The 57,083-nt window shown below is 59.3% G+C and carries 54 protein-coding genes and 2 pseudogenes (2 of these 56 cut by a window edge); 21 read left to right on the forward strand and 35 right to left on the reverse strand.

Annotated elements, in window-relative coordinates; translation table 11 throughout:
- The 7 genes from AO240_RS15235 to AO240_RS15265 form a co-directional block, all read right to left on the reverse strand.
- Window positions 1-679, reverse strand: the 5' portion of a protein-coding gene (locus AO240_RS15235) for a GTP-binding protein (protein WP_099237168.1). The gene continues 296 nt to the left of window position 1, outside the view; the window shows 679 of its 975 coding nt (coding positions 1-679); its start codon is at window positions 677-679; the stop codon falls past the left edge of the window.
- Window positions 676-972, reverse strand: a complete 297-nt coding sequence (locus AO240_RS15240) for a hypothetical protein (RefSeq protein WP_099237169.1) — start codon at window positions 970-972, stop codon at window positions 676-678. The genes AO240_RS15235 and AO240_RS15240 overlap by 4 nt, the downstream gene beginning before the upstream one ends.
- Before the next feature lie 13 nt (window positions 973-985).
- A complete protein-coding gene (locus tag AO240_RS15245) occupies window positions 986-1,735 on the reverse strand; it encodes an SDR family NAD(P)-dependent oxidoreductase (RefSeq protein WP_099237170.1) in 750 nt (249 codons plus the stop codon).
- A gap of 738 nt (window positions 1,736-2,473) precedes the next feature.
- Window positions 2,474-3,235, reverse strand: coding sequence for an SDR family NAD(P)-dependent oxidoreductase (locus AO240_RS15250; protein WP_099237171.1), 762 nt, complete (start codon window positions 3,233-3,235; stop codon window positions 2,474-2,476).
- A 10-nt stretch (window positions 3,236-3,245) separates the two neighbouring features.
- Complete coding sequence (locus tag AO240_RS15255; RefSeq protein WP_099237172.1) at window positions 3,246-4,586, reverse strand: MFS transporter; 1,341 nt, start codon at window positions 4,584-4,586, stop codon at window positions 3,246-3,248.
- Window positions 4,587-4,616: 30 nt separating this feature from the next.
- Window positions 4,617-5,495 carry a polysaccharide deacetylase gene (locus tag AO240_RS15260; RefSeq protein WP_099237173.1) on the reverse strand — a complete coding sequence of 293 codons (879 nt, stop codon included), beginning with the start codon at window positions 5,493-5,495 and terminating at the stop codon, window positions 4,617-4,619.
- An 11-nt stretch (window positions 5,496-5,506) separates the two neighbouring features.
- The gene (locus AO240_RS15265) at window positions 5,507-6,838 is read right to left on the reverse strand and encodes an amidase (RefSeq protein ID WP_177445829.1); all 1,332 of its coding nucleotides are present in this window, start codon (window positions 6,836-6,838) and stop codon (window positions 5,507-5,509) included.
- A gap of 335 nt (window positions 6,839-7,173) precedes the next feature.
- Between AO240_RS15265 and AO240_RS15270 the strand changes: the two genes are divergently transcribed.
- The 5 genes from AO240_RS15270 to cmoB all read left to right on the forward strand — a co-directional run bounded on the left by AO240_RS15270 (window position 7,174) and on the right by cmoB (window position 14,000).
- Complete coding sequence (locus tag AO240_RS15270) at window positions 7,174-8,163, forward strand: GntR family transcriptional regulator (RefSeq protein ID WP_099237175.1); 990 nt, start codon at window positions 7,174-7,176, stop codon at window positions 8,161-8,163.
- 1,036 nt (window positions 8,164-9,199) lie between these two features.
- Entirely contained in the window at window positions 9,200-11,623 is a 2,424-nt protein-coding gene (gene lon, locus AO240_RS15280) for an endopeptidase La (protein WP_099237176.1), read from the forward strand.
- A gap of 183 nt (window positions 11,624-11,806) precedes the next feature.
- Window positions 11,807-12,196, forward strand: a complete 390-nt coding sequence (locus AO240_RS15285; protein WP_099237177.1) for a protease inhibitor I42 family protein — start codon at window positions 11,807-11,809, stop codon at window positions 12,194-12,196.
- A 107-nt stretch (window positions 12,197-12,303) separates the two neighbouring features.
- A complete protein-coding gene (gene cmoA / locus AO240_RS15290; protein WP_099237178.1) occupies window positions 12,304-13,047 on the forward strand; it encodes a carboxy-S-adenosyl-L-methionine synthase CmoA in 744 nt (247 codons plus the stop codon).
- The gene (cmoB, locus tag AO240_RS15295) at window positions 13,044-14,000 is read left to right on the forward strand and encodes a tRNA 5-methoxyuridine(34)/uridine 5-oxyacetic acid(34) synthase CmoB (protein ID WP_099237179.1); all 957 of its coding nucleotides are present in this window, start codon (window positions 13,044-13,046) and stop codon (window positions 13,998-14,000) included. Before cmoA ends, cmoB begins: the two co-directional genes overlap by 4 nt.
- A 55-nt stretch (window positions 14,001-14,055) precedes the next feature.
- On the opposite strand, the gene tadA is transcribed toward cmoB, so the two are convergent.
- The 10 genes from tadA to lptF all read right to left on the reverse strand — a co-directional run bounded on the left by tadA (window position 14,056) and on the right by lptF (window position 25,546).
- The gene (tadA, locus tag AO240_RS15300; protein WP_099237180.1) at window positions 14,056-14,553 is read right to left on the reverse strand and encodes a tRNA adenosine(34) deaminase TadA; all 498 of its coding nucleotides are present in this window, start codon (window positions 14,551-14,553) and stop codon (window positions 14,056-14,058) included.
- Complete coding sequence (locus AO240_RS15305) at window positions 14,553-15,929, reverse strand: multicopper oxidase family protein (protein WP_099237181.1); 1,377 nt, start codon at window positions 15,927-15,929, stop codon at window positions 14,553-14,555. Before AO240_RS15305 ends, tadA begins: the two co-directional genes overlap by 1 nt.
- 1,241 nt (window positions 15,930-17,170) lie before the next feature.
- Entirely contained in the window at window positions 17,171-17,914 is a 744-nt protein-coding gene (gene pdxJ, locus AO240_RS15315) for a pyridoxine 5'-phosphate synthase (RefSeq protein ID WP_099237182.1), read from the reverse strand.
- Window positions 17,915-17,965: 51 nt separating this feature from the next.
- A complete protein-coding gene (recO, locus tag AO240_RS15320; RefSeq protein ID WP_099237183.1) occupies window positions 17,966-18,655 on the reverse strand; it encodes a DNA repair protein RecO in 690 nt (229 codons plus the stop codon).
- 142 nt (window positions 18,656-18,797) lie between these two features.
- Window positions 18,798-19,700, reverse strand: coding sequence for a GTPase Era (gene era, locus AO240_RS15325; RefSeq protein ID WP_027604661.1), 903 nt, complete (start codon window positions 19,698-19,700; stop codon window positions 18,798-18,800).
- Complete coding sequence (rnc, locus tag AO240_RS15330) at window positions 19,693-20,382, reverse strand: ribonuclease III (RefSeq protein ID WP_058411950.1); 690 nt, start codon at window positions 20,380-20,382, stop codon at window positions 19,693-19,695. Before rnc ends, era begins: the two co-directional genes overlap by 8 nt.
- Before the next feature lie 162 nt (window positions 20,383-20,544).
- Window positions 20,545-21,399 (reverse strand): signal peptidase I, encoded by an 855-nt coding sequence (gene lepB, locus AO240_RS15335; protein ID WP_099237184.1) that lies wholly within the window; start codon window positions 21,397-21,399, stop codon window positions 20,545-20,547.
- A 5-nt stretch (window positions 21,400-21,404) separates the two neighbouring features.
- Window positions 21,405-23,204: a translation elongation factor 4 gene (lepA, locus tag AO240_RS15340; RefSeq protein WP_058411952.1), complete on the reverse strand. Its 1,800-nt coding sequence runs from the start codon at window positions 23,202-23,204 to the stop codon at window positions 21,405-21,407.
- A gap of 151 nt (window positions 23,205-23,355) precedes the next feature.
- Window positions 23,356-24,435, reverse strand: coding sequence for an LPS export ABC transporter permease LptG (lptG, locus tag AO240_RS15345; RefSeq protein WP_099237185.1), 1,080 nt, complete (start codon window positions 24,433-24,435; stop codon window positions 23,356-23,358).
- Window positions 24,428-25,546 carry an LPS export ABC transporter permease LptF gene (lptF, locus tag AO240_RS15350; protein ID WP_099237186.1) on the reverse strand — a complete coding sequence of 373 codons (1,119 nt, stop codon included), beginning with the start codon at window positions 25,544-25,546 and terminating at the stop codon, window positions 24,428-24,430. Before lptF ends, lptG begins: the two co-directional genes overlap by 8 nt.
- 285 nt (window positions 25,547-25,831) lie before the next feature.
- On the opposite strand from lptF, the gene AO240_RS15355 reads away from it, so the two are divergent.
- The 5 genes from AO240_RS15355 (at window position 25,832) to rlmF (ending at window position 32,475) form a co-directional block, all read left to right on the forward strand.
- Window positions 25,832-27,322 (forward strand): leucyl aminopeptidase, encoded by a 1,491-nt coding sequence (locus AO240_RS15355; protein WP_099237187.1) that lies wholly within the window; start codon window positions 25,832-25,834, stop codon window positions 27,320-27,322.
- 51 nt (window positions 27,323-27,373) lie between these two features.
- Window positions 27,374-27,802: a DNA polymerase III subunit chi gene (locus AO240_RS15360; protein WP_099237188.1), complete on the forward strand. Its 429-nt coding sequence runs from the start codon at window positions 27,374-27,376 to the stop codon at window positions 27,800-27,802.
- A gap of 7 nt (window positions 27,803-27,809) precedes the next feature.
- Window positions 27,810-28,196 (forward strand): DNA polymerase III subunit chi, encoded by a 387-nt coding sequence (locus AO240_RS15365; RefSeq protein WP_099237189.1) that lies wholly within the window; start codon window positions 27,810-27,812, stop codon window positions 28,194-28,196.
- A 257-nt stretch (window positions 28,197-28,453) separates the two neighbouring features.
- Window positions 28,454-31,300 (forward strand): valine--tRNA ligase, encoded by a 2,847-nt coding sequence (locus tag AO240_RS15370; protein WP_099237190.1) that lies wholly within the window; start codon window positions 28,454-28,456, stop codon window positions 31,298-31,300.
- A gap of 152 nt (window positions 31,301-31,452) precedes the next feature.
- Window positions 31,453-32,475, forward strand: a complete 1,023-nt coding sequence (rlmF, locus tag AO240_RS15375) for a 23S rRNA (adenine(1618)-N(6))-methyltransferase RlmF (protein WP_099237191.1) — start codon at window positions 31,453-31,455, stop codon at window positions 32,473-32,475.
- Window positions 32,476-32,543: 68 nt separating this feature from the next.
- Here rlmF and AO240_RS15380 read toward each other — a convergent pair whose 3' ends face one another.
- Window positions 32,544-32,825: an HU family DNA-binding protein gene (locus AO240_RS15380; protein ID WP_003188840.1), complete on the reverse strand. Its 282-nt coding sequence runs from the start codon at window positions 32,823-32,825 to the stop codon at window positions 32,544-32,546.
- A 396-nt stretch (window positions 32,826-33,221) separates the two neighbouring features.
- Between AO240_RS15380 and yejK the strand changes: the two genes are divergently transcribed.
- Together yejK and AO240_RS15390 are read left to right on the forward strand one after the other, a co-directional pair.
- The gene (gene yejK, locus AO240_RS15385; protein ID WP_099237192.1) at window positions 33,222-34,226 is read left to right on the forward strand and encodes a nucleoid-associated protein YejK; all 1,005 of its coding nucleotides are present in this window, start codon (window positions 33,222-33,224) and stop codon (window positions 34,224-34,226) included.
- The gene (locus tag AO240_RS15390; protein ID WP_099237193.1) at window positions 34,226-34,576 is read left to right on the forward strand and encodes a glutaredoxin family protein; all 351 of its coding nucleotides are present in this window, start codon (window positions 34,226-34,228) and stop codon (window positions 34,574-34,576) included. Before yejK ends, AO240_RS15390 begins: the two co-directional genes overlap by 1 nt.
- Before the next feature lie 59 nt (window positions 34,577-34,635).
- Here the strand turns inward: AO240_RS15390 and AO240_RS15395 are convergent, their stop codons facing one another.
- The 5 genes from AO240_RS15395 to AO240_RS15415 are packed head-to-tail and all read right to left on the reverse strand — an operon-like array spanning window position 34,636 to window position 38,396.
- Window positions 34,636-35,613, reverse strand: coding sequence for a FecR family protein (locus AO240_RS15395; protein ID WP_099237194.1), 978 nt, complete (start codon window positions 35,611-35,613; stop codon window positions 34,636-34,638).
- Complete coding sequence (locus AO240_RS15400) at window positions 35,610-36,188, reverse strand: RNA polymerase sigma factor (RefSeq protein ID WP_099237195.1); 579 nt, start codon at window positions 36,186-36,188, stop codon at window positions 35,610-35,612. Before AO240_RS15400 ends, AO240_RS15395 begins: the two co-directional genes overlap by 4 nt.
- A gap of 7 nt (window positions 36,189-36,195) precedes the next feature.
- On the reverse strand, window positions 36,196-36,522 hold the full coding sequence (locus AO240_RS15405) for a DUF3325 domain-containing protein (RefSeq protein ID WP_099237196.1): 327 nt from the start codon (window positions 36,520-36,522) through the stop codon (window positions 36,196-36,198).
- Complete coding sequence (locus AO240_RS15410; RefSeq protein WP_099237197.1) at window positions 36,523-38,097, reverse strand: PepSY domain-containing protein; 1,575 nt, start codon at window positions 38,095-38,097, stop codon at window positions 36,523-36,525.
- A complete protein-coding gene (locus AO240_RS15415; RefSeq protein ID WP_099237198.1) occupies window positions 38,094-38,396 on the reverse strand; it encodes a DUF3649 domain-containing protein in 303 nt (100 codons plus the stop codon). The genes AO240_RS15410 and AO240_RS15415 overlap by 4 nt, the downstream gene beginning before the upstream one ends.
- Window positions 38,397-38,579: 183 nt before the next feature.
- On the opposite strand from AO240_RS15415, the gene AO240_RS15420 reads away from it, so the two are divergent.
- The 3 genes from AO240_RS15420 (at window position 38,580) to fecA (ending at window position 42,439) form a co-directional block, all read left to right on the forward strand.
- Complete coding sequence (locus AO240_RS15420) at window positions 38,580-39,068, forward strand: sigma-70 family RNA polymerase sigma factor (RefSeq protein ID WP_099237240.1); 489 nt, start codon at window positions 38,580-38,582, stop codon at window positions 39,066-39,068.
- Window positions 39,065-40,003: a FecR domain-containing protein gene (locus AO240_RS15425; protein WP_099237199.1), complete on the forward strand. Its 939-nt coding sequence runs from the start codon at window positions 39,065-39,067 to the stop codon at window positions 40,001-40,003. Before AO240_RS15420 ends, AO240_RS15425 begins: the two co-directional genes overlap by 4 nt.
- Window positions 40,004-40,102: 99 nt before the next feature.
- The gene (gene fecA, locus AO240_RS15430) at window positions 40,103-42,439 is read left to right on the forward strand and encodes a TonB-dependent Fe(3+) dicitrate receptor FecA (protein WP_099237200.1); all 2,337 of its coding nucleotides are present in this window, start codon (window positions 40,103-40,105) and stop codon (window positions 42,437-42,439) included.
- 83 nt (window positions 42,440-42,522) lie between these two features.
- Here fecA and AO240_RS15435 read toward each other — a convergent pair whose 3' ends face one another.
- Both AO240_RS15435 and AO240_RS15440 read right to left on the reverse strand, forming a co-directional pair.
- The gene (locus tag AO240_RS15435; RefSeq protein ID WP_058411969.1) at window positions 42,523-42,936 is read right to left on the reverse strand and encodes an HPF/RaiA family ribosome-associated protein; all 414 of its coding nucleotides are present in this window, start codon (window positions 42,934-42,936) and stop codon (window positions 42,523-42,525) included.
- A 196-nt stretch (window positions 42,937-43,132) separates the two neighbouring features.
- Complete coding sequence (locus AO240_RS15440) at window positions 43,133-44,095, reverse strand: LysR substrate-binding domain-containing protein (protein ID WP_099237201.1); 963 nt, start codon at window positions 44,093-44,095, stop codon at window positions 43,133-43,135.
- A 137-nt stretch (window positions 44,096-44,232) separates the two neighbouring features.
- On the opposite strand from AO240_RS15440, the gene AO240_RS15445 reads away from it, so the two are divergent.
- Both AO240_RS15445 and AO240_RS15450 read left to right on the forward strand, forming a co-directional pair.
- The gene (locus tag AO240_RS15445) at window positions 44,233-45,609 is read left to right on the forward strand and encodes an L-serine ammonia-lyase (protein WP_099237202.1); all 1,377 of its coding nucleotides are present in this window, start codon (window positions 44,233-44,235) and stop codon (window positions 45,607-45,609) included.
- Between the two features lie 335 nt (window positions 45,610-45,944).
- Window positions 45,945-46,262: a DUF3509 domain-containing protein gene (locus AO240_RS15450; RefSeq protein ID WP_058411972.1), complete on the forward strand. Its 318-nt coding sequence runs from the start codon at window positions 45,945-45,947 to the stop codon at window positions 46,260-46,262.
- Here AO240_RS15450 and AO240_RS15455 read toward each other — a convergent pair.
- Window positions 46,259-46,510, reverse strand: a pseudogene (locus tag AO240_RS15455) (phosphate-starvation-inducible PsiE family protein); the annotation flags it as partial. The gene AO240_RS15450 and the pseudogene AO240_RS15455 sit on opposite strands and share 4 nt — an antisense overlap.
- Before the next feature lie 280 nt (window positions 46,511-46,790).
- Between AO240_RS15455 and AO240_RS28985 the strand changes: the two are divergent.
- Window positions 46,791-47,117 (forward strand): hypothetical protein, encoded by a 327-nt coding sequence (locus AO240_RS28985; protein ID WP_256585961.1) that lies wholly within the window; start codon window positions 46,791-46,793, stop codon window positions 47,115-47,117.
- On the forward strand, window positions 47,114-47,521 hold the full coding sequence (locus AO240_RS28990) for a GIY-YIG nuclease family protein (protein ID WP_256585962.1): 408 nt from the start codon (window positions 47,114-47,116) through the stop codon (window positions 47,519-47,521). The genes AO240_RS28985 and AO240_RS28990 overlap by 4 nt, the downstream gene beginning before the upstream one ends.
- Window positions 47,522-47,696: 175 nt before the next feature.
- Here the strand turns inward: AO240_RS28990 and AO240_RS15465 are convergent, their stop codons facing one another.
- The 5 genes and pseudogenes from AO240_RS15465 to AO240_RS15485 form a co-directional block, all read right to left on the reverse strand.
- Window positions 47,697-48,269 (reverse strand): SHOCT domain-containing protein, encoded by a 573-nt coding sequence (locus AO240_RS15465; RefSeq protein ID WP_099237204.1) that lies wholly within the window; start codon window positions 48,267-48,269, stop codon window positions 47,697-47,699.
- Between the two features lie 74 nt (window positions 48,270-48,343).
- Complete coding sequence (locus AO240_RS15470; protein WP_099237205.1) at window positions 48,344-48,793, reverse strand: phosphate-starvation-inducible protein PsiE; 450 nt, start codon at window positions 48,791-48,793, stop codon at window positions 48,344-48,346.
- Window positions 48,794-48,860: 67 nt separating this feature from the next.
- Entirely contained in the window at window positions 48,861-50,537 is a 1,677-nt protein-coding gene (locus tag AO240_RS15475) for a trypsin-like peptidase domain-containing protein (protein WP_143505387.1), read from the reverse strand.
- 353 nt (window positions 50,538-50,890) lie between these two features.
- Window positions 50,891-51,133, reverse strand: a pseudogene (locus tag AO240_RS15480) (phosphate-starvation-inducible PsiE family protein); the annotation flags it as partial.
- A 350-nt stretch (window positions 51,134-51,483) separates the two neighbouring features.
- Window positions 51,484-51,729 carry a DUF6124 family protein gene (locus AO240_RS15485; protein WP_099237208.1) on the reverse strand — a complete coding sequence of 82 codons (246 nt, stop codon included), beginning with the start codon at window positions 51,727-51,729 and terminating at the stop codon, window positions 51,484-51,486.
- A 422-nt stretch (window positions 51,730-52,151) separates the two neighbouring features.
- Between AO240_RS15485 and AO240_RS15490 the strand changes: the two genes are divergently transcribed.
- Window positions 52,152-52,412 carry a YebG family protein gene (locus tag AO240_RS15490; protein ID WP_003171979.1) on the forward strand — a complete coding sequence of 87 codons (261 nt, stop codon included), beginning with the start codon at window positions 52,152-52,154 and terminating at the stop codon, window positions 52,410-52,412.
- 54 nt (window positions 52,413-52,466) lie between these two features.
- On the opposite strand, the gene AO240_RS15495 is transcribed toward AO240_RS15490, so the two are convergent.
- On the reverse strand, window positions 52,467-53,486 hold the full coding sequence (locus AO240_RS15495; protein WP_099237209.1) for a Glu/Leu/Phe/Val dehydrogenase dimerization domain-containing protein: 1,020 nt from the start codon (window positions 53,484-53,486) through the stop codon (window positions 52,467-52,469).
- A gap of 187 nt (window positions 53,487-53,673) precedes the next feature.
- On the opposite strand from AO240_RS15495, the gene AO240_RS15500 reads away from it, so the two are divergent.
- The gene (locus AO240_RS15500) at window positions 53,674-54,477 is read left to right on the forward strand and encodes a SirB1 family protein (RefSeq protein ID WP_099237210.1); all 804 of its coding nucleotides are present in this window, start codon (window positions 53,674-53,676) and stop codon (window positions 54,475-54,477) included.
- Window positions 54,478-54,537: 60 nt separating this feature from the next.
- On the opposite strand, the gene maiA is transcribed toward AO240_RS15500, so the two are convergent.
- The 3 genes in view from maiA to hmgA are tightly spaced (at most 12 nt apart) and all read right to left on the reverse strand, a layout consistent with a single transcriptional unit that may run on beyond the window.
- Entirely contained in the window at window positions 54,538-55,173 is a 636-nt protein-coding gene (gene maiA / locus AO240_RS15505; RefSeq protein ID WP_099237211.1) for a maleylacetoacetate isomerase, read from the reverse strand.
- Between the two features lie 12 nt (window positions 55,174-55,185).
- Entirely contained in the window at window positions 55,186-56,472 is a 1,287-nt protein-coding gene (gene fahA / locus AO240_RS15510) for a fumarylacetoacetase (protein WP_099237212.1), read from the reverse strand.
- A gap of 3 nt (window positions 56,473-56,475) precedes the next feature.
- On the reverse strand, window positions 56,476-57,083 hold the final stretch of the coding sequence (gene hmgA, locus AO240_RS15515) for a homogentisate 1,2-dioxygenase (protein WP_099237213.1). It continues 676 nt past the right edge of the window; only the last 608 of its 1,284 coding nucleotides appear in the window; the start codon falls outside the window, past its right edge — the gene reads right to left on this strand; it ends in the stop codon at window positions 56,476-56,478.

Genomic DNA, 57,083 nt, shown 5'->3' on the forward strand with positions numbered 1-57,083 from the left:
CTTGCGCGGTGCCGTGAGTCGCCGTGGTGGTTTGGTGCAGTTGCCAGCGGCTGACTTCGACAGCGGGTTCGGCGCTGCGCAGGCCTTCGCCGAGCAGCAGTTGATCACCGCTGTGAATCTCATCGGTGTTGAGGATCGGCGTGCCCGCGTTCAGCGCCTGCAAGTGCGTGCGCAGCGCCGTGCAGTCGCCGACCACGTCGGTCTTGCTGAGCAGCAACCGATCCGCCGCCGCCACCTGGGCCAGCCATTCCGGGTGCAGGCGTTCTTGCAGGGCGGCATGGCTGGCGTCGACCAGGGTGATCACCAGGCCGATATGGAAACGCCCGCGCAGTTGCACGTCATTGTTCAATGTGGCGAGGATCGGCGCCGGGTCGGCGAGGCCGGTGGTCTCCAGGATGACCCGTTTGAAGGCCGGGATTTCGCCGCGTTCACGCCGTTGCAACAGGTTCAGCAGGGCGTCTTTCAGCTCACCGCGAATCGAGCAGCAGACGCAGCCGCTGGGCAGCAGCACGGTATCTGGCGCGACCTCTTCGACCAACAAATGATCGATGCCGACGTCGCCGAATTCGTTGATCAGCAAGGCGGTGTCACCGAGGCTCTCGCCGTGTAACAGGCGCTTGAGCAACGTGGTTTTGCCGCTGCCGAGAAAGCCGGTAATGACGTTGAGGGCGATGCTCATACAGACTCCAAGTAGTCGAGCAGGTTGGGGTCGAGTGGGTCGATGGGGCGGCCGAGCATGCTTTCTGCCGCTTGCCAAAGCTGATCCAGGCCGCTCGCCAGCGCTTGCTTGCCGGTGGCGCCCAAGAGCAGATACGACGCGCCCTGGAAGTCTTCGACCTTGAGCCGGAACACCGCCAATACCTGGTTGATCGCGGCGATGCGGCGCTGGCGCTCGCGGCGTCTGGGCAATTCATCGCCCAAGGGGTCGCTCCAGTGCAGGTCTTCACCGAGCAACCCGCAGAGTCCGCACATGGCTACACCTCACTCATGGCATGACATCGCCGGAATTCGGGCCCAGGGTCTGGCCAACGAACAGGTTGCCGCCCGGCTCACTCGCGAGCAGCACGGCGGTAGGCGCAACTTCATCTGCCAGGCCAAAGCGGCCCAACGGTAACTCGGCGGCCTTGGCGCGTTTCCAGGTATCGCTGATGCCGCCCACCAACGGCGTTTCAATAGGCCCAGGCGCGATGGCGTTGACCAGCACGTTGTCCTTGGCCACTTCCAGCGCCAGCGATTTGGTGAAGCCAATCACTCCGGCCTTGGCCGCGGCGTAATGCGTCAGCTCGGCGCCACCCTTGATGCCCAGTTGCGAGGCCACATTGATGATGCGCCCCCAGCGCTGCGCCAGCATGTGCGGCAACGCGCGCTGGCTGGCGACGAACACACTGGTGAGGTCGACGCGCAGCATGTCGTTCCACATTTCGACAGTGAGGTCGACGCAACGCGCCTGGGTGAGCATGCCGGCATTGTTGACCAGAATATCGATACCGCCGAAGTGTTCGACGCAGCGATCAATACTGGCCTGGGCGCCCTCAACGGTGCCCACGTCGGCCAGGCATTCGACCACCTCGGCGCCGAGGTTGCGGCAAGTGATAGCGGTTTCGGCAAGGCTTGCTGCATTGCGATCGGCCAACAGCAAGCGCGCGCCTTCGGCCGCATAAGCACGGGCGATAGCGGCGCCAATGCCACTGCCTGCGCCGGTAATAACCGCACGACGGTTAATCAACTGATCCATACAAAACTCCTGAAAAAAAACCATTCCACTGTGGGAGGGGGCTTGCTCCCGATAGCGGCGGGCCAGATAAAACAACTGTGACTGACACACCGCCATCGGGAGCAAGCCCCCTCCCACATTTAACCCTCACCGGCGCACGGTAATACGCTGCAGCAGGTGAGTGGCCCATACAAAAAACCCTGAAAAAAACACACTCCACTGTGGGAGGGGGCTTGCTCCCGATAGCGGCGGGCCAGATAAAACACTGTGACTGACACACCACCATCGGGAGCAAGCCCCCTCCCACATTTCAATCGCACCAGCGCACGGTAGTAACCCGGTAGCTGATGAGTTGATGCACACAAAAAACCCTGAAAAAAACCCATTCCACTGTGGGAGGGGGCTTGCTACCGATAGCGGCGGGCCAGATAAAACAACTGTGACTGACACACCGCCATCGGGAGCAAGCCCCCTCCCACATTTAACCCTCACCGGCGCACGGTAATACGCTGCAGCAGGTGAGTGGCCCATACAAAAACCCCTGAAAAAACACATTCCACTGTGGGAGGGGGCTTGCTCCCGATGGCGGTGGGCCAGATAAAACACTGTGACTGACACACCGCCATCGGGAGCAAGCCCCCTCCCACATTTCAATCGCGCCAGCGCACGGTAGTAATCCGGTAGCTGACCCGATAGCGGTGGGCCAGACAAAGCAACTGGGACTGACACACCACCATCGGGAGCAAGCCCTCTCACAGTTCAGTCGGGCCAGCGCACGGTCAGGCCGCCGTCGATGACGATGCTTTGCCCCGTCAGGTAGCTTGACGCCTCACTGGTCAAAAACTGCACCAGCGACGCCACTTCATCCGCCCGCCCTACTCGCCCCAGCGGAATTGCGCGGGCAGCTTTGGCCAACCCTTCAGGCCCGAGCGAATTCTTTGCATCCAGCGACTGCGGCGTCTCGATCAACCCCGGGATCACCGCATTGCAGCGAATGCCCAACGGCGCCAACTCCACCGCCAGCGAGCGGCACAAGCCCGGCACGCCAGCCTTGGCCGCCGCGTAATGGCTGTGCTCCTGCCAGCCATATACGCCGCCGGCTATCGACGAAATCGCTACCAGCGCGCCGCCTTCGCGCATATGCCGGGTGGCCGCGCGGAAGGTGCGCATCACCCCCGTCAGGTCGACATTGAGCATCTCGTTCCACAGCGCATCGGTCATCTCCAGCAACGGCGCGCGGCGCAACAACCCCGCGTTGGCCACCGCGTAATCGAGGCGCCCGAAATGCTCCACGGCGCGCGCCGCAAGCGCGTCTACCGAAGCGGTATCACCCACGTCCAGCGCCAGCATCAGGCACTCACCGCCCGCGGCTTCGACCAAATCGAGCGTGGTTTTCGGGTCATGCGGATCGGCCGGGTAATACCCGCCCACCACCTGCACACCCGCGCGCGCATAGGCCACGGCGAGGGCTTGGCCGATGCCGCTGGCGGCACCGGTAATCAGGGCTGTTTTGCGCGTCATCACACTCTCCTTACTGAACGGTTTCCGGGCGCACGTGGCGCGCGGCAAACATCAGGGCACCGGACAAGAAGCACGGCAGCGCGCCGAACCACAGCGCGGCGGTCTGCCAGTCACTGCCGGCGGCCAACACCTGGGTGGCGCCAAAGCCTGCGACCACTGCACCAATCGGGCCCATCGCATGAATAATCGCGCCGCCGGTGGCGCGGATGCTGGTCGGGAAACTCTCGCTGATAAAAAACAGCGCGGCCGAGTAAGGCCCGATCAGGAAGAACAGGCCCAAGCTGTACAGCCCGACCACCATCGGCATATTGCTTGGGCCAAACAGCATCCCGGCAAACGCCAGGCCGCCGAGCATCCAACCCAGGCCAATCACGTTGCGACGGCCGATTTTGTCGCCCATCCAACCGTGAGTCAGGTAACCGCAGTAACCCACCAGGTTCGACAGCACGAGGATGATCAGCGAGTTCTCGAACGAGATGTGGTGCACGCTGACGATCACCGACGTACCGAGCACGCTGAACACCTGGATCGCCGCCCAGTTGAGCAGCAGCGCGGCGCCAATCACCAACGTGGCGCGACGCGCCGGGCCACGGAACGCGGCTTTGAGGCCCGCCTTACTGTGTTCGTCGTAGTCCACGCCATAGGTCATGGCGACGTTTTGCGCTTCGCTCACCGCGCCGCTTTTACGCAGTTGGCTGATACGCTGATGAATCTGAAACTGCGGGCTTTCCTTAAGCTTGCGCGCCATCACCGCAATCACAATCGCCGGGATCGCGGCGAAAATAAAACACCCCTGCCAGCCAATGACCGGCAGCAACAGCGCGGTCAAACCCGCCGCAATCAGCGCCCCCACCGGCCAGCCGCCTTGCACCAGGCTGTAGATAAACCCGCGACGCTTGGCCAGTTTCGGGTCTTGCGAGGCGGCGTACAGCTCACTCAAATACGTGGCGTTGACGGTTTCTTCGGCATACCCCAAGCCGCCCAACGAACGGATCAGAATCAATGACGACTTGCCCCACGCACCGCCAATCGCGGTGAGTGCCGAGCAAAGCGCCGAACCTGCGACGGTAAAAATAATCCCTTTGCGCCGCCCCAATTTATCCACGATAGGCCCGATGCCCAGCGCAACCACCGCCGTGCCCAGCGCCACCCATGTCGCGATTTCAGCTTGCTCCACTTCGCCCCAGCCAAAATGCCGGCCGATCTCCGGCAACAAGGTGCCGAACAGAATGAAGTCGTACACCGCAAACACCCAGGCGAAAAACGCGATCCAGGTGGCGAAGCGCACTTCCTGGGACGTCAGTTGCCGGGGTTTCCAGCCAGTCAGGTCAAGCTTGTTATAGATGGACATAAATCGCGCCTCAAGGGTGGGAGCAAAGGGTCAGGTACGCGGTTGGCGGCGGATGAAGTCGTCGGCGATTTCGTCGAAGGTGACAAAACGCACGCCGGCATGGCTCTGGATGTGTTCGATCAGGCGCTCAAGCATCAGCAGCACTTGTGGGCGACCGGACACGTCGGGGTGAATGGTCATGGTGAACACCGCGTGCTCATGCTCGCGGTACACCCAGTCGAACTGGTCGCGCCACATTTCTTCAAGGTGGCGCGGGTTGACGAAGCCGTGGCTGTTGGGCGCCTTTTTGATAAACATCATCGGCGGGAGGTCGTCGAGGTACCAGTTGGCCGGGATCTCGACCAAATCGGTTTCTTCACCGCGCACCAGCGGCTTCATCCACGTGTCGGGGTGCTGGCTGTAGTCGATCTTGGTCCAGCTATCGCCCTTGCGCACGTAGTACGGGTGGAAGTCGTTGTGCATCAGGCTGTGGTCGTACTTGATGCCTTTTTTCAGCAACAGCTCGTTGGTCACTTTGCTGAATTCCCACCACGGCGCGACGTAGCCGGTGGGGCGTTTGCCGGTGACGTGGGTGATCAGTTCGATGGCCTTGTCGAGGACGATTTCTTCCTGCTCGGCCGTCATCGCGATAGGGTTTTCGTGGCTGTAGCCGTGCACACCGATTTCGTGGCCGGCGTCGGCCACCGCTTTCATTTGCTCGGGGAAGGTTTCCATCGAGTGGCCGGGGATAAACCAGGTGGTGCGCAGGCCGTAGCGTTCAAACAATTTGAGCAGGCGCGGCGCGCCGATTTCACCGGCGAACAGGCCGCGGGAAATGTCGTCGGGCGAATCTTCGCCGCCGTAAGAGCCGAGCCAACCGGCGACGGCATCAACGTCGACGCCAAATGCACAGAGAATGTCTTTAGCCATGATGTGTCTCCTTAAATAATCATTGCGGATTCGACCGACAACGCAGCGCGCAAAAGGCGTGCGTCTTCCCCGGCCGGGGCGCTGAGCAGCAGCCCGGTCGGCAGGCCTTGGGCATCGCGACCGCTGGGCAAGCTGACGCCCGGCATGTCGAGCAAACTGCCGGGCATGGTCAGGCGCAGGGTGGCGAGGTTGGTTTTGACGAACAGCGCGTCGTCGGCCTCCAGCGGCGCCAATGGCGGTGCCACATGCGCGACGGTTGGGGTGATCAGGAGGGCGCCGTCGAGTTCGTCGATCAGTTGTTGTTGCAGGCGGCGGCGCGCCGTTGTCAGGTAAATAAGCTGGCTGGCCGGCAGAGCGCGCGCCGCTTCAAGGCGGCGGCGTACGCGCGGGTCAAGTTTTTGCGCGTCAGTGCTGTCGAGCAATGCTTGATGCAGCGCAAACGCTTCAAAGGCGCCGAGCCAGCCGTGGTCTTTGATCAAGTCCAGGGTGGCCTGGAACGTCGCCGATGGGCGCACCTCGACCAGCGCACCGGCGGACTTGAGTTGGTCCACCGCGCGTAACAGGTTATTGCGCACGCCCGGTTCAATGGCTTCCAGCGCACCTTGCTCCAGCACCAGGCGCTGGCCCTTGAGGCTACGCGGGAGGTGGCGCTGGCTGCGGCCGTGAAGCAAGTCGTCGATGGCCAGCGCATCGCGCACGCTGCGGGTCAGCGGGCCGAGGCTGTCGAGGGTGTGCGCCAGCGGGAACACGCCGTCACGGCTGTAGCGTCGGCTGCTGGCGCGGTAACCCACCAGGCCGTTGAGGGCCGCGGGAATGCGGATCGAACCGGCGGTGTCGGTGCCCATGGCGATGGGCACGATCCCGGCGGCAACGGCCACCGCAGAGCCTGCAGACGAACCGCCGGGAATACGCGCTTGGTCATGCCCGTGAGGGTTGTGCGGCGTACCGAAATGCGGGTTCAAGCCAAGGCCCGAGTACGCCAGTTCGCTGAGGTTGGTCTTGCCCATGCTGACCATTCCGGCGCGGCACAACAGGCCCACGCATGGCGCATCGAGCAAGGCGGCAGGCGCATTGCGGCGGTAAGCGGCGCCGGCGGTGGTGACACTGCCCGCCACGTCGAACAGGTCTTTCCAGGCCAGTGGCACGCCATCGAACACACTCAGGGGCTGGCCTGCGCGCCAACGCGCGCTGGCGGCTTGCGCCTCACGCCGGGCGCGTTCGGCGCTCAGCGAGATGAACACACCTGGCGCCTGGCTCGCCTGGCTCAGGGCCTGTTCGAGGACCTGCACCGGGTCGCTGCGGCCACTGGCGAACGCTTCGGCCATTGAAGTGGCGTCTGGCATCAAGAAAACCCTCTAAAACGTACATATTAATAAAATGTACGTTTTACAAAGGCAGCTTTCGTGCCAGTCTCTGTTGACGATTTTTTGCGCGAACCGCCTTTATCGCTTGGAGCTGCGGGATAGAGGGCATGGCAGGCAGCAAAAAAACCTGGCGAAGACGCGTGGCCGAGCTTGGCACGAAATAATGTATCTTTTATTAATAAGTACATTTTGGTGCAGAAAAGTAACATTCCGACTTTCAAGGCCCCAAAAAAGTGCCCCCTTCGTGGCGCAGAGTGACAGGCGCAACTATGAGAGAATCCCCGGCCAACTTCCTGAAGGCTTCAAAGAACGCGATGAAAGCAGTGTCCGCCTCGGCTTCCCGTTACGCGATGATTCACCAGCTATTGCGTGATGCGATCGTCAACGGCACCGCCCGCCACGGTTTGGTGTTGCTTGAGGCGCCGCTCGCCGAACTGTTCGGCACCAGCCGCGTGCCGGTGCGCAAGGCGCTGGACCTGCTGCATGCCGAAGGGTTGATCTGCCGCTTCAACGGTCGCGGCTACCTGATCAACCCCGAAGGCCTGGCGATGGAGCCGTTGCGCCTGCCCGTGAGCCCTGCGCACCTGGGCCTGAATGGCGACGACGAGCTGGTCGACACGCGGCCACTGGGCGAGCGCATCGTCGAAGAAATCGGCGCAGCGCTGTCCACCTGCATTGCCTTCGGCCACTACCGCCTGGATGAGCAAGCCGCCGCCGACCACTACGGCGTCAGCCGCGCGGTAGTGCGCGAAGCGCTGATGCGCCTGCGCGACCGTGGCCTGGTCGAAAAAGAGCCCTACTCGCAATGGCTGGCCGGGCCACTGACCGCGCGCGAAGTGACCGAAGACTACGAACTGCGCGCCTGCCTAGAGCCCGAAGCCCTGCGCCAGAGCGCGCCGAACCTCGACCGCGAGGTGCTCGAAGGCATGTTGCAACGCGTACTGGACGCCCAGGACAGCCCCCACTGCAGCCTGGAGACCCTCGAACAAATCGAAGAGGACTTGCACCAGCATTGCCTGGCGGGCCTGCAAAACCGCAAGATCGCCACGCTGATTCGCCAGGGCCAGAGCCCGATGATCATCAGCCGGATTTTCTATCGTTTGCTGGGGATCGGCGCTGATCCGGCCATGCTTGCCGAACATCGCTTGATCCTGGAGCTGTTGCTGCATGGCGCGTTCGATGCTGCTGCGCTGAATTTGCGCGAGCATTTGCAGCGGGCACGCCAGCGGATGTTGCAGCGGCTCAAAGTGCTGTCGGTGTTACCCGAGCAGCCACTGCCTGGGTATCTGCACAAGATCAGCTGACGCCGCCAACTGTGGGAGATTCTATGGCTGAAAAAGCGGGACGCAGAGCGTCCGGAGCGGCATTACCACGCAGAGCGTGGGAACGATCAACTAAGCCAAACTCGGTCAAACTGTGGGAGGGGGCTTGCTCCCGATGGCGGCGGGTCAGTCAACTCATGTATCAACTGTAAAACTGCTATCGGGAGCAAGCCCCCTCCCACAAGGGTCAGTCAACTCATGTATCAACTGTAAAACTGCTATCGGGAGCAAGCCCCCTCCCACAGAAAGCAAAAAAAGCAGATCTGCTATTTATGCAAAACCCGCCCTTGATCTGCTTCAACCACTCAGGTCGGCTTTCAGGCCGCCGTGCTTTTGCTTTTGATNTGATCTGCTTCAACCACTCAGGTCGGCTTTCAGGCCGCCGTGCTTTTGCTTTTGATCTGCTTTTGATCTGAGAAGCGCCCCGTTAAACCACGATGGCCGCACGCAGGCTTGAATCCGTGGGTAACCCGGCAGGACGCCGGGTTAGCCGCGCTGGGCCAAGGATGGCCCATCGCGGCGGCCCACGGATTCAAGCCTGCGGGCGGGCATGCCGAGCCTAAGCGAGGCACCAAGTGGTGGGGCAAGAGCGTTTTGGTTACTTTTGCGCTGTTCAAAAGTGACTCGCTGTAAGAGCGAAACCGATACAAGCCATCACCCAANGATTCAAGCCTGCGGGCGGGCATGCCGAGCCTAAGCGAGGCACCGAGTGGTGGGGCAAGAGCGTTTTGGTTACTTTTGCGCTGTTCAAAAGTGACTCGCTGTAAGAGCGAAACCGATACAAGCCATCACCCAAACAACGGATATGCACGAAAACCCAAAGAACACCCCAAGCCCGCTCGCCGCGCGACAGCGCTACATCAAAGATGCAGTGGGGTCTCCCACAAAAGCGTTGCGGGTGCCTATGCAGATTTGTAGCGCGACAAATCCATGCAATATGTTGCTATCTGGCCCACCCCATTGAAACCACCGTCGCCGCGCCCCATCTAAGCTGCATACTTCCTTATGCAGGTGCCCCATGAGCGACCAGCAAGAATTCCCCGATCTAGACCTCAACGATTACGCCGACCCCGAAAACGCTGACCACGAAAGCTCATCCAACACCGGCCTGGCCCTGCCTGGGCAAAACCTGCCGGACAAGGTCTACATCATCCCGATCCACAACCGGCCGTTCTTCCCGGCGCAAGTGTTGCCGGTGATCGTCAACGAAGAACCCTGGGCCGAAACCCTCGAACTGGTGAGCAAGTCTGACCACCACTCGCTCGCCCTGTTTTTCATGGAAACCCCACCCGACGACCCGCGCCACTTCGACACCTCCAGCCTGCCGCTGTACGGCACCCTGGTGAAGGTGCACCACGCCAGCCGCGAAAACGGCAAGCTGCAATTCGTCGCGCAGGGCCTGACCCGCGTGCGCATCAAAACCTGGCTCAAGCACCACCGCCCACCGTACCTGGTCGAAGTCGAATACCCGCATCAGCCCACCCAGCCGACCGATGAGGTCAAGGCCTACGGCATGGCGCTGATCAATGCGATCAAGGAACTGCTGCCGCTCAACCCGCTGTACAGCGAAGAATTGAAGAATTACCTCAACCGCTTCAGCCCCAACGACCCGTCGCCGCTCACCGACTTCGCCGCCGCGCTGACGTCGGCCACCGGTAACGAGTTGCAGGAAGTGCTGGACTGCGTGCCCATGCTCAAGCGCATGGAAAAAGTCTTGCCGATGCTGCGCAAAGAAGTCGAAGTTGCGCGCCTGCAGAAGGAAATCTCCGCCGAGGTGAACCGCAAGATCGGCGAGCATCAGCGCGAGTTCTTCCTCAAGGAGCAGCTCAAGGTTATCCAGCAAGAGCTGGGCTTGACCAAAGATGACCGCAGCGCAGACGTCGAGCAGTTCGAGCAGCGTTTGGAAGGCAAAGTGCTACCGGCGCAGGCGCAAAAGCGCATCAATGAAGAAATGCACAAACTCTCGATCCTGGAAACCGGTTCGCCGGAATACGCCGTCACGCGCAACTACCTGGACTGGGCCACGGCAGTGCCGTGGGGCGTGTACGGCAAGGACAAACTCGACCTCAAACACGCGCGCAAAGTGCTGGATAAACACCACGCGGGCCTCGACGACATCAAAAGTCGCATTCTCGAATTCCTCGCGGTGGGCGCCTACAAAGGCGAAGTCGCCGGCTCCATTGTGTTGTTGGTAGGCCCGCCGGGCGTGGGCAAAACCAGCGTCGGCAAATCGATTGCCGAGTCGCTGGGCCGGCCGTTCTACCGTTTCAGCGTCGGCGGCATGCGCGACGAGGCCGAAATCAAGGGCCATCGCCGCACCTACATCGGCGCCCTGCCGGGCAAGCTGGTGCAGGCGCTTAAAGATGTGGAAGTGATGAACCCGGTGATCATGCTCGACGAGATCGACAAGATGGGCCAAAGCTACCAGGGCGACCCGGCGTCGGCGCTGCTCGAAACCCTCGACCCGGAGCAGAACGTCGAGTTTCTCGACCACTACCTGGACCTGCGCCTGGACCTGTCCAAAGTGCTGTTCGTGTGCACCGCCAACACCTTGGACTCGATCCCGGGGCCGCTGCTCGACCGTATGGAAGTGATTCGCCTGTCGGGCTATATCACCGAAGAAAAAGTCGCCATCGCCAAGCGCCACCTGTGGCCCAAGCAGTTGGAGAAAGCCGGCGTGGCGAAAACCAGCCTGACCATCAGCGACGGCGCGCTGCGTGCGTTGATCGACGGTTATGCGCGCGAAGCCGGCGTGCGCCAGTTGGAGAAACAGCTGGGCAAACTGGTGCGCAAAGCCGTGGTCAAGTTGCTGGATGAGCCGAAAACGCTGATCAAGATCGGCAACAAAGACCTGGAAAGCTCGTTGGGCATGCCGGTGTTTCGCAACGAACAAGTGCTGTCCGGCACCGGCGTGATCACAGGCCTGGCGTGGACCAGCATGGGCGGCGCGACCTTGCCGATTGAGGCAACGCGAATTCACACACTCAATCGCGGCTTCAAGCTCACCGGTCAGTTGGGCGATGTGATGAAAGAGTCCGCCGAGATCGCCTACAGCTACATCAGCTCGAATTTGAAATCGTTTGGCGGTGACCCGAAGTTCTTCGACGAAGCGTTTGTGCACTTGCACGTGCCCGAAGGCGCCACGCCCAAAGACGGCCCGAGTGCCGGGGTAACCATGGCCAGTGCGTTGCTGTCGTTGGCGCGTAACCAGCCGCCGAAAAAAGGCGTGGCCATGACCGGCGAGCTGACGCTGACCGGGCATGTGCTGCCGATTGGCGGCGTGCGTGAGAAGGTGATCGCGGCGCGGCGCCAGAAGATCCATGAACTGATCTTGCCGGAGCCGAACCGCGGCAGCTTTGAAGAGTTGCCGGAGTACCTCAAGGAAGGCATGACGGTGCACTTTGCCAAGCGCTTTGCCGATGTGGCGAAGGTGTTGTTCTGACAGTTTTGTAGGGCCTGGTCTGGCCTCATCGCGAGCAAGCCCGCTCCCACACTTGATATGTGAATACATTCAAATGTGGGGGCGGCGGTTCGACGATTCGACTTGCTCGCGATGGGGCCATGTGTCACACCTTGTCTCATCTTCGGTTATGCTCGCCCTTCGTCGTGAATCAACGGAGACCCCATGACCGCTGCCCGCCTCCTTCTTCCCGCAAGCCTTGCCCTGCTGGCTGCGTGCGCCAGTGCGCCCAAGCAAAACGTCAGCGTGGACAACCAGAGCGCCTGCCCGCTCCAGCTTAAAACCGGCCAGAACCTGATTCTTACGTTGCCGAGCAACCCCACCACCGGTTATCGCTGGGCCATCCAGGATTCCGCCGGCGGTGTGCTGCGCGCGCTCAGCCCCGAGGTCTACAGCAGCTCGGAGTCCGGCGTGATCGGTGGCGGCGGCCAGTCCACTTGGCGCTTCCAGGCATTTGCCGCCGGCCAGGGCCGTTTGCGTGTGACCTCCCAACAACCTTGGGAGCCGGAAGCCGAACCGGCTGAGACCTTCGATTGCGCCATCACGGTGAATTGATACGCCGGTGGTGCATCATGGCGTCGGTGTTCGATCAGACAACCCGCGCACGCGAGGGCCAACTTGGCTAAAATGCCGGTCTTTCCCCCATCGTCGCCGGACCAGTCGTGAGCAAACAACCCGATCGCCTATTCGCCCAGCCCTTGCCCCAAGTGCCGGACTTCGCCTTTAACGAGGACGTGGTGCGGGTATTCCCCGACATGATCAAACGCTCGGTGCCCGGTTACCCGACCATCGTCGAGAACCTTGGCGTGCTTGCCGCGCAGTTCGCCCAGCCCCACAGTGTGCTTTACGACTTGGGTTCGTCCCTCGGCGCGGTGACCCAGGCCCTGCGTCGGCATGTGCGCACCGACGGTTGCCGGGTGATAGCGGTGGATAACTCGGCAGCCATGGTCGAGCGCTGCCGTGAATACCTCAATGGCCAGGACTCGATGTTCCAGGAGTTGCTGCCGGTTGAGGTGATCGAGGGCGACATCCTCGCGCTGCAGTTCCAACCGGCCTCGGTGGTGGCGCTGAACTTTACCCTGCAATTTATCGCCCCGGACCAGCGCCTGGCATTGCTCGCGCGCATCCGACAGTCGCTGCTGCCGGGCGGGGCGTTGATCCTCTCGGAAAAGCTGCGCTTCAATGACCTTGAAGAGCATGCGCTGCTGACCGACCTGCACATCGCGTTCAAACGCGCCAATGGCTACAGCGAACTGGAAATTGCCCAGAAGCGCAGTGCCATCGAAAACGTCATGAAGCCCGACAGCCTTGAGGAACACCGTGAACGCCTGCTGGCGGCCGGGTTCTCGACAGTTGTGCCGTGGTTCCAGTGCCTTAACTTTGCCTCGTTGATTGCCTTGCCATGATTGATCTGTCCCCCCTCGCCCGCCACTTGGTAGGCACGCCTTTGGCCGTTTGGGCTCAAGGCCTGCAAGCGCAACTCGATAGCAAGATGGAAAAGGGTCATGGTGACCTGGAGCGTTGGCAGAGCGCGCTGGATGCGTTGCCGGCGATCATGCCCAGCGAAGTCGACTTGCTTAACGACCTGGTGCTGGACACTGATTGCGACGACGCGACCCGCGCACAGATGCACACCGCGCTGATGGGGTTGAGCCCGTGGCGCAAAGGCCCGTTCAACCTGTTCGGTGTTCACGTAGACACCGAATGGCGCTCGGACTGGAAGTGGTCACGGGTGGCACCGCACCTGAATTTGCACGGCAAGCGCATTCTCGACGTGGGCTGCGGCAACGGTTATTACATGTGGCGCATGCTCGGCGCCGGCGCCGACAGCGTGATTGGCGTGGACCCAAACTGGCTGTTTTTCTGTCAGTTCCAGGCGGTGCAGCGTTACCTGTCGGCGCCCAAGGCCTGGCACTTGCCGTTCCCGTTTGAAGATTTACCGCCGAACCTGGAAGGCTTCGACACGGTGTTTTCCATGGGCGTGTTTTACCACCGCCGCTCGCCGATCGAGCACTTGCTGGCGCTGAAAGACTGCCTGGTCAAAGGCGGCGAACTGGTACTCGAAACCCTGGTGGTAGAGGGCGACCAACAGCAAGTGCTGGTGCCGGAAGACCGCTACGCGCAGATGCGCAATGTGTGGTTCCTGCCCTCGGTGCCGGCCTTGATGTTGTGGCTGCGCCGCGCGGGGTTCAGCGAGGTGCGTTGCGTGGATGTGAGCGTGACCACGGTGGAAGAACAGCGCGGCACGGCGTGGATGAAGTTCCAGTCACTGAGTGACTTCCTCGACCCTGCAGACCACAGCAAAACCATCGAAGGGCTACCCGCGCCAATGCGCGCGGTGATCATCGCCAGGAAGTAGCCAATACCCCTGAAAAACTGCTGAGCCCCCTCCCACCTTTAGATACTCAGTGTGTTTAGAGTGTGGGCTTGGCTCGGCGGGCTTTGAAGAACTCGCTGAGCACCGCGCCGCATTCCTCGGCCAGTACCCCGCCTTCATACAGCACCCTATGGTTAAGAAAGCCCTGGGTAAAAAACTGCCCCTGGCTTTGCACGATGCCCGCCTTCGGCTCCAGTGCGCCGTACACCACCCGCGCGATGCGCGAGTGCACGATCAAACCGGCGCACATGCTGCACGGCTCCAGCGTGACATACAGCGTGCTGCCCACCAGGCGATAGTTGCTGAGCGCTTGCGCGGCGGCGCGGATGGCGACCATTTCCGCGTGCGCGCTGGGGTCGTTGCCGCTGATCGGGCAATTGAAGCCACGGCCGATGATTTCGCCGTTTTGCACCAGCACCGCGCCCACCGGCACTTCGCCCAGCGCCGCGCCTTCAGCGGCGAGCACCAGCGCTTCGTGCATGAAAGCCTGGTCACGGCTGCGGTCGATAATCGCTGCGGGGCGAACCTGGCGCATCACGCCACCTCGATGGCGGCCATCAGGCCGGTTTCCATGTGGTCGATCACGTGGCAATGGAACATCCACACCCCCGGGTTATCCGCCACCAACGCCACGCGGGCGCGCTCGTTCTTGCCCAGCAGGTAGGTGTCGGTGAAATACGGGATCACCTTGTGCCGGTTAGAGGCGATCACTTTGAAACTCATGCCATGCAGGTGGATCGGGTGTTGGTATTGGGTCATGTTTTTCAATTCAAAAATGTAGCTTTTACCTTTCTCAAGCTTGGCAATCGGGCGGTCGGTGCAGGTTTTATCGGTGATGTCCCACGCCTTGCCGTTGATTTGCCACAGGCTCGGCGGCTTGCCGTCATCCACCGACACGCTGCCCACCCACTCGAAATTGAAGTTGAGTTTTTCGGCATTCGCCAGGTCCGGCTCGGCAATCGGGTTGGCCGGCAGCGCCGCTGGCCATTCGCCTGGCGCGTCGGTATTGGCCACCGAACGGAAGGTGCCCAGGCGCACCGGGCCGTTGCGGATCGACAGTTCTTCGCCCGCCGGTGGCGCCTTGATCGCCAAGCATATGCGCATGCCAGGCCCGAGCCAGTACTCCTTGCCCAACGGGCGCGGCTCGACCGGGTTGCCGTCCAGCGCGTAGATCTGCGCCTCGACGCCCGGAATGTTGAGGCGATAGGTCAGCGTATTGTCGAGGTTGAGCAGGCGCACACGGGTAATCTGCCCGGCGGGCAAATCGACCACCGCCTGCGCTACGCCATTGATCGTCGACAGGCGCCCGGCGGTGCCACCACGCGCCGCCTCACGCGGTACGCTGAAGGCGACGAACGCGCCCTCTTCATCCACATGCCAGCTCTTCAGGCTCAGGGTGCGTTCGTGTTTGAAACCGGTGGGCTCGCGCTCTTCGATGATCAGCGGGCCGACCAGGCCACGACCAAGTTCCTCGCTGCTGTTCACGTGCGGGTGATACCAGTAGCTGCCGGCGTCGGGCACACGGAATTTGTAGTCGAAATATTCGCCGGGCAACACCGGCAATTGTGAGACGTAGGGCACACCGTCCATCTCCAGCGGCAAGCGAATGCCATGCCAGTGAATGGTGGTGGCGACCGGCAGGTGGTTGATAAAACGCACCCGCAGCCATTCGCCCTGGCGCACCCGCAGTTCGGTGCCAGGCGCCGAGGGGCCGAACGCCCAGGCTTGAGTGGTGTAACCGGCGACCAGTTCAACGTACAGCGGCGCTGCGATCAGCTCGTAATCATGCCCCGCCTCGGCTTCGGCGACTTTCCCCAGCCAGTAGCGACAGGCGCCACCGGCGCCCACGCCAACCACGGCCAGGCCTGCAAGACCACCCAGGATTTGTCGACGGGAAAAAGTGTGGGACACAACTACCTCGCGTATCGGCTGCGGGCCAGAGACCCGCAAAGGGCAGATACGATACACCTGCAATCGCTAAACAGTAAGACTTCGCATTGCCAGAGTTGGGAGGGGGCTTGCTGCCGATGGTGGTGTGTCAGTTAAATCATCTGTACCTGAAAGACCGCCATCGAGAGCGAGCGCCCTGCTATCAAACTGCAAATAACCTAATTTTTTTATTGAAATTTATCTAGATTTTTGGCTTTTTGTTTTGAGTGCATATCCGTTATTGAGGTTATGGCTTATATCGGTTCCGCTCTTACAGCGGGTCACTTTTGATAGAGCGCAAAAGTAACCAAAACGCTCTCGCCCCACCACTCGGTGCCTCGCTGTGGCTCGGCATGCCCTCACTCCGATATTACGAAGCGGGCCGCCGCGACGGGGCGTCCCTGCCGGTTTACCCGCTCCGTAATATCTGCGTTCGGCCATCGTGGTTTAACGGGGCGCCTTAGATCAAGATCACAATCAAAAGCAGGCGGCCTGAAAGCCGACCCAATCTCCCACGCTGAATGCGGTCAAATGTGAGAGATTCCATGGCTGAAAAAGCGGGACGCAGAGCGTCCGGAGCGGCATTACCACGCAGAGCGTGGGAACGATCATCACGGCCCGAAAGCCGACCCAATCCCCCAAGCAGAATGTGGTCAAACTGTGGGAGGGGGCTTGCTCCCGATGGCGGTGTGTCAGTCAACTCATGTATCAACTGTAAAACTGCTATCGGGAGCAAGCCCCCTCCCACAAAAAGCAAAAAAAGCAGATCTGCTGTGTATGCAAATCTGCTTTTGATCCGCTTCAACCACTCAGGTCGGCTTTCAGGCCGCCGTGCTCTTGCTTTTGATCTTTGTGATCTTGATCTGAGAAGCGCCCCGTTAAACCACGATGGCCGCACGCAGGCTTGAATCCGTGGGTAACCCGGCAGGACGCCGGGTTAGCCGCGCTGGGCCAAGGATGGCCCATCGCGGCGGCCCACGGATTCAAGCCTGTGTGCGGGCATGCCGAGCCTAAGCGATGCACCGAGTGGTGGGGCAAGAGCGTTTTGGTTACTTTTGCGCTTTTCAAAAGTGACTCGCTGTAAGAGCGAAACCCATACAAGCCATAAACCCAATACCGGATATATACCCAACCTAAAGAACACCCCCAGCCAGTTTGCGCGACAGCGCCACATTAAACCTCCCTCACTTCGACGCTTAGTGTGTTTGTAACACGGTACTCACTCAGCCTTTGGCAGCCGCCAGGATCAAGGCTTTCATCTCGGCTACTGCCCCTTTGAACCCAACGAACAGCGCGTGCGCCACCAGGGCGTGGCCGATGTTCAGCTCGTTGATGCCCTTGATCGCAGCCACCGCCTGGACGTTGTGGTAATGCAGGCCATGGCCAGCGTTGACGATCAAGCCTTGCGCAAGGCCGCAGTTCACACCGTCGATGACGCGTTGCAGCTCATTCGCCACGTCGGTCGGGGTGGTCGCATCGGCATAACGGCCGGTGTGCAGTTCGATGGCCGGCGCGCCGACGCGGCGCGAGGCTTTGATCTGGCGCTCATCGGCATCGATGAACAGCGACACTTCGCTGCCCATGCGTGACAAGCGCTCCACCGCGGCTTTGATCCGCGCTTCCTGGCCGGCCACGTCCAACCCGCCTTCGGTGGTCAGTTCCTGGCGGGTTTCGGGCACCAGGCAGATATGCGCCGGGCGGATGCGCTCGGCGAACGCCATCATTTCTTCGGTCACGCCCATTTCGAAGTTCATGCGGGTTTGCAGCACGTCCTTGAGCAGCAACACGTCGCGCTCTTGAATGTGCCGGCGGTCTTCGCGCAGGTGCACGGTGATGCCGTCGGCGCCCGCTTCTTCGGCATCCAGCGCGGCCTTGACCGGGTCAGGGTAACGGGTGCCCCGGGCCTGGCGCAGGGTAGCGACGTGGTCGATGTTGACGCCAAGAAGAATGCGATTGCTGGTGGTCACGGAAGCGCTCCTGAAAAGGGAAACAAACGCTGCACAGCATACACGGGGTTGTCAGGGCTTTCGAAACAACTCGCGGCTGACCAGCGGTCGCCCACCCAAGTGCACGGCCAGCGCCTGGCGCATCAAGCGTTTGGCGGCGGACAAGGCACCGGGGGCGCTCCAGTCGGCCTCGCTCATGGCCAACAACTCGGTGCCCTGGAACAGGCCCGGTTGCAGCAGGTACACGCGCTCAAGCCCGGCGTCGACTTGCAGGCGGTACATGCCGTCGGCGGCGATGGGTTCGCCGCGCAGGTCGTTGGCGAGTTCAAAGCCGTAGCCCAAATCGTCGAGCAAGCGCCATTCGAACGCGCGCAGCAGCGGCTCCAACGGGCGACCTTCGGCGAGGGCCAACAGCGTGGCGGCGTAGTGATCAAAGACGGCCGGGTGCGGGTCTTCGGCAGGCAACAGGCGAATCAGCAATTCATTCAGGTAGAGGCCGCTGAACAGTGCCTCTCCATTCAGCCAGGCGGACGTGCCGACACTTTCCAGGCGGCCGACGTTTTTCAGCTCGCCCTTGCCCCGAAATTCAACGTCCAGCGCCACAAACGGCCGTGCCAACGTGCCCGCCTTGCCCCGCGCACTGCGCAACACCGCGCGCAGGCGGCCCTGGGGCGTGAGGAAGTCCACCAAAGCGCTGGTCTCGCGGTAGGCGCGGCTGTGCAGCACGTAGGCAAGTTGGCTAGGGGGTTGGGATTGGGACATGGGTTCTCTATCGTGAAAACAACACAAACCGAATGTGGGAGGGGGCTTGCCCCCGATGGCGGTGTATCAGTCACTTGTTGGTTAACTGAGCCACCGCTATCGGGGGCAAGCCCCCTCTCACATTTTCTGCCCTGCGGTGTGCTTACAGGTCGCCGTAGCCGAGCGAACGCAGTGCGCGCTCGTCGTCGGACCAACCACCCTTAACCTTCACCCACAGGTTGAGCATGATCTTGGAATCAAACAGCAACTCCATGTCCTTGCGCGCTTCAGTGCCGATGCGTTTGATACGCTCGCCCTTGTCGCCGATGATGATTTTCTTCTGGCCGTCACGTTCGACGAGGATCAACGCGTGAATGTGCAGGGTCTTGCCCTGCTGCTTGAACTCTTCGATTTCGACCGTGATCTGGTATGGCAGCTCGGCGCCCATCTGGCGCATGATTTTCTCGCGCACCAGTTCGGCGGCGAGGAAACGGCTGCTGCGGTCGGTAATCTGGTCTTCCGGGAAGAAGTGCTCGTTCTCCGGCAGGTAACCGGCGATTACGCGTTCCAGCGCTTCGAGGTTGTGACCGTGCTGGGCCGAGATCGGCATGATCTGGGCATTCGGCAGTTGTTCCTGCAACCAGCTCAGGTGCGGCATCAGTTCGGCTTTGTCTTCGATACGGTCGGTCTTGTTCAGCGCGACGATCAAAGGGCCGGTGACGTATTGCACACGCTCAAGAACCATCTGGTCTTCGTCGGTCCACTTGGTGCGGTCGACCACGAAGATGACCACGTCAACGTCTTTCAACGCAGCCGAGGCGGTCTTGTTCATGTAGCGGTTAAGCGCTTTTTCGCCACCTTTGTGCATGCCGGGGGTGTCGACGTACACCGCTTGCACGCTGCCTTCGGTCTTGATGCCGAGCATGTTGTGGCGGGTGGTTTGCGGCTTGCGCGAGGTGATCGCGAGCTTCTGGCCGAGGATGTGGTTCAGCAGCGTGGACTTGCCCACGTTCGGGCGGCCGACGATGGCAACATAGCCACAGCGTGTTGCGGTTGAATCAGTCATGGCCATTCTCCACGCCCAGGGCAATCAGTGCTGCAGCGGCCGCTACCTGTTCGGCAATACGACGGCTCACACCCTGACCTCGGCTTTTTTCATTCAGTAAGGTGATTTCACATTCCACGAAGAACACGCGGCAATGAGGCTCACCCTGTATATCCACCACTTCGTAACGTGGCAGGTCGCACCCGCGTGACTGCAAAAATTCCTGCAGGCGGGTTTTGGGGTCTTTGTTGGTGTCGACCAGCGTCAGGCTTTCGATTTCCGAAGCCAGCCAGGCGACCACACGCGCCTTGGCCGCTTCCATGCCTGCATCGAGGTAAATTGCGCCGATCAGCGCTTCAAGGGCATCGGCCAGGATCGACTCGCGACGGAAACCGCCGCTTTTCAGTTCACCCGAGCCCAGCCGCAGGTACTCGCCCAGGCCAAAGCCACGGGCCAGCACGGCGAGGGTCTCGCCCTTCACCAGGCGCGCACGCAAGCGCGACAGTTGGCCTTCACGTGCTTGAGGGAAGCGCTCGAACAGCGCCTCACCTGCGACGAAATTGAGAATGGCATCACCGAGGAATTCCAGGCGCTCGTTGTTACGCCCTGCAAAACTGCGGTGTGTGAGGGCAAGGACCATCAGCTCCTGATCCTTGAAGGTGTAGCCGAGCAGGTGCTCTAAACGACTTAGAGAAACGGTCACGGTTTATCCATACCTGGTTGATGCATATCGGGTTGGTGGCACCGGCGGCCATCGACGATTGACGCAGTGTTCAAATTCAAATCCTGGTTGGTGCAGCAGGCGTCGGACACTTGTCCAAGCCCCATAAAAGCATTCGGCGCTGTGTTCACAGCGCCGCCTGTATTACTTGATCAGCCCGACCCGCGAGAAGTTCGGCAGGTGGCTGAGCTTGGGTTCCGGCCAACTCATCCAGACCGCGAAGGCCTTGCCGACAATGTTCTCGTCGGGGACCATGCCCAGCAGGTCTTTGGGAATGTTGGGGTCATCCCAGTACCGGCTGTCGTTGGAGTTGTCACGGTTGTCGCCCATCATGAAGTAGTGCCCGGCAGGCACCTTCCACTCGCCATCAGGCGTGGCACGGTAGCGGCTCATTTCCTTGCGGATTTCGTGCTCTACCGCACCGAGTTTTTCCTGGTACAGCTCGGCGCTGCCCAAGGTGTTCGGCTCGGAGCCGAGCAATTTCTCGGCCACCGACTCACCGTTGATGAACAGTCGCTTGTCGCTGGTGTAGCGAATCACGTCACCCGGCAGGCCCACTACGCGCTTGATGTAGTTGACGTTCGGGTCGCTTGGGTAGCGGAACACCATCACATCGCCGCGCTGCGGGTCACCGACCGGGATGATTTTTTTGTCGACCACCGGCAGGCGAATGCCGTACGAAAACTTGTTCACCAGGATGAAGTCACCCACGTCCAGGGTAGGTTTCATAGAGCCCGAAGGAATCTGAAACGGTTCTACCAGGAACGAACGCAGTACCAGCACGATGAACAGCACCGGAAAGAACGACTTACCGTATTCAACCAGCAAAGGCTCTTTGTTCAGCTTCTCGACCACCGCCACATCGGGCTGGCTGACGCTGCCCTGATAAGAGGCGATAGCAGCCCGCCGACGCGGGGCGAAGAACACCAGATCGAGCAACGCCAGGAGGCCGCAAACGGCAACAGCGATGACCAGCAACAGCGGGAAATTTAGTGACATAGGACCTAACTATCCAACCTGAGCACCGCAAGGAAGGCTTCTTGTGGAATTTCCACGTTGCCCACTTGCTTCATGCGTTTTTTACCGGCCTTTTGCTTCTCAAGCAGCTTGCGCTTACGGCTTACGTCACCGCCGTAGCATTTGGCCAGTACGTTCTTTCTGAGTGCCTTGACGGAGGTCCGTGCAATGATCTGCCCGCCAATGGCGGCCTGGATCGCAACGTCGAACATCTGGCGCGGAATCAGTTCTTTCATTTTTTCGGTCAACTGACGCCCTTTGTAGTGCGCGTTTTCCTTGTGCACGATCAGCGCCAGGGCGTCGACCTTATCACCGTTGATCAGCACATCCAGTTTCACCAGATTAGCGGATTGGTAACGGTCAAAATGGTAATCCAGCGAAGCATAGCCGCGGCTGGTGGATTTGAGACGGTCAAAGAAGTCCAGAACCACTTCGTTCATCGGCAAATCGTAAGTCACTTGTACCTGGGAGCCGAGGAACAGCATGTCGTGCTGCACGCCACGCTTTTCGATACACAGGGTAATCACGTTACCCAGGTGCTCTTGCGGTACCAGGATATTGGCCCGCACGATCGGCTCGCGCATGTCCTCGATAGAGGATATGTCCGGAAGTTTGGACGGGTTGTCGACGTAAATCGTTTCACCGGTTTTCAGCACCAGCTCAAAAATAACCGTCGGCGCCGTGGTGATCAGGTCCAGGTCGTATTCGCGCTCAAGACGCTCCTGGATGATCTCCATGTGCAGCATGCCGAGGAACCCGCAGCGGAAGCCGAAGCCCAGCGCGTCCGAGCTTTCCGGGGTGTACTGCAACGACGAATCGTTGAGGGTGAGCTTCTGCAGCGCTTCGCGGAAATCTTCGAAGTCGTCGGAGCTGACCGGGAACAGGCCGGCGTAAACCTGCGGCTGGATGCGTTTGAAGCCCGGCAGCACGTCAACGTCAGGCGTGGAGCTCAAGGTCAGCGTGTCACCTACCGGCGCACCATGAATGTCCTTGATACCGGCAATGATAAAGCCTACTTCACCGGCTTTCAGATCAGTGGTAGCGGTGTGCTTGGGGTTGAATACACCGACGCTGTCCACCAGGTGGATCTTGCCGGTGGATTTAACCAGAATTTTATCGCCCTTTTTCACACGGCCGTGGCGCACACGTACCAGGGAAACAACCCCCAGGTAGTTGTCGAACCAGGAGTCGATGATCAACGCTTGCAGCGGATCTTCGTAATTGCCGGTGGGGGCGGGAATGGTCTTGACCAGGCGCTCGAGCACTTCATCAACGCCCAGGCCGGTCTTGGCGCTGCACTCGACGGCGTCGGTGGCGTCAATGCCGATGATTTTTTCGATTTCTTCTTTAACGCGGTCCGGATCAGCCTGTGGCAGGTCGATCTTGTTCAGTACCGGCATGACCTCAAGGCCCTGCTCGATCGCGGTGTAGCAGTTGGCCACGGATTGGGCTTCGACGCCCTGGCCCGCATCGACCACCAGCAAGGCGCCCTCACAGGCCGCCAGCGAACGGCTGACTTCATAGGTGAAGTCAACGTGGCCGGGAGTGTCAATGAAGTTCAGCTGGTACTTGATGCCGTCTTTGGCAAGGTAGTACAGGGTAACGCTGTGGGCCTTGATGGTGATACCGCGCTCACGCTCAAGGTCCATGGAGTCCAGTACCTGGGCTTCCATTTCACGCTCGGCAAGGCCGCCGCACATCTGGATGAATCGATCGGCCAGCGTCGACTTGCCATGGTCAATGTGGGCGATGATGGAGAAATTGCGGATATGACTCAAATCACTCACGGATCAACACTCAAAAAGGCTGCAGGCAGATTGCCCGCTGAAAAATAGCCGGGAATTGTACCTGATGCTCGGGCCAGACGTCATCTTTGCTTGCCAGAACAAAAATGCCCCGATCTCTCGAGCGGGGCATTTTTTGTTCATAAGCGCGGTATCAACCGGCTCGGCGCAGCAACCAGAAACCGGCCACGGCGCAGATACCTGTCGGCACCAGCACGGCAAACAGCGGCGAGAACCCGAACACCAGACTCGACGGCCCAAGCAGGTCCTGGGCGATACGGAAGGTGAAACCGACCAGCACACCGGTGAATACCCGCTGACCCAGCGTCACGGAACGCAGCGGGCCGAAGATGAAGGAAATCGCCATCAAGACCAGCGCAGCGGTAACCACCGGCTGCAACACCTTGACCCAAAACGCCAGCCAGTAACGACCGTTATTCAGGCCCTGGTCCTTGAGGTAGTGGATATAGCTCCACAAGCCGGAGATAGGCAGGCTTTCGGGGATCATCACCACCGTATTCAGCAGTTCAGGCTTGAGGGCGATGTCCCATTGCTCGGTCGGCACGTTGATGACTTCAGTGCTGGCCTTGATACCCTGGCCAACATTGCGGAAGTACGTCGTGGTGACCTCGCTCAATTGCCACTGGCCCGCCGCGTACTGCGCGCGCTTGGCAAAACTGGAGGTCAACATGTGCCGTTCTTTGTCGAAGGTGTAACGCGTTACCCCGATCAACAGGCCGCCCGGCTGCACGGCGTTGATGTGGATGAACTCATCACCCTGGCGGTGCCACAGGCCGTGCTTGGCGCTTTGCGCATCGCCTGAGCCCTGCGCCAATGCGCGATTGGCCTGGGCCGTGGCTTCGGAAGGTGGCGCCACGTATTCGCCAATCAGCACGCTGCACGCCATCAGCAGCAGCATGGGTTTCATGACGGCCCAGACGATACGGCCGATGGACACACCGGCCGCACGCATGATGGTCAGCTCACTGCTGCTGGCCAGGGTGCCCAAGCCGATCAGGCAACCGATCAGCGCGGCCATCGGCATCATGTCGTACAGACGACGCGGTGCGGTCAAGGCCACAAAACTCAACACGTCAGTGACCGTGTAGGTATCGGTGACGTTGCCGACCTCATCAATGAAGGCAAACAACGACGCCAACCCGAGAATAATGCCCAGCACCGCCAGAATCGCGAACAGAACGCTGCTACCAATGTAGCGATCAAGCTTAGCCACGGGCCAACTCCTTCAGGCCACGACGGCTCTTCATTTTCAAACGGACAGGTTCCCAGTAGAGCAGGCCGAGGCCGATCATCAGGAAGATCCCGTGCACCCACCAGAGGCCCAGAGTCGGCGACAACTTGCCCTTCTCAAGGGAGCCACGGGCGGAGATCAGGATGGTCAGGTAAGCCATATACAGCAGAATCGCCGGCAACAATTTAAGGAAACGGCCCTGACGCGGGTTGACGCGCGACAGCGGCACGGCCATCAAGGTCACGATAAACACCAGCAGCGGCAGCGAAATACGCCATTGCAGCTCAGCGATGGAGCGCAGTTCCGGGCTGCCGAACAGCGAGGCGGTTGGCAGTGCGTCGCGGTCAGTGACCTCTTCGCTTATTTCCGGCCTGGCTAGCATTACGCCATAAGTGTCGTATTTGACCGCCCGATAATCCGCGAGGCCAGGGCTGCCGTCGTAACGGTAGCCATGTTCCAGGATCAGGTAACGGCTGCCGTCAGGGCGCACTTCCTGGCGCCCGCTGTCGGCCACCAGAATCGAAATGCCACGGTCTTTCTGGTTCTGCCCGAGGTTTTTCTGCGAAATAAACACACCGCCCAGCTTGGCACGGTCATCGGTCATGGTTTCGGTGTAGGTGATCCGCGAGCCGTCGTTGAGTGCCTGAAAGCGCCCAGGTTCGAGGGTGTCGAACTCGGTCATCGCGTCCTGCTTGTTCAGCAGCAACTGAAACTGCATGGCGCCCTGTGGTGCCAGGCTCATGCTCAACCAGGCCACCACCAGGGCAACACCGGCGGCCGGCACCATGGTCATGGCCAGCAAGCGTTGCTGGCTCATGCCGGTGGCCGAGAGCACGGTCATTTCACTCTCAAGATACAACCGGCCATAAGCCAGCAGAATGCCGAGAAACAGGCCAAGCGGCAGGATCAGCTGCAAAAAGCCCGGCAGGCGAAAGCCCATGATCAGGAACAACGAGCCAGGGTCCAGGGCGCCCGAAGCGGCCTGAGCGAGGAATTTGACGAAACGACCACTCATGGTGATCACCAACAGCACCGCACTCACGGCACTCAGGGTCAACAGGACTTCGCGGGACAGATAACGGAAGACGATCAAACCAGACACTCCAGGGTTGTCAGGCTAAGGCGGCCAAACAAGCAAGCATACCGAGTCGACCCGTTTTACACGGGCCGGCTAAAAAAGATGGCGCATTATCCTGTGATTGACCGCGCCTGTCACGGTGCTTGCTCATGCGCGTGCATAAAGCGTGCGGCAAGGGTTGTCAGGCTCCGCCGGCGAGGTTCAAACTGCGGCCTTTGTCGCGGGCGGTTTACACAGCTGCCACGCTTTAAAGCCTGCGTACAAACGCCAGGCTCTCAGACCTTTATAAGGGACCCGAAAATGGAATTGGTTGTAAAAAGCGTTAGCCCCGAAACGTTGAAAACCGCCACCCTCGTGGTCGCTGTCGGCGAAGGCCGAACGCTCGGCGTTGCCGCCAAGCAACTGGACGAACTCACTGGCGGCGCGATCAGTGCCGTCCTCAAGCGCGGCGACCTGGCCGGCAAAGTCGGCCAAAGCCTGCTGCTGCAAAGCCTGCCCAACCTCAAAGCCGAGCGCGTATTGCTGGTCGGCGTTGGCAAAGACGCCGAACTGGGCGACCGCCCGTTCCGCAAGATCATCAGCGCCATCCTCAACACGCTCAAGGGCCTGGGCGGCAACGATGCGGTGCTGGCGCTGGACGAAATCGTGGTAAAGGGCCGCGACAGCTACGGCAAGACCCGCCTGCTGGCCGAAAGCCTGGTAGACGGCGGCTACCTCTTCGACCAGTTCAAGAGCCAGAAAGCCGAACCCCGCGCCCTGAAGAAAATCACCCTGCTGACCATCAAGGCTGCTCAGGCTGAAGTCGAGCGCGCCGTGACGCACGCGACCGCAATCGCCAACGGCATGTCCTTCACCCGCGACCTGGGCAACCTGCCGCCAAACATCTGCCACCCGACGTTCCTGGGCGAGCAAGCCAAGGCGCTGGGTAAAGAGTTCAAGGGCCTGAAAGTCGAAGTGCTGGATGAAAAGAAGATTCTGGAACTGGGCATGGGCTCGTTCTACGCCGTGGGCCAAGGCAGCGACCAGCCGCCGCGCCTGATCGTGATGCAGTACAACGGTGGCAAGAAGTCCGAGAAGCCTTACGCGCTGGTCGGCAAAGGCATCACCTTTGACACCGGCGGTATCAGCCTCAAGCCCGGCGCCGGCATGGACGAGATGAAGTACGACATGGGCGGCGCCGCCAGCGTGTTCGGCACCCTGCGCGCCGTGCTCGAACTCAAGTTGCCGATCAACCTGGTATGCATCCTGGCGTGTGCCGAGAACATGCCAAGCGGCGGCGCGACCCGCCCGGGCGACATCGTCACCACCTTGAGCGGCCAAACGGTCGAGATCCTCAACACCGACGCCGAAGGCCGCCTGGTGCTGTGCGATGCGCTGACGTACGCCGAGCGCTTCAAACCGCAGGCCGTGATCGACATCGCCACCCTGACCGGTGCCTGCGTGGTTGCCTTGGGCGCCCACACCTCGGGCCTGCTCGGCAACAATGACGAGCTGATTGAGCAACTGCTCAGCGCCGGCAAAGCTGCCGACGACCGCGCCTGGCAATTGCCGCTGTTCGATGAATACCAGGAACAGCTGGACAGCCCGTTCGCCGACATGGCCAACATCGGTGGCCCGAAAGCCGGCACCATCACCGCCGCCTGCTTCCTGTCGCGCTTCGCCAAGAACTTCAACTGGGCGCACCTCGACATCGCCGGCACCGCGTGGACCAGCGGCGGCAAGGACAAGGGCGCCACTGGCCGCCCGGTGCCGTTGCTGACCCAATACCTGCTGGACCGCGCCAAAGCCTGAAACTGATGATGCCGGGGTGGCCATCAAGCTGCCCCGGCCTCAGGAACCGCAATGACCCAAGTCGACTTCTATATATTGCCCAGCGCCGATCCTCTCGCGCGCCTGGACTTTGCCTGCAAACTCACCGAAAAAGCCTGGCGCATGGGCCACCGCATCTATCTGCACTGCAGCGATGCCGCCCAACGCGACGAGCTGGACGCACGCCTGTGGCGCTTCAAGGGCGAAAGCTTCGTGCCCCACGGCCCTGCCGAGTCTGAACCCGACGGCCTGGTAGTACTGGGCTTGGGCGAAAGCTGCGGCGATCACCATGACTTATTGGTGAACCTGGACTTGAAAGTACCGGCTTTTGCCAAGGCGTTTGCGCGCGTGGCAGAGGTAGTGGTGGAAGACCCGGCTATTCGTCAGGCCGCGCGGGAGAGTTTCCGTTTCTACCGCGAACAGGGCTATTCTTTGCAAGATCACCGGCTACAACGACTTTGAGTACACGATGGACACTTCCAACCCGAAAAAAAAAGACGACCATTTGCTCGATGACCTTGAGTCGATCCGCCAGTTGCTGGGTGATGATGGCTTGCAACCGCCGCTGCTGACCGATTCGGTAAAGGCTGATGTACAGATTCCGCTGTTGTTCGAGATGGTCGGTGGCAAGGCCGCTGCACCCGCGCCGGCTGTAGAACCCGCGCCGGTCGCGGCCGCCACAGAAAAAGCGCCCGACGCTTTGCTGCTGCACCTGGACAATGAACTGCGCGCCGCTGCGCAATTGATCATGCAAGACGTGATCGACGACTTTGCCCCGCACATTGAAACCGAGATCAAGCGCCGGCTGGGCGCGCGGATGGAACGGCTAATCGCCACAGCCACGGGTAGTAAGTAGCTGCAAGTGGCAGGTTTCGAGCTGCAAGCTTCAAGCTTCAAGTAAAAGCAAGAGCAAGAGCAAGAGCAAGAGCAAGAGCATTGCGGTCTGCCTGTAGCTTGCAGCTTGCAGCTTGTAGCTTGTAGCTTGTAGCTTATAGCTTATAGCTTGCAGCTTGCAGCTTGCCCTTTGCCCTTTGCCGCTTGTAGCTGCCCGAGCCTTGCCCCGTTATACTTGTCGGCTTTCCTGAATAAATGCCAACTAGGGTCCCGCCGCGCATGGATAAGACCTACCAGCCGCACGCTATTGAAACTTCCTGGTACAACACTTGGGAGTCCGAGAATTATTTCGCCCCGCAAGGTGCCGGCGATTCCTACACCATCATGATTCCGCCACCGAACGTCACTGGCAGCCTGCACATGGGCCATGGCTTCAACAATGCGATCATGGATGCGTTGATCCGTTTCCGCCGTATGCAGGGCCGCAACACCCTGTGGCAACCAGGCACCGACCACGCGGGTATCGCCACGCAGATGCTGGTGGAACGCCAACTCGAAGCCACTGGCCAAAGCCGTCATGACTTGGGCCGCGAGAAATTCCTGGAAAAAATCTGGGAATGGAAAGACCAGTCCGGCGGCAATATCAGCCGTCAGATCCGTCGCCTCGGCTCGTCCGTCGACTGGAGCCGCGAGCGCTTCACCATGGACGACGGCCTGTCCGAATCGGTGAAAGAAGCCTTCGTGCGCCTGCATGAAGACGGCCTGATCTACCGCGGCAAGCGCCTGGTCAACTGGGACACCAAGTTGCACACAGCAATTTCCGACCTCGAAGTGGAAAACCACGACGAGAAAGGCTTCCTGTGGAACCTCAAGTACCCGCTGGCCGATGGCGCCAGGACTGCCGAAGGCAACGACTACCTGATCGTCGCCACCACGCGCCCGGAAACCATGCTTGGCGACGCCGCCGTCGCGGTTAACCCGAACGATGAACGCTACCAGGCGCTGATCGGCAAGTTTGTCGAACTGCCGCTGGTGGGTCGTCGCATCCCGATTATCGCAGACGACTACTGCGACCCTGAATTCGGCACCGGCTGCGTGAAAATCACCCCGGCCCACGATTTCAATGACTACGAAGTCGGCAAGCGCCACAACCTGCCGCTGCTGAACATCTTCGACAAGAACGCCGCCGTACTGCCGGCCTGCCAGGTGTTCAACCTCGACGGTACGCTGAACGACAGCATCGACGGCAAGATCCCGGCCGAATACGCCGGCCTTGACCGTTTTGAAGCGCGCAAGCAAATCGTCGCCGCCTTCGATGCCGCCGGCTTGCTGGTCAGCGTTGATGACCACGGCCTGAAAGTGCCGAAGGGCGACCGTTCCGGCACCATCATCGAGCCGTGGTTGACCGACCAGTGGTACGTGTCCACCAAGCCGTTGGCCGAGCCTGCGATTGCTGCCGTGGAAGATGGCCGTATCCAGTTCGTGCCCAAACAGTACGAAAACATGTACTTCTCGTGGATGCGTGACATCCAGGATTGGTGCATCAGCCGTCAACTGTGGTGGGGCCACCGTATTCCGGCCTGGTACGACGAGTCGGGCAAGGTCTATGTAGGCCGTGATGAAGCCGAAGTACGTGCCAAGCACAACCTCGGCGCAGACATCGCGCTGCAACAGGACAACGACGTACTCGACACCTGGTTCAGTTCGGGCCTGTGGACGTTCTCGACCCTGGGCTGGCCGCAACAGACCGAATTCCTCAAGAAATTCCACTCCACCGACGTGCTGGTGACCGGTTTCGACATCATTTTCTTCTGGGTTGCCCGGATGATCATGCTGACCATGCACTTGGTGAAAAACGAGGACGGCACGCCGCAGGTGCCGTTCAAGACCGTGTATGTGCACGGCCTGGTGCGTGATGGCCAAGGCCAGAAGATGTCCAAGTCCAAGGGCAACGTGCTGGACCCGCTGGACATTATCGACGGTATCGACCTGGAAACCCTGGTGCAAAAACGCACCTCGGGCCTGATGCAGCCGAAACTGGCGAAAAAGATCGAGAAGCAGACCCGCGACGAGTTCGCCGACGGCATCGCCAGCTACGGCACCGATGCCTTGCGCTTCACCTTCTGCTCGCTGGCGTCTACCGGTCGCGACATCAAGTTCGACATGGGCCGCGTCGAAGGCTATCGCAACTTCTGCAACAAGATCTGGAACGCCGCACGCTACGTGCTGGATAAAGGCGAAGACTGCGGCCAGAACGGCGAAGCCTATGAGCTGTCGCTGGCTGACCGCTGGATCATCTCGCAGCTGCAACGCACCGAAGCCGAAGTGACCCGCCAACTCGACCAGTTCCGTTTCGACCTGGCCGCACAAGCCTTGTACGAGTTCATCTGGAACCAGTATTGCGACTGGTACCTGGAACTGTCCAAGCCGGTGCTGTGGGACGAGAACGCGCCGGTCGAACGCCAGCGCGGCACCCGTCGCACCCTGGTGCGCGTGTTGGAAGTGGCGCTGCGCCTGGCGCACCCGTTCATGCCGTTCATCACCGAAGAAATCTGGCAGCGCCTGGCGCCGCTGGCCGGTATCGAAGGCAAAACCATCATGCTGCAGCCTTGGCCAGTGGCCAATGAAGCGCGCATCGATGAAGCGGCCGAAAGCGATATCGAATGGCTCAAGAGCCTGATGCTCGGCACGCGCAACATTCGCGCCGAGATGAACATCGGCCCGGGCAAGCCACTGGCGGTGTTCGTGAAGAACGCCAGTCGCGAAGACGAGCGTCGCCTCACCGAAAACGATGCGCTGCTCAAAAAGTTGGCGAAGCTGGAGTCGATCACCGTGTTGGCGGCCGGCGTCGAAGCACCGCTGTCGGCGACCGCGCTGGTCGGCGACATGGAAGTGCTGGTGCCAATGGCCGGCCTGATCGACAAGGGCGCCGAACTGGCGCGTCTGGACAAGGAAATGCTGCGCCTGCAAGGCGAAGTGCAGCGAGTGGGCGGCAAGCTGTCCAACGCGGCATTCGTCGACAAGGCACCGGCTGAAGTGATCGACAAAGAGCGCTCCAAATTGGCCGAGGCTGAACAGGCCTTGAGCAAGTTGGCCGAGCAATACGCGCGGATTTCCAGCCTGTAAGGTGCAAGCCCACATGAAAAAAAGAGACCTTCGGGTCTCTTTTTTTTGCCCCGGTGCTGCTTATTCCTGGCTAAAGCCCCCTCCCACATTTGACCCTGTTGGACTAAGGTGTGTGACAATGCTCGCCACTTTGAGCCAACACCAGAATTAACATGACCACCCCCACTACGCCCAAACCTTCGCGCAAGAAGCCTAAAACCGCAGCCACGGCCAAGCCCGTCGCGCCGCGCAAAGAGGCCACCTTGCACCCGCGCAACCGCCACCAGGGCCGTTACGACTTCCCGGCGCTGATCAAGACCACGCCGGAACTGGCGAAATTCGTGATCCTCAACCCGTACGGCAAGGAAAGCATCGACTTCGCCAGCCCGGATGCGGTGCGGGTGTTCAACCGGGCGCTGCTTAAAGCCTTCTATGGCATCCAGCATTGGGATATTCCAGCCGATTATCTGTGCCCGCCGGTACCGGGGCGTGCCGATTACGTGCACTTCCTCGCCGACCTGCTGGCCAGCGTCAACGACGGCGAGATTCCGCGTGGCGCGCCGGTCAAGGTGCTGGACATCGGCATGGGCGCCAACTGCGTGTACCCGCTGATCGGTTACAGCGACTACCGCTGGCACTTCCTCGGTTCGGAAGTCGACCCGACCGCCGTGGCTGCCGCCAAAGCCATCGTGCAGTCCAACGGGCTGAACAAGGCCATCCAGCTGCGCCAGCAAACCAATCCCAAGCAGATTTTGCTGGGCCTGCTGGAGCCGGGCGAACGCTTTGACCTGACCATGTGCAACCCGCCATTCCACGCCTCCATGGACGAGGCCACCAAGGGCAGCGAGCGTAAATGGCGCGCACTGGGCAGGGCTGATCCAAAACGCACGTTGCCGGTGCTGAACTTCGGTGGCCAATCGGCCGAGCTGTGGTGTGAAGGCGGCGAAGTGCGCTTCGTGACGCAACTGATCGCCGAGAGCGCGCACTTCCAGCACAAAGTGCTGTGGTTCAGCACCTTGGTCTCCAAAGCCTCCAACTTGCCGGCCATCGAAATCGCGCTGAAAAAAGCCGGTGTCCTCGAAAGCCAGGTCGTCGAAATGTCCCAAGGCCAGAAGCAAAGCCGCTTTGTGGCCTGGACCTTCCAGACCAAGAGCGAGCAGCAAGTGTGGCGCCAGCGCTGGGCCCGCAAAGACTGATCAGTAAATCGCAGGCAACAAAAAACCGTGCCCGGATCGCTCCGGAGCACGGTTTTTTTTGCTGCGTCTTACTTGTTAACAGCGTCGGTCAGGCCTTTGGCCACAACCAGCTTGATAACTTTCTTGGCAGCGATTTCGATGGCAGCGCCAGTCGAAGGGTTACGGCCAGTACGGGCAGGACGCTCGGTCACTTTCAGTTTGCCAACGCCTGGCAGAGTGATTTCGCCGCCGTTTTCCAACTGGTCAGCAACAACTTGGCTCAGTTGGTCCAGCAGAGCGCGCACGGTAGTTTTCGGTGCGTCTACTGCTTCAGCCAGGTCAGCGATCAGTTGGTCTTTAGTAATAGCCATTGTGGTGTTCCTTCCCTATCAAATTCATATGGATTGCAGAGTGCAGTGTCAGCCTTCGAGCCCGACCATCAAGGCCTGGCAACCCCGGCTATAACCACGGAGATCGGGGTTATAGATGCTTGAAACAGGGATTGGTTCGACCTGACAGATGCTGAATGCACGCTTAACGCCGAGACTTGGCGTAAGACGGGGCAAAACTAGCACAGAGACGGGGAAATATCCGCCTCAACATACCCATTTGGTCAGGTTTATCGCTCTAAACCGTGAAAAAAAGGCATATAAGCCGTCAGAGGGCACCCAAAACGCCCTTCGAAGCGTGCCATGCCCAACGGGTGCGGTACACTGGGCGACTTTTCGGGGAGGCCAACCGCTCCCCTTCAACCAGCCGAGAAGCCTATGCCGATCCGTCACTGCATCGTCCACCTGATCGACAAAAAACCCGACGGCACACCCGCAGTTCTCCACGCCCGCGACTCTGAGCTTGCCGAGTCCGCCGCCATCGAGAACATGCTTGCCGACCTCAACGAGAGCTACAACGCCAAGCAAGGCAAGGCCTGGGGTTTCTTCCATGCCGAGTCCGGCGCGCACCCGTTCAGCGGCTGGTTGAAGGAGTATTTCGACGGCGGCCAGGATTTCACTAGTTTTAGCCGCACAGCGGTCGAGCACCTGCAAAAGCTGATGGAAGAATCCAACCTCTCCACTGGCGGCCACGTGCTGTTTGCCCACTATCAACAAGGCATGACCGACTATTTGGCCATCGCCTTGCTGCACCACAGCGAAGGCGTGGCGGTGACCGACGACCTCGACGTGACTGCCTCGCGGCACCTGGACCTTGGCCAGTTGCACCTCGCCGCACGTATCAACGTCTCCGAATGGCAGAACAACAAGCAGTCCAAGCAGTACATCTCGTTTATCAAAGGCAAGAACGGTAAAAAAGTCTCGGAGTACTTCCGTGACTTTATCGGCTGCCAGGAAGGCGTCGACGGCCCCGGCGAAACCCGTACCTTGCTCAAGGCCTTCAGCGACTTCGTTGAAAGCGAAGACCTGCCCGACGAATCCGCCCGCGAAAAAACCAAAACCCTGGTCGACTACGCGAGCAGCCAAGCCAAGCTCGGCGAGCCCATGGGCCTGGAAGAACTCTCGGGCTTGATCGATGAAGATCGGCCAAAAGCGTTCTACGACCATATTCGTAACAAGGATTACGGCCTGTCGCCGGAGATCCCCGCCGACAAACGCACCCTCAACCAGTTCCGCCGCTTTACCGGCCGCGCGGAAGGCTTGTCCATCAGCTTTGAAGCGCACCTGTTGGGCGACAAAATTGAATACGACGAAGCCGCCGGCACGTTGATCATCAAGGGTTTGCCAACGCAACTGACCGACCAGCTCAAGCGCCGTAACTGATGCTCGGCGGGGTTCTCAAAAAAGTCCTGCTGGTATTGCTGGTGGTGGTGGTTATCCAGAACTGGGGCAAGATCGAGCGGCTCTTCAACCCGTCGCAGGTGGTGTCGGAGCAGGTGCGCAACTCTGCGCGCGTGGTGCTCTATTCGACCGAGTGGTGTGGCTACTGCAAACAGATACGGCGCTTTCTGGACCAGAAAGGCGTGCCGTATCAGGCGCTGGACATAGAGAAGGACGCCCAGGCGCGCAAGGCCTATGAGGCCTTGGGCGGCGGCGGCATTCCGTTTGTTGACGTGAATGGCACGTTAATTCGCGAATTCAACGCTGAAGCGATCATGGCGGCGTTGAAGTAACCCACTCTCGACACCCGGCCAATCAATTGTAGAAGCAGTTGACCGCGTTAGACCTGTGCCTAACGCAACACGATCATGCGGCCCAACAGGCTGTGCTGTTCGAACCCCAACACGGCCTGCAAGGCATTCAGCACCGCCTGCGGGTCTTTGCTGGGAAAGCTGCCGCTGACGCGTTTGGCGCCCATTTCATCGTTCAGCAGCAGGATGCGGCCAGGGTAATAACGGCCCAAGTCCTGAACCACTTCGGCCAACGGCACCTTGTAGTAATTCAGCCAACCATCACGCCAGGCCAGGCGTGATTCGCTGTCGACCGCCTGCACGGCATCAGCGACGCCCTCGGCGTAAGCCACTTGCTGGCCTGCGCTCAGAATTTGCTGCCGACCCTGCCTGGACGGCGTCACGCCCACGCGACCAGACAGCACGGTCACCCGAGCCCCGGCCGGTTGCAGGCGCACTTCGAATTGCGTGCCCAGCACCCGCGCCTCACCGCTGCCGGCCTCGACCACAAATGGCTGGCCGGTGTGGCTCACGCTGAAAAAACCGGCACCGCGGCGCAGTTGGATATGCCGCTCGCCGTGGCTGAAATCCACGGCGATGGCGCTGTCGGCATCCAGCGTGACTTGCGACTGATCGGCCAGGGTCACGGTTTTGACTTGCCCCGGCGCCGTCACATAGTCGGCGCCCCAATCATCGACCCAGCGCGACGGCTGCCAGCCGCCGCCCATGCACACCATCACCAGCAAGCAGGCGGCCATGGCCAACGCACCAGACCAGCGCACAGCGCGCGCGCGTTTGGAGAGGCTCATTGCATTGAGGTAGCCCTGCAAGGCCAAGGCCTCTTCGTTCGCCAGTTTACGCGCCGGCACTTCGCTCAACTCCCACAGCACCTGGGCCTGTGCATAAGCCTCGACGTGCGCAGGGTCGGCGCGCAACCAGTGGCTGAACGTCGCCTGGTCGCCACTGCTCGGCTGGTCGTGCAGCATGCTCAGCCAATCGAGTGCGGCCTGCTCCTGAGCGGGCGTGGGGGTAACGTTCACGGTGCTTTCCCTGGCGTGCGTGGGGGCGATGGTTCGCGAAGGCTGGCTTTGCAGGCTTCGAGGGCGCGCATCATATGTTTTTCCACGGCGCTTTGGGACAGCCCCATGGCCTTGGCGATTTGCGCGTATTTGCGCCCGTGAATGCGGTTGAGCAGGAAAATCTGCCGAGTGCGTTCTGGCAAGCTGCGCAAGGCCGCTTCGACATGGCGCAGGTCATTGCCCGCTTCAAGCGCGGCCTGGGGTTCAGAACCCTGATTGTCCTGTTGTTCCGGCAGCCAGCCTTCACTGCTGCGCACACGGGCGCCTTCGCTGCGCAGGTGGTCGATGGCGATGTTGCCGGCGCAGCGCAACAGATAAGTGCTGAGTTCTTCAACCTGCACCAACGGCCTGCGCCAGAAGCGTAGGAACAGGTCTTGCACCAGGTCAGCCGCGGTGGCGCGGCAGCCCACGCGTCGGCTCACCAGGGCTTCCATTTGCGAGCGCTGCGACAAAAACACCTGCAAGAAATGCGCACGTCCCCCGGCCGCATCGGTCTGCGGGCTGTCTTGGGATTCCGGCGGGGTGCTGATCATCATGGAAGGCTCAGAATAAGGCGAACGCCGCAACAGGGCTGGCCAGCAGGCCAACGCCAGCCAGCATCAAGGCCAACCTTGGCCGATACGGCAACAGCAACACCAGCAGCAGTGCGCTGAACATCAATACCGCGCACCACTCCACCAAGCCCTGGCCCCAGCCGGAGGCCGCCACCGCAGGCACAATCGACAGTAGCAACAGCGACCAACCGGCCACGCGTAACGCCAAGCGCCTGCGAGGCAATAACCTGCGGTGCAGCAACTCGCCGTGATGGCGGTCGGTGGACAGGCACAGCGCGGTAAACCCGGCGTAGCACATCAGCAGTGCGAGCAGCATTCAGTTCGCCTCTTGCTTGAGCGGCAATGCCCGCGCGCGCTCGGCCTTGGGTTGCGGCGCCGCGCGGTGCTGCATTTTCCAGGCGGCCCAGCCAAGGAACACGCCGCTGGCCAGGCAGGTCAGGTCAAAACCGGCCATGGCCCAGTCGCCCCTGGCCACGGACAAGCTCAAGTGGTGTGAGGTGGTCAACGCATTGAGCAGCGGAATCGACACAAACAACAGCGCGCCGAGGCTCAGTTGCTCCACCCAACCCCGGCGACCTCGACGCAGCACCGCGTGCAACAGGCTAAGGCCCCAGGCCGTGAAGAACGCCTGCACTTCCCAGCCGGAGCGCTCGGCGAAACTCACCGGCAACAGTCGGTTGGCCCAGAAAAACGCCGCGATGGCGATCATCAGCCCAGTCATGCTGGCCATATTCAGCACTTCCACCAGCCGCAACTCGAACGGCATCACGTTGGTTTTAGCGTGCTTGAGCTGGCGCTTGCCGAGCCAGATCACCAAGCCCGTACCGATCATCGCCGTGCCCGCCAGGCCACAGATAAAGTACAGCCAGCGCAGCACCGGGCCAGCGAAATGGCCCATGTGCAGGCCATAAAAACTGCCGCCGATGGCCGACGCCAGCGATTGCTCGCCGCTCACTCGCAGCAACTCGCCGGTGGTGCCGTTGAACGACACGGTGCTGCCAAAATCATTCACCACGCGGTCGGAACCTGCGCGAAGCACATTCACCGAGGCGTTCACATCACTCGGGTTATTCACCACCAGACGGCCAACATGCCCGCCCGCCCACTGCTCGCGCGCTTGCTGGTACATCGGCAACAACGGCAGCAATTTACCCGGCTGGCCCAGCGCTGGCGCGTTGTTGGTAGCGGGGAACACTTCATTGAAAAACGCCCGACTGTCGCCGCCGTAGGAAGCAAGGATCGGTGCCGGCATCACCATGCTCATGAAGATCACCAGGCTGCTGTAGGTGATCATCAAGTGGAACGGCAGCACCAGCACGCCCACCGCGTTATGCCCGTCCAGCCAGGAACGCTGGCCTTTGCGCGGGCGGAAGGTGAAGAAGTCCTTGAAGATTTTCTTGTGGGTGATGATGCCGGTGATCAGCGCGACAAACATCACCATCGCGGCGATGGTCGACAGCCAGCGGCCCCATGGGTGAGGCATTTGCAACTGGAAGTGAAAACGGTAGAAAAATTCGCCGCCCTTGCTGTCGCGGGCCTGGACCGGTTGAGCGGTGACCGGGTCGAGGACTTTTTCAACGAAGTCGCCGCGCTTGCCGGGGTCGACCTTGTCTTGCCACATCACCGAAAGGCCTGGGTTGCGGCTGTCCGGCAGGCTGATAAACCAGCGCGCAGCGTTAGGCGCCTGTTGCTGCAAATAGGTTTGGGCGGCGGCGAGGCTGCGGGCATCGTCCAACGGATACGCCTGCACCTCGGGCTGCATCCAGTGGGTAATTTCATCCTTGAAATAGGACAAAGTACCGGTCAGGAAAATCGCAAACAGCAGCCAGCCAAAAATCAAACCGGCCCAGGTGTGCAACCAGGCCATGGCCTGACGAAAGCCCTCTTTCATGTGCGTGCCATCCACAAGCCCACGCCCGCCAGGGTCGCAAACAGTGCACAGGGCAGCATCACGCCCAGCCAGGCGCGCAACGCCGTGCGGCAGGCGAAGCACCAAAGTATGGCCAGCAGATAGAACACAAACGAACTCATCATGCCGGTGACCACCGCGTCTGCGCGGGCGACCGGCAGCCACAGCGCCAGGCAAATGCTCGCCAGAGCAGCCATCAAATAGCCGCCCACCACGGCAGCCAGTACGCGTGACGTAACGGCCAGACGGTAGGTAACGGGCAGTGAGCTTTTGCTTTTCATGCGGGAGGCGCCAGGTTCGTCAGCGCGCAATATTAATGATAAATATTCTCATAAGCAAAAGAGAACGGATGAATCACCGCCAAAGCGCGATTGCCGAACCTGGCCATGCACCCTACAATGCGAACAGTTCTTGTTCTCTAAAACCTGCCGATGCTCGCCTGCATGTGGCGAAGGGTGATCGCGTTGCAGCCGTCCAACACTGTCGAAGTCTTGTACCACGACCATCACCACTGGCTCACCGGCTGGTTGCGACGCAAGCTCGGCTGCCCGGAAAGCGCGGCCGACCTGGCCCAGGACACCTTTATACGGGTGCTTAGCGCACGCGAAACGCCAACGCTGATCGAACCCCGCGCCTTTCTCACCACCGTGGCCAAGCGCGTACTGTGCAACTTTTACCGTCGCCAGGACCTCGAGCGCGCCTACCTCGATGCCTTGGCGCAATGCCCTGAACACGTGGCGCCGTCGGAAGAAGAACGCGCGATTATCCTGCAAACCCTGCTGGAGCTCGACCAACTGCTCGACGGCCTGCCCGCTCTGGTCAAGCGCGCGTTCCTGCTGGCCCAGCTCGACGGCCTTACTTACGCGCAAATTGGCTGTGAGCTGGGCATCTCCATCGCCACCGTCAAACGCCACCTGAATAAAGCCGCCATGCGCTGTTACTTCGCCTTATGAATTTTTCTACGCAGGTGGCCGAGCAAGCCGTGCATTGGCTGATGGAAATGCAGCAAGGCGCGCTCAACCCGCGCCAGCAAGCGGCCTGGCAACAATGGCTGGCAGCGCACAGCGAACATCAACGCGCGTGGGACCACATACAACGCGTCAACCAGCGCCTGCGTGGCATGCCTTCGCCACTGGCGCATGCGGCCTTGAATGCGCCGACATCACGCAGCCGGCGCCAGGCGCTCAAGCTGATGCTGATTCTCGCCGGTTCTGCCGCAGCCTGGAGCCTGCGCCAGCAGCATATATTGCCGCCGCTGACCGCCGACTACCGCAGCCCCATCGGCGAGCGCCGCAAGGTGCAATTGGCCGATGGCAGCCAATTGCAGCTCAACACCGGCAGCGCAGTGGACGTGCATTTTGATGGCGTCGCGCGGGTTATCCGCCTGCTGGAAGGCGAGATATTGCTGACCAGCCGCGCCGGCACTGCGCCGCTGCAGGTGCTGACCGGCCAAGGCCTGCTCAGTAGCCAAGCGGCTCGGCTGAATGTGCGCCAGTTCAATGACCACACCCAATTGGCGGTTTTCGACGGCCACGTCGAGGTGATGCCCAACAGCTACAGCGGCCTGCCGCTGAACGTCGAGGCCGCGCGCCAGGTCAATTTCACCCGCAAGGGCTGGGACACGCCGCGCCCTACCGACGCCAACAGCGGTGCGTGGGGCGACGGCATGCTGGTGGCTGCGCACATGCGCCTGGAGGATTTTCTGGCGGAGTTGGGCCGCTACCGTCGCGGGCAGCTTAACTGCGACCCGCAAGTGGCCAACCTGCTGCTGTCCGGCAGTTACCCGTTGGACGACAGCGAACGTATTCTCGACCTGTTGGAGGTCAGCCTGCCGGTTCACGTGCGGCGTTTTACCCGCTATTGGGTGACCGTGCAGGCACGCGCGTAATTTTTTTCGATTTTATTCAAATACTCTGAGCCGTTTTCCACACCTCGCGTGACAGAGAAGGAAAGCCACCTTGATCCTTCCTTCTCAGGACCGCCCTTAATGCCCCAGCAACCGACCCTTCTCGCCCGCACCTTGCGCCAACTGCTACTCGGCGCCAGCCTCAGCCTCAGCGTGCTGCCGCCGGTAATGGCGGCCGATGCCAAGCCGTATCACATCGCCCCGGCGTCGCTGGAAGCCGCCCTTAATCAATTCGGGCGCGAGTCGGGGGTGTTGATTTCGTTCGGCTCAGAGGTCACGGCCGGCCTGCAGAGCCGTGGTTTGTCGGGCAATTTCAGCACCGCTGAAGGGCTGCAAAAACTCCTTGAAGGCACCGGCCTGCAAGCGCGCGCCGAGGGCGGCAACGCCTACAGCGTGCAACCGGCCAGCGCGCCCGCCACCCTTGAGCTGCAAACCTCCAGCGTGGTCGGCGACTGGCTCGGCGACGCGGCGCAAACCAACGTGTTCGAACACGCCGGCGCGCGTGACGTGATCCGCCGCGAGGAATTCGAGCGCCAGGGCGCCACTCAAGCCCGCGACGTGCTCAACCGCATCCCCGGCGTCAACGCACCGGACAACAACGGCACCGGCAGCCATGACATGGCGCTGAACTTCGGTATTCGCGGGCTCAACCCACGCCTGGCGTCGCGCTCCACCGTGCTGATGGACGGCATCCCGGTGCCGTTTGCGCCGTATGGTCAACCGCAACTGTCCTTCGCGCCGATCAGCATGGGCAACATGGACGCCGTGGACGTGGTGCGCGGCGGCGGCGCGGTGCGCTACGGCCCGCAAAACGTCGGCGGCATCGTCAACTTCGTGACCCGCGCAATCCCGGATGCGCCAACGGTCAAAGGCGGTTTGCAGACTGAAACCAGCCCATCTTCCAGCCACGACGGCTTCAAAACCACCGGCAACCTGCTGGCCGGCGGCACTGCTGACAACGGCCTCGGCGGCGCGATCCTGTATTCCGGCACGCGTGGCGGCGACTGGCGCGAAAACAGCAACACGCGTATCGACGACCTGATCCTCAAGGGCAAATACCAACTGGACGACGCCAACAGCTTCAATGCCATGGCGCAGTACTACGAAGGCCAGGCCGATATGCCGGGCGGCTTGAACGTCAAGGACTATAAGGCTGATCCGTACCAGTCGACCCGCCCCTACGACAAATTCTGGGGCCGCCGTACGATGTTCAACGCCGGTTACCGCTACCAGGAAGACCGCCGCGAATTCACCGCCAACACCTTCTTCACCACCACCTTGCGTAATGGCTACCTGGACCAGGGCAACTTCCTCTCGCTGTCGCCACGCGAGTACTGGGTACGCGGCCTGGAAACCCGCTTTGCGCAAGGCTTCGACCTCGGCCCGAGCAGCCATGAAGTCGGCATCGGCTACCGCTACATCAACGAAGCCGGCCACGAATTGCGCTACCGCACGCCGATCACCGCCAACCAGCAAATGCCCGACACCAATAGCCGCAACGACCGCGACACGCGTGGCGCCACCGAGGCCAATGCGTTTTTCGTCGACGACCGCATTGATATTGGCAAGTGGACCATCACCCCGGGCGTGCGCTACGAGATGATCGAGTCGCAGCAGACCAACAACCTGACCAACGTGAAGTACAAGGGCGACTACAACACCGCGCTGCCGGCATTGAACGTGCTCTACCACCTCACCGCAGACTGGAACCTTTACGCCAACACCGAAGGCTCGTTCGGCAGCGTGCAGTACAGCCAGATGCCAAACCGCGTGACCAGCGGCGAAGTCAAACCGGAAAAGGCGCGCACCTGGGAACTCGGCACGCGCTATGACAACGGCACGTTACGCGCGGAGATCGGCGCGTTCCTGATCAACTTCGACAACCAGTACGACAGCAACCAGACCAACGATTCGGTGATCGCGCGTGGCGAAACGCGCCACCAAGGCATCGAGTCGAGCATCAACTATGCGCTCGACGGGTTGAGCCCGGCGCTGGCAGGTTTTGATGTGTACGCCACCTACGCCTACGTCGATGCGACCATCCGCGAAGACGGCGCGAACAAAGGCAACCGCGTGCCCTTCTCGTCCAAGCACAAAGGCACCTTGGGCGTCGGTTACACCGAAGGCCGCTGGAAGCTCAACCTGGACAGCAGCTACCAGAGCAGCCAGTTCGCCGACAACGCCAACACCCAGGCCGAAAGTGCTGACGGCAGCACCGGGCGCATCCCCGGTTACATGCTGTTCAGCAGCCGCGCGGCGTATGACTTCGGCCCACAGCTGTCGGACTTGAACGTGGCGGTCGGTGTGAAAAACATCCTCAACAAGCAGTACTACACGCGCTCGTTCGACGACAACAACAAAGGCAAGTACGTAGGCGAGCCGCGCACGGTGTACGTGCAAACCTCCATCGCGTTCTAACCGCGCGTCACGCTTTTGGTCGACATAACAAAAACGGGCCTGCAATTGCAGGCCCGTTTTTGTAGGGATCAAAGAACTGTCAGCTATCCGTTGTTAAACACGGCGCGTTCTTTTTCCAGAAACTCCTGTTCAAGCTCATCTTCGTTGACTTTGATGGTCGGCTGGGTTTTCCCGGCAGCGCGCGGCTTGCCTTGCAGTTTGCCAAACAGATGTTCCAGAGCATGGTCGAGCTTGTTGGCAGCGCCGTCGATCGCCTGTTCAAGCGTATCGGCCTTGTGCAGCACAGAGACCGGCTGATGGCCCTTTGGCCGTGCTTCCAGGCGGCAGCTTAAATCGTGAGGACCGGGCTTGTCGCCGTTCTCATCTTTCAGGTAGACCTCAACCCGGGTCAGGTCTTCTTCATAACGTTCGAGCGTGCTCTCAATGGTAGTACGTACCCACTCCTCCAGTCGGATGCTGCTTTCAATATGGTTATCGCTATTGACTTGGATTTGCATAGTTCTTCCCTTATTTCAGCTAGCTCGCGAGAGGCCACAACTGCAACACCGGTACGGTGTAACGATGACCTCTTGATTACACAATTGAGCACTCGGAAGAACATTTCAAGCCCTTTGCAAAGATAAATCCCACTTTACAAATTAAGTCTGACGAGGAGCAAAAACGCTGTTAGGGTGGGGAGTTAGTTACATCTGCTTACGCCAAACGATCCGTATAAGTGCCCTCTCCCAACGGGTGCAAAACGCGAAAAGCCCCCGCTTCCTCCACCAGCCAGTCATGCACCGCGCGCACGCCCGGATGGTTCAACGCACCTGGCGCATACAGCAACACGTAACGTTTGTGGTTCGGCACGGCGAGGCCAAACGGCACGATCAAGGTGCCGCGCTCCAGCTCATCGTTAAGCAAGGTGCGCCGCGCGATGGCCACGCCCATGCCGGCGATGGCGGCCTCGATGGTCAGGTGGTTGCGATTGAAGGTATGCCCGCGCCGTACATCAGCGCCGTGGTAGCCGATGGCATTCAGGTAGAACTCCCACTCGGCGTACTCATAACTCCCACGCCAGGCAGTGATGTCATGCAACAGCGGAAAATGCACCAGGTCGGCCGGGCCATGCAGCGGTGGTCGACCGCGCAGCAAACTGGGGGCGCACACCGGAAAAATCTGCTCATCAAGCAAGGCTGTGGATAACAGGCCGGGGTAACTGCCGTCATTCAAGTCGATGGCCAAGTCAAAATCGCCCTCGTGCAGGGCAACGCTGCTGTCCTCGGCCACCAGGCGCAGCTGGATGTCCGGGAAACGTTGTTGCAAGCGCGGCAAACGCGGGGTCAGCCACTTGCCGAGGAACGAGGGAATCGAGCGCAGGCGCAACGTGCCGCTGATCATGCCCGCGTCCAACCGCTGCAACTCGGCATCAATACTGCCGTAGGCCTCCCCCACGGTCGCGGCCAGGCGCTGCCCTTCGGCACTCAGTTCCACGCCGCGCGCGCGCCGGTGAAACAGCCGAAAGCCCAAACGTTCCTCCAACTGGCGAATTTGCTGGCTCACCGCCCCCGGCGTGATGTGCAGCTCTTCAGCGCAGCGGGTGAACGACAAATGCCGCGCCGCACAGGAAAAAACGTGCAGCCAGACATACGTTTGAGCATGCATAGGGCGAGCCATAGTGTTTAGTCCTGCTAAAGGGTGTCTTAGGATAATTCGTTGGTCAGTGCCAATCCAGAGGATCAGTATCGCGCTAATCCCGCCTGCGCTACAAAACATGGCAGCGAATTCTTTTGCATTGCTCGTAAGGCTTAAGCATGGCTATCAGCGTTTTCGATCTATTCAAAGTCGGCATCGGCCCCTCCAGCTCGCACACCGTTGGCCCCATGCGCGCGGCGGCGACCTTTGCCCACGCGCTGGCAGGCCAACAACTGCTGAGCGCCACGCGCCGTGTCGAAGTGCGCCTGTACGGCTCGCTGTCTGCCACCGGCATCGGCCATGCTACTGACCGCGCCTGCGTGATGGGCCTGATGGGCGAATGGCCGGATCAAGTCGATCCCGCCTCGATAAACACGCGTATCCAGCAACTGCGCGAATCCGGCAGGCTGCTACTCGCCGGCAAACAGGAAATTGCCTTCAACTGGCGCACCGACCTCCTGCTGCTGGACGAAAGCCTGCCCTACCACCCCAACGCCATGTCCCTGCACGCGTATGGCGACAACGGCCTGCTCAGTGAGCAAACCTACTACTCGGTAGGCGGTGGTTTTATCATCGAAGCTGAAGAAGCCGCCTCCGGCATCGCGCCTGCCAGTGACGTGGTGTTGCCCTACGACTTTTCCAGCGCCGTCGAGCTGTTGGCCCTGTGCAATGAGCACGGCCTGCGGGTTTCCGAATTGATGCTGGCCAATGAGCGCGCTTGGCGCAGCGATGCAGAGATCCGCAGTGGCCTGCTGCATATCTGGTCGGTAATGCGCGAATGTGTCGAGCAGGGCTTGCGCCATGAAGGCATCTTGCCGGGCGGGCTGGACGTGCCACGCCGCGCGGCGAAGTTGCACCGTGCCTTGCTCGAAATCGGCAAACCGAATGTCATCACCTCAACCTTGTCGGCGATGGAATGGGTCAACCTGTTCGCCCTCGCCGTCAACGAAGAAAACGCCGCCGGCGGGCGCATGGTCACCGCGCCGACCAATGGCGCGGCGGGCATCATCCCGGCGGTGCTGCATTACTACATGAAGTTCAACCCCGACGCGTCAGATGACGACGTGGTGAATTTTTTCCTGGCCGCTGCGGCGGTCGGCATTCTCTGCAAGAAAAACGCCTCCATCTCGGGTGCCGAAGTCGGGTGCCAGGGCGAAGTCGGCTCGGCCTGCGCGATGGCCGCCGCCGGCCTCGCCGACATTCTCGGCGCGACCCCGGAGCAACTGGAAAACGCCGCCGAAATCGGCCTGGAACACAACCTCGGCCTGACCTGCGACCCGGTCGGCGGCCTGGTGCAAGTGCCCTGCATCGAGCGCAATGCGATCGCTGCGGTCAAGGCGATCAACGCCACGCAAATGGCCCTGCGCGGCGACGGCAAACACTTTATCTCCCTCGACCGGGTCATTCGCACCATGCGCGATACCGGCGCCGACATGCACGACAAATACAAGGAAACCTCACGCGGCGGCCTCGCAGTCAATTGGGTCGAGTGCTGACTGCGCTGTCTGCGATCGTTTTTGCGCGACTGCCCTGAAACAGGTCACCCGCCTCAAGCGCACTGCAAAAAAATGTGGGAGGGGCTCGCTCCCGATAGCGGTGGTTCAGCCAATAAATACTCGGCTGAACCACCGCCATCGGCAGCAAGCCACCTCCCACAGTGGTTTATCGCTGACTGAAAATAGCTGTACGGCACGCACCTTGCTGTACAGCCTTTGAGGGAAAACGGACCTTGTGAAACCTCAGCGATGGAGTGGCCGGCGGTCAGGCAACGCGAACTAAACCCGACACCGGTCGTCAATGACTGCATGTTCTTATCAGGCGGTAACGCACCATGGACAATCCTTTTCAGATCATCACCGACACCTTCACGCCCAATTACCGAGTCAACCTGAGCATCCAGCGGCTGGATGGCAGCATCATGCTCACCCTCTCCAACGAGGAGGGCGTGGTCGCCAAACGCATGATCAGCGCCGAACAACGCAACGACCCGCAACGCCTCAAACGCCTGGTACAAAGCATTCAGTTCGGCATCGCCATCGAACACGGCCACAGCGCCATGGAGATTCTGGCGGTAATGACCGACGGCGACAGTCACAAACTCTTGCAACCACCGCCGGCCCGTCCTCTGCCCTTAAGCGCCGGGCTTTAAAGCTCGCCCTTCTCGGTCTCCAGGCTGGCCCCGCCCTTGCGGCGCGGGCCTTCGATCTTCACCGACGGGAAGGCCGACGACGCGTAGCGCACCACCAGAATCGAGAACGCCAACAGCAGAATACCGCCGCACAGGTAGATGATGCCGATGTCGGGCGGGTTGTGGTGGGACACGTTGGAGATCAGCAGGCGGGTTAATGCGGTGATTGCCACGTAGATCAGAAAGCGCACCGGCATGTGGTTGGTCTTGACGATTTAGCCGGGAATTTTTTAAAAAAATATTTAATATTTTTCGCTACCATTAATTTTCCAAAACTACGGAGCAGGTGGAGTCAGAACCGAACCCTAGACCTTGAATTAGGCCCTTGACTTATAGCGCCCTACGTGAAAGAAGATTGACGATTGCCGTTCGTAAAATTGCCAAGGCCAACTATCAATGCTAATGCAGCTTCTCACAAGCGTTCTGCCCACACTCACCTCGAAGAATACGAAAGTCCACTTGGCTCAACATAATGGGTTAGAACACCCTATGGATGTGTACCTAGAAGGTGGTTTTGATAAGTGGCAATCGTGGCAAACCCGTAAGAATTTTGAATGTCAGTACGTCATAGGACTGGTGGAGCTACCCGGCACGAAGAGGTGGCTGCTAGCTGGCGTTTACGACTCGCTGAAAGCCTGCGAAATGAAGGGTGTGAAGGAAAATCGTGAATACGTGTATGACTACCGCAGAGTGCGAGAATTCGCTGAGCTTGATGGACGCTTGATTCTCGACTACACCAAACCACGGGCTAATTATCTCTATCTCGAAACGTGCCTTAAAGCATGGTGGTTTCCTCGATTCTTGAAAAACCAATGACAGTCAGCAAATTCCCCGGATTCAAAGAAGTAGACGTTAGCCATCGAGAACTGAAAATTATCGTAAGCCAAAGTATTGAATCTTGGCGAACGGCGCTATCGAGCGTGGCAGGTGTGTATCTCATTTCAGACAGAACAGATGGTGAACACCAGCTTTATGTGGGCTCTGCCACCGGCACCGGAGGATTGTGGGATAGATGGGTCACGTACTCGAAAAATGGACACGGTGAAAACAAACGCATTCGTGAACTTCACAAAAAGCGAGGTGAAAATTTTGCCGAAAATTTCAGATTCAGCATTTTAGAAATTGCCGACAAGCAGACCGGCACGGAAGAAATAATGCTCAAAGAAATTCATTGGAAGCGAAGACGATTGACTAGGGATAGTGGATTGAACGGAAACTGAACCATTTAAAAGCCTTACTTATTTTGGATAGCGTTAAGAAAACCCATCCCGAACTAAACCCAATCCAGAAAACAGAAAACACTCGCAAATGAAATATTTAAATAGATAATCTTTAAGGATTCTTTAGCTAACACACCTAGAAACCCACCAGGCAGGCGGGTTTTAGCTGCTTTATTCACTCTCTATGCAGAAGTTTCTTTCGAGCGTCATTAAATTCTTGTTCAGAGATATGCCCATCCTCTTTCAACTTCGCCCATTTTATCAGCTCATCCGCGACAGAGAAAGATTTCAGGCGCTCTCCTTTGATGATGTCTATTTCAGCCTCTTGACTTTTAGCCTTACTAGAAAATACACCATTTAACTCAACCCATTCCTTATGTGCAACAAGTGGCTCGAAAAGAAGCTTTGTCAGTGCGAATTTATATCCAAATATAATCGCACCAATGATAGAAAAATTGACCATCAGGTGAGCTTGGTCACGGCTGTCGTATGAACCAGACTTATCCCAAGTTATGGCATTCCATGCAACGACACCAGCGCAAATTAAAAAACCAATCCACATGTATATTGCCGCACCACGAACAGCCATATCGACATATGAAAAGTCTTTCGTCCTACGGAGCATGACAAAGCCTATTATCAAAAACAAAACAGGAAGTACACCCACGAAAAATAGCGTAGGAATCATGAGAAGGATAAACAACAAAATCTTACCGTGTTCAGCGCTTGATAGCGGCGTATTACTCATTGAAAACTCCCTATTAGTGAACCACGAATCGCGAGAACCAATATCAATTTAAAAATACTGGCGTAATTATGGAATCAGCTTTCAGACTTATCCTTAACGGAAGGATATTTCGAAGATGAATATCTAACCACAAGAATCGACAAGGCCAGAAGCAACACTCCGCCACACACATAAATAATCCCCATATCTGGCGCATTATGATGTGAAACGTCGCTAATCAAAAGCCTAATCAAAGCCGTTACGCCAATATAAAGAAGAAAACGCAAAGGCATGTGATTTGTACGAAAATAAATGCCGCTCATGGCTAACAACTCAAGGAAAATGAAAAGCAGCAAAATATCATCGACCGAGATTTTCGGCTGTTGCAGCATCCCTACAAACGTAGAAATTCCCGCGTAAACCGTCACTGCCCCGATTCCAAAAAGTGCTAGGTAATGAAACGCCTCTACAAGCAGATTACCCAACGAATCAGCCCCACTATGAAGGCTCTTGCGCAGCCGTTCAGCCCATTTAATATCTGTCATGAAATCATTGCCTTGTGCAAACAAAAATTATCAAAATTTTATTTATCATTTAAAATGTTAAGTAAACTCATACAAGAACTTTTTCATTGCCGGCTTTCAACAACTCTTGCATTACCTTCTTCAATTCCGAAATGCAGACAAAGCGGCTATGGTCATTGAAGCCGTCACCATCATTCCCACTAGTAACAACCCCAATCAAGTCACCATCCTCATTTAGAGCTGGCCCTCCGCTGTTGCCAGAGTAAAGCTCCTTATCTATTTGGCAAAACGTCACAGCAGATATAGCAAATTTATTACGAACGGATGCTTTTTGGCGCCCTACATGGGTAGCACCAAGTTTATCATTGGGAAATCCTAAAATATCCACCCCATCGCCAATATCGGCAATGGTTTCAGACATATCAAAGTACGGCAAAATCGCCAAAGCAGGCTCTACAATTTTTAAAACAGCCAAATCCCTATTGTCGTCACAGACAATGACGGAAGCCTTATATACTTCTCCGCGTTTCGACACGCGACACAAACTTATATCTTTAGCGATGCCCCCTTTCAGCTTGACTACATGCGCACAGGTTATTATGTAACCTCCTTTTATTGCGAAACCCGTTCCTTGAGAACAGTCAAACTCTTCAGGAGTGGATAACTCTGACTCTATTACCCAGCACCTTTCATCATACCACTTACTATATCGCCTAGACTCAAGACCACGGACACTTTTAGATTTACCCAGAGGAACCTTGTAATCTATCTCCAAAAGATTAAATTTCTTTGCCAGCCGCTTATATACAATGCTATCCACGGTGACAACTTGCTTAATAAACAGCAAGCGACCTTGGAGATGCGCATCTAACATTACGGAAGAATCTTTTACTTTACTCTTAAATTTTTCTCGAGCGAGAGTAAGCCCATCAGTTGAAATGGAGTGAATCATTGCACTTGTCTTGCGGATATATTGCCTATCAACATTAACTTTTTTATTTACAACCAGCCCAGTAACTACCTGGCGTTCGTATCGACCTTGCAGCCTAACTTTAGACTCATTTATTTTGAATCCCGACCTTAGAATAATCGACTCCAATGCTTGACCAGTTTGGCTTTGATAATGATTATGTAAACCATCGCTCTTGACTGTCTCTACAATATCTTCCGAAATAAATTGCAGATTGTCGTAAAACGAAAAGCTAATATCATCCGCATATCTGCTATATTCTGCCCTATGCGCCTTGGCCAAACTTAATAGCTGTCGGTCCATAGAGCTACAGACCATATTAGATAAAATAGGAGAGCAAGGTGAGCCTTGCGGCAGGAATCCATGCACGGTCGCTAAATGCGCAATTACAGTCGCCACACTTGGTTGTAAAGCGTAAGGCTTGGCAATTAGCAAACCTCTGATGCGAGCAAATGTAATAGTAGTAAAAAAATCTTCCAAATCAATATTGAGTACAAACTTTTTACGTGTATGGCTTTTGGCGTTAGTAACTATTGACCTGTCTTTTACAAAAGCATTAACCTGTTTTTTGGAAACATACACACCTTCAAGAAGCAATTTTAAACGGCGCTGCAAAGTTTTCAGCCTTTCTTCAGGCGACATTATTTTGCGCTTTCCACCGCTCTTTTTATCTATTTCAAACGTCGAGTAATAGGCAGAAGTATTTGGCTTATAATAAAAATGCTTTATTTTTATATAGCTCGTACCTAACAAGCTAGCAAGTCCATCGACACTCAAAGTCGAGTCTAGTTTCAAAATGCATCCCTCGCCTGCGTTTCACCCTATAGACTCATAGGTATCATCGTAAAGCCAATGGAACCACTGGCTGTTGCTTCTAGCATTGCTGAATCGGGTCGCATTTGAACAACCCAGTTTAATCGTAGGCAAGGGATGCACGGCGAGGCTACCGGTAAGAACCCCCTTACGCAATAGCTGAAAGCCATCATGCGTGCATAGCCGGTGTTGAGCCTGTAACAAAAATTTACCGAGGCGATATCGTATGGCACGGGTTAGCCTTTGAGCTTCGCCTATGCAAGCAAAAACCTAGAAGGCGCAGGGCTTTTGGTCGTTTTTCGTCCGAAATAAAAAATGTTAGTAACGTAGACCTTCGTCTTGAAGTAAATCCCGACCATCGCGCCCAATTCCAGGTAGATGAACAGCAGCAAGATGTCATCGATCTTGATGTGACCGTTCTCCAGCATTCCCAGAAATTCCATCACCGCGGCCCAAGCGGTCACCGCACCAATGGCGAACAGCGCCAGGTAGTGGAAGGTCTCGACGAACAAATTGCCCAGCGACTCAGCCAGCCCATGGACTTGCTGGCGCAGCCTTTCGGCCCAGTTGATTTTCACGATGATGTTTCCTTAGGTCGGCTCGACCGGATAATGCGGGTTGGACGTGACGGTTATTCTGCATGCAGAAAAAAGGCCAGAGGCTGGGAAGTGAGATGATGGCCGCCTGACATGAGACACAAGGCAAACACATAACCTGTGGCGAGGGGGCTTGCTCCCGATGGGCCGCGTAGCGGCCCTGAAACCTGCAACCCGGTTTTACCTGAAAAAACATCATCGCCTGAATTGGGGCCGCTTCGCAGCCCAACGCGAGCAAGCCCGCTCGCCACAAAGGGCGCGCTCGCCACGATAACCTCGCAGGCCTGAACAGGTGTGTAAGCCAGAACAGGCTTGCGAGCGCCGGATTGGCGTCAGGCTGGGGCGACTTGCTCCAGTGCTCGTTCGACAAGCAGGCCGCCCATTTCAACCAACTGGTGAATAGCCAGTACCAGGCTTCGCTGCGGACCTTCAAGGTCAAATGCCAGCGTATTGGCCATTTCACGGGCACTGCTTAAGGTTTCGCTGGCGTTGGCCAGTAGGGTTTCGGTGTCAGCTTCAGGCGTGACACTGAACAACGTGGATTCGTTGGACGGGGGGTTGGGAGAGATTTTTTTCATGGCACAGTTCCTTAGAAATGAAACCATCACCATCTGCCGCCAAGCAGATTAGGTGACGGATTGCACAAGGTTGGCGGACCGGTAAGGAAAGAACCCGGCACCCCGAAGGGTCCCTGCGCAACCCGTCATTACATAAGAATGCAGACGCAAAACGCGACTGCAATTCTTTGGGACGTGTTGCGCTTTCCAACCGGGCCGCCAAGCCCGCTCGCTGCATGTGCAGCGCCCAGGGAAGGTAAGCCACCGGGCAATCCCAGCGCAACCCCGGCAAGTTGTCAGAAATTTCCGTTGTAGCAAACCCCTATTTCCCGGCTACATTAAAAAACTACTATCCAAACCCGGTGGTTTGGCTTACTCTTTTTGCTGTATATAAATACAGTAGTCGCAAAAGACAACTATCGTGAAGGCATGTGAGGTGGTGAATGGCCGTCGAAGTGGTATACCGCAGCAGCCGAGATCTGGAGCGTTTGTTCATGGATAAAGCCGAAGCTGATCGTCATGACAAAATGCTTGAACTCGCTGAGTTGCTGGCAGAAGTGTTGCAAAAAGCCGTGCCGTCGCTGAGCGAGCAGCAGGTGGAAGAAGCCGGTATCTACATGGCGAAGAATCGCGATGTGTTTGCCAAGGCGTTCAAGAGCCAACCGGATGCATTGTCCGAGTTGCTCAACGCTGCGGCGGAGTAAGCCCGAATTGAACAGGCCCTGAATCAACGATTCAGGGCCTTTTTAATGCCTGGCTTATTTGTACAGCAGGCGCTCGGCCAATTCGTCTGCGACGCGTGCGGGTGAGCGTTTTTCGGCTTGGGCGTGGGCGAATATTTCGGTGAGGCGGGTGCCGATGTTCGACAAGTGCGCGGTGATGTCGGCCAGCTCGGCGCCGCCGTGTTTGAGCGCGACGTAGATCAGGCCGCCGGAGTTGATCACGTAGTCCGGGGCGTAGAGGATACCGCGCGCCTCCAACTGGTCGGCCATGTCGAGGTTGCTCAGTTGCGCGCTGGCGGAACCGGCCACGGCCGCGCAGCGCAGTTGGCCGACGCTGTGCCGGTTGAACACGGCGCCGAGGCCGCAGGGCGCGAGGATGTCGCAGGGCGTACTGAGCAAGGCGTCGTTGGCGATGGGGTGGGCGCCAAGTTGTTCCATGGCCAGTTGCACTTTGCCGGGGTCGATGTCGCTGACCAACAGTTCGGCGCCGGCGGCGTGCAGTTGTTCGGCCAATGCATAACCTACATTGCCGAGGCCTTGAACCGCCACGCGCAAGCCTTCGAGGTTGTCGCTGCCCAAGCGCGCCATGGCGGTGGTGCGAATGCCGGTGAACACGCCCATGGCGGCATGCGGCGCGGGGTCGCCGGCGGCGGTGGTGCTGGTGACGAAGCGGGTGTGTTGAGCGATGCAGTCCATGTCGGCCACCGAGGTGCCGCTGTCGATGGCGGTGATGAAGCGGCCGTCGAGCCTTTCGATGCAGCGGCCAAACGCCTCAAACAAGGCCGCGCGGCTTTCGACGTGCACCGGGCGGATGATCACCGCCGTGCCGCCGCCCACCTGCAGGCCGGCCAGCGCGGCTTTGTAGCTCATGCCACGGGCGAGGCGCGCGGCATCGGCCACGGCACTTTCATCGTCGGGGTAGGCGAGATAGCGACAACCGCCCAAGGCTGGGCCCAAGCGGCTGTTATGAATGGCTATCACGGCTTTCAGCCCGGTCACCGGGTCGATGCTCAGGTGCAGCGATTCAAGGCGGTTGCTGTGCATGAGAGCAAACATCGTCAAGCTCCCGGATCACGTCTGTTAGAGGCCAAGTATAGGCTTGCGGTAGAAAACTGCTGAAGCGCGCTGGAATAAGCCGAGCCGATTTTGTGGGACCTGTGACATAAGCAGGTAGGAAATTTATTAAGTCACTGGACGAAAATTCGCAGCAAGGCTAAAACGAGAGCATACGCCGGAGAATGCAATGAATCCCCGCAAAGCTTTTTTCGCCTGCCTGGACCGTTCACCCCCTGCGCTGTTTGAAGCGGCGCTGTGGATTGCTGCCGAGCACGACTCGGACGTGCGGCCGCCGGTGATCCTGCAAGAACTCAGCGTGCTGCAACAACAGCTCAGCACCGGCATGCCGCTGTTGCCGGCAGATGAACTCGGCCAGCCACTGCTGCGACGGATGAACGACCTCGGGTATGCCCAGGACGACTTTAGCCCGCTGCGCCCCGCCGCCGCGTTGCTCGACCAAGTGCTTCAGCGCAAACGCGGGCAACCCCTGGCCATGGGCCTGATCGCGCTGGAGATGGCACGGCGCTTGAACATCCCCATGGTCGGCGTGAACTTTCCGGGGCATTTTTTGCTGCGCGTGCCCGGTGCCGATCATTTGCTCGACCCGTGCGGCGGGCGGCGCCTGTACCCGAATGACTGCCGCGAATTGCTGCACCGTCAGTACGGGCCGAACCTTAAGTTGCACGCCGACCACCTGATTACCGCCGAGCCGCGCTCGATCCTGCAACGCTTGTCTCGCAACCTGCGCCAACTGCACCTCTCCAACGACGCGCCGCTGGCCGCATTGGTCGATGCCGAACGCGTGCTGGAGCTGGGCAATGCCAGCGCCGCCGACTACCTGGCGCGGGCCAGCCTGTACCAACGCCTGGATTGCCCCAGCGCCGAGCGCTTTGATTTGGAGCATGCGTTATTGCTCAGCGAAGACCCGATCCAGCGCCTGCGCCTGACCGAACGGCTGGGCAGCCTGCCGCCTGGCTCGGTCGTGCACTGAAAATACTTGGCTTGCTGTGGCTAGTTGGCTTGCCACAACAAGCCCAATTCTCACAAAAACTCAGGGTGTATCCGGCTGATTAGCCGGATGCGCCTGCACAAACGCCGGATGCTGCGCCGCCAATGCGGCCACCCGGCCGATTCGCGGGTAGGCCGCCAGCGGCACCTTGAAGCGCTCCGCTGCATACAACTGCGGAATCAGAAACGCGTCCGCGAGCCCCGGCTGCTCGCCAAAACAAAACCCCGTGTCGCCAATCAACTGCTCCACCGCCGCCAAACCCTGGCTGACCCAGTGCCCGACCCACTCAAGCACTTGCGCCTCATCATGCCCCCACTGCCGCAGCAGGTTCTGCGGGCTGGAATTATGCAGCGGGTGAATATCGCAGCCGATGATCGACGCCACCGCGCGCTCATGCGCACGGGTTACCAGGTTTTTCGATAGCAGCGGCGCCTGTGGATAACGTTCATCCAGGTACTCGATGATCGCCGGCGATTGAATTAACAGGTCGCCGTCGTCGGTGCGCAAGGCCGGCACGCGGCCCTGCGGATTGATCGCCAGGTACTCGGGCTGGCGATTGGCGCCGCCTGCCGGCACCAGCAGATTCACCGGCAGCGCCGTGAAGTCCAGCCCTTTGAGCGCCAAGGCGATACGCACCCGGTACGACGAAGTCGAGCGGTAATAGGTATAGAGTTCCATCACCCTGCCCCCTTAGCGCGCCGCGACCACAGTGCCACGGCATTCACCGAAGCCGATGGAGGCAAAACCTTCGCGGCTGCAACGCGCACGCAGGATGATTTCATCGCCATCCTCAAGGAACTTGCGCACTTCGCCGGAGGCCAATTCAATCGGCTTTTTACCACCTTCGGTGATCTCCAACAGGCTGCCGAATTGCGCTGGCTGCGGCCCCGACAAGGTGCCCGAACCAAACAGGTCACCGGCCTGCAACTGGCAACCGTTGACGCTGTGATGCGCGACCATTTGCGCCACGGTCCAGTACATGTACTGGGTGTTGCTCAGCGTCAGGCGATGGGCCGGCAGATTCTGTTCGCGCATGGCGGCGGTGGTCAGCAACGCCTCCAATTCGATATCAAAGCCGCCAGCCGCTTGATCACGCCGGTCCAGCAGGTAAGACAGCGGCTGCGGGTCACCTTCGGGGCGCGCCGGTTGGGCGCTGCGAAATGGCTCCAGCGCCTCTGCCGTGACGACCCATGGCGAGATGCTGGTGATGAAGCTTTTCGACAAAAACGGCCCCAGCGGCTGGTATTCCCACGCCTGAATATCGCGCGCCGACCAATCGTTGAGCAGGCAGAAACCGGCGATATGCTCGGCGGCATCGCCAATCGCAATCGCGTCGCCAATGGCATTGCCCTGGCCGATCCAAATGCCCAGTTCCAATTCAAAATCCAGGCGTGCGCACGGGCCGAACGTCGGCTCGGTGTGGCCGGCGGGCAGTGTCTGGCCTTTAGGGCGCCGCACCTGCGTGCCCGAGGGGCGAACAGTCGAGGCGCGACCGTGGTAACCAATCGGCACGTATTTGTAGTTAGGCAGCAAGGGGCTATCAGGGCGGAACAGTTTGCCGACGTTTTGCGCGTGTTCGATGCCCACATAGAAGTCGGTGTAGTCGCTGATTTTCGCGGGTAAATGCAACTCGCAGTCGGCGGCGCGGTGCAGCACCTGCGCCTCGCGCGCTTGCAACGGGCTGCCTTCGGCGAGCAGTTCCAACAGGCGCTCGCGCAAGGCGACGCGCGGGCCACGGCCGAGTTCGAAGAATGCATTCAACTGGCCACCGGCGGCCGCTTCAACCGCGCGCCGGGCATCGCCGTGAAATTCGTCCAGCGCCGCGTGCAGGTCCAGAATCGAGTCGCCAATCGCCACGCCACTGCGCGGTGCCGAGCCGTGGATGCTGAACACGCCCAGCGGCAAGTTTTGCAGGGGGAAATCGCGGTGGCCATTGGCGGAGTTCACCCAGCTGCGGGCAAGTGTGGGCTGAGTCATGGGTTATCTCCGGTTCGGGTTGAAGGCGGCGGGCAGCGAGGCCCAGCACGCGTCATAGCGGGTTTGCAGTTGCGCGCATTCAAGGGCGAACTGGGTGGGGCGCAACACTTGGCTGGTCTCGAACATGAAGGCCATGGTGTTATCGATCTTGTGCGGCGCCAGCTCTGCGTTGATCGCCTTGGTGCAGGTTTCGCCATCAGGGCCGTGGGCGCTCATGCAGCTGTGCAGCGACGCGCCGCCGGGCAGGAAACCCTCGGCCTTGGCATCGTACGCGCCCTGGATCAAGCCCATGTATTCGTTCATCAGGTTGCGGTGGAACCACGGCGGACGGAAGGTGTTTTCCGCGACCATCCAGCGCGGCGGAAAAATCACGAAGTCGAGGTTGGCCAGGCCGTTCATGCTGGTGGGCGAGGTCAATACGGTGAAAATCGACGGGTCCGGGTGGTCAAAACTCACGGTGCCGAGGGTGTTGAAGCGGCGCAGGTCGTATTTGTACGGCACGTTATTACCGTGCCAGGCCACCACGTTCAGCGGCGAATGGTCCAGCTCGCAGGCCCACAGCTCGCCGAGGAACTTCTGCACCAGTGTGGTCGGTTGCTTGAGGTCTTCGT

It is taken from the genome of Pseudomonas sp. ICMP 460 (genome assembly GCF_002723595.1).
Lineage (GTDB): Bacteria > Pseudomonadota > Gammaproteobacteria > Pseudomonadales > Pseudomonadaceae > Aquipseudomonas > Aquipseudomonas kitaguniensis.

Bases quoted from the DNA above. Each gene is read 5' to 3' on its own strand.
- AO240_RS15355 (WP_099237187.1), top strand. From the start codon at position 25,832: ATGGAATTGGTTGTAAAAAGCGTTAGCCCCGAAACGTTGAAAACCGCC.
- AO240_RS15435 (WP_058411969.1), bottom strand. From the start codon at position 42,936: ATGCAAATCCAAGTCAATAGCGATAACCATATTGAAAGCAGCATCCGA.
- yejK (WP_099237192.1), top strand. From the start codon at position 33,222: ATGCCGATCCGTCACTGCATCGTCCACCTGATCGACAAAAAACCCGAC.
- AO240_RS15470 (WP_099237205.1), bottom strand. From the start codon at position 48,793: ATGACAGATATTAAATGGGCTGAACGGCTGCGCAAGAGCCTTCATAGT.
- era (WP_027604661.1), bottom strand. From the start codon at position 19,700: ATGACTGATTCAACCGCAACACGCTGTGGCTATGTTGCCATCGTCGGC.
- AO240_RS15270 (WP_099237175.1), top strand. From the start codon at position 7,174: ATGAAAGCAGTGTCCGCCTCGGCTTCCCGTTACGCGATGATTCACCAG.
- AO240_RS15490 (WP_003171979.1), top strand. From the start codon at position 52,152: ATGGCCGTCGAAGTGGTATACCGCAGCAGCCGAGATCTGGAGCGTTTG.
- AO240_RS15440 (WP_099237201.1), bottom strand. From the start codon at position 44,095: ATGGCTCGCCCTATGCATGCTCAAACGTATGTCTGGCTGCACGTTTTT.
- AO240_RS15260 (WP_099237173.1), bottom strand. From the start codon at position 5,495: ATGGCTAAAGACATTCTCTGTGCATTTGGCGTCGACGTTGATGCCGTC.
- maiA (WP_099237211.1), bottom strand. From the start codon at position 55,173: ATGGAACTCTATACCTATTACCGCTCGACTTCGTCGTACCGGGTGCGT.
- AO240_RS15415 (WP_099237198.1), bottom strand. From the start codon at position 38,396: ATGAAAAGCAAAAGCTCACTGCCCGTTACCTACCGTCTGGCCGTTACG.
- AO240_RS15370 (WP_099237190.1), top strand. From the start codon at position 28,454: ATGGATAAGACCTACCAGCCGCACGCTATTGAAACTTCCTGGTACAAC.
- AO240_RS15405 (WP_099237196.1), bottom strand. From the start codon at position 36,522: ATGCTGCTCGCACTGCTGATGTGCTACGCCGGGTTTACCGCGCTGTGC.
- AO240_RS15465 (WP_099237204.1), bottom strand. From the start codon at position 48,269: ATGAGTAATACGCCGCTATCAAGCGCTGAACACGGTAAGATTTTGTTG.
- AO240_RS15425 (WP_099237199.1), top strand. From the start codon at position 39,065: ATGAATTTTTCTACGCAGGTGGCCGAGCAAGCCGTGCATTGGCTGATG.
- cmoB (WP_099237179.1), top strand. From the start codon at position 13,044: ATGATTGATCTGTCCCCCCTCGCCCGCCACTTGGTAGGCACGCCTTTG.
- AO240_RS15255 (WP_099237172.1), bottom strand. From the start codon at position 4,586: ATGTCCATCTATAACAAGCTTGACCTGACTGGCTGGAAACCCCGGCAA.
- AO240_RS15285 (WP_099237177.1), top strand. From the start codon at position 11,807: ATGACCGCTGCCCGCCTCCTTCTTCCCGCAAGCCTTGCCCTGCTGGCT.
- AO240_RS15360 (WP_099237188.1), top strand. From the start codon at position 27,374: ATGACCCAAGTCGACTTCTATATATTGCCCAGCGCCGATCCTCTCGCG.
- tadA (WP_099237180.1), bottom strand. From the start codon at position 14,553: ATGCGCCAGGTTCGCCCCGCAGCGATTATCGACCGCAGCCGTGACCAG.
- AO240_RS15500 (WP_099237210.1), top strand. From the start codon at position 53,674: ATGAATCCCCGCAAAGCTTTTTTCGCCTGCCTGGACCGTTCACCCCCT.
- AO240_RS15485 (WP_099237208.1), bottom strand. From the start codon at position 51,729: ATGAAAAAAATCTCTCCCAACCCCCCGTCCAACGAATCCACGTTGTTC.
- AO240_RS15410 (WP_099237197.1), bottom strand. From the start codon at position 38,097: ATGAAAGAGGGCTTTCGTCAGGCCATGGCCTGGTTGCACACCTGGGCC.
- AO240_RS15495 (WP_099237209.1), bottom strand. From the start codon at position 53,486: ATGTTTGCTCTCATGCACAGCAACCGCCTTGAATCGCTGCACCTGAGC.
- fecA (WP_099237200.1), top strand. From the start codon at position 40,103: ATGCCCCAGCAACCGACCCTTCTCGCCCGCACCTTGCGCCAACTGCTA.
- rlmF (WP_099237191.1), top strand. From the start codon at position 31,453: ATGACCACCCCCACTACGCCCAAACCTTCGCGCAAGAAGCCTAAAACC.
- AO240_RS28990 (WP_256585962.1), top strand. From the start codon at position 47,114: ATGACAGTCAGCAAATTCCCCGGATTCAAAGAAGTAGACGTTAGCCAT.
- AO240_RS15240 (WP_099237169.1), bottom strand. From the start codon at position 972: ATGTGCGGACTCTGCGGGTTGCTCGGTGAAGACCTGCACTGGAGCGAC.
- AO240_RS15250 (WP_099237171.1), bottom strand. From the start codon at position 3,235: ATGACGCGCAAAACAGCCCTGATTACCGGTGCCGCCAGCGGCATCGGC.
- lepB (WP_099237184.1), bottom strand. From the start codon at position 21,399: ATGTCACTAAATTTCCCGCTGTTGCTGGTCATCGCTGTTGCCGTTTGC.
- fahA (WP_099237212.1), bottom strand. From the start codon at position 56,472: ATGACTCAGCCCACACTTGCCCGCAGCTGGGTGAACTCCGCCAATGGC.
- AO240_RS15400 (WP_099237195.1), bottom strand. From the start codon at position 36,188: ATGATGATCAGCACCCCGCCGGAATCCCAAGACAGCCCGCAGACCGAT.
- AO240_RS15450 (WP_058411972.1), top strand. From the start codon at position 45,945: ATGGACAATCCTTTTCAGATCATCACCGACACCTTCACGCCCAATTAC.
- AO240_RS28985 (WP_256585961.1), top strand. From the start codon at position 46,791: ATGGATGTGTACCTAGAAGGTGGTTTTGATAAGTGGCAATCGTGGCAA.
- lon (WP_099237176.1), top strand. From the start codon at position 9,200: ATGAGCGACCAGCAAGAATTCCCCGATCTAGACCTCAACGATTACGCC.
- recO (WP_099237183.1), bottom strand. From the start codon at position 18,655: ATGTCCCAATCCCAACCCCCTAGCCAACTTGCCTACGTGCTGCACAGC.
- AO240_RS15390 (WP_099237193.1), top strand. From the start codon at position 34,226: ATGCTCGGCGGGGTTCTCAAAAAAGTCCTGCTGGTATTGCTGGTGGTG.
- AO240_RS15245 (WP_099237170.1), bottom strand. From the start codon at position 1,735: ATGGATCAGTTGATTAACCGTCGTGCGGTTATTACCGGCGCAGGCAGT.
- AO240_RS15445 (WP_099237202.1), top strand. From the start codon at position 44,233: ATGGCTATCAGCGTTTTCGATCTATTCAAAGTCGGCATCGGCCCCTCC.
- AO240_RS15265 (WP_177445829.1), bottom strand. From the start codon at position 6,838: ATGCCAGACGCCACTTCAATGGCCGAAGCGTTCGCCAGTGGCCGCAGC.
- AO240_RS15365 (WP_099237189.1), top strand. From the start codon at position 27,810: ATGGACACTTCCAACCCGAAAAAAAAAGACGACCATTTGCTCGATGAC.
- AO240_RS15380 (WP_003188840.1), bottom strand. From the start codon at position 32,825: ATGGCTATTACTAAAGACCAACTGATCGCTGACCTGGCTGAAGCAGTA.